55 protein-coding genes (2 of these 55 cut by a window edge) are annotated in these 55,977 nt (G+C 68.5%); 26 read left to right on the top strand and 29 right to left on the bottom strand.

All coding sequences use genetic code 11. From position 1 onward, the window contains the following. The 4 genes from SOM10_RS00780 to SOM10_RS00765 form a co-directional block, all read left to right on the top strand. On the top strand, window positions 1-1,505 hold the 3' portion of the coding sequence (locus tag SOM10_RS00780) for a TPM domain-containing protein (RefSeq protein ID WP_320487985.1). Its footprint begins 550 nt before the window's first position; only the last 1,505 of its 2,055 coding nucleotides appear in the window; its start codon lies off the left edge, out of view; the stop codon is at window positions 1,503-1,505. 55 nt (window positions 1,506-1,560) lie between these two features. After that, complete coding sequence (locus tag SOM10_RS00775) at window positions 1,561-2,304, top strand: PspA/IM30 family protein (protein WP_053095704.1); 744 nt, start codon at window positions 1,561-1,563, stop codon at window positions 2,302-2,304. A 68-nt stretch (window positions 2,305-2,372) separates the two neighbouring features. Beyond that, window positions 2,373-3,176 (top strand): arginase family protein, encoded by an 804-nt coding sequence (locus SOM10_RS00770; RefSeq protein ID WP_320487984.1) that lies wholly within the window; start codon window positions 2,373-2,375, stop codon window positions 3,174-3,176. Beyond that, a complete protein-coding gene (locus SOM10_RS00765) occupies window positions 3,173-3,619 on the top strand; it encodes a hypothetical protein (RefSeq protein WP_053095702.1) in 447 nt (148 codons plus the stop codon). Before SOM10_RS00770 ends, SOM10_RS00765 begins: the two co-directional genes overlap by 4 nt. A 13-nt stretch (window positions 3,620-3,632) precedes the next feature. On the opposite strand, the gene SOM10_RS00760 is transcribed toward SOM10_RS00765, so the two are convergent. The 3 genes from SOM10_RS00760 to SOM10_RS00750 are packed head-to-tail and all read right to left on the bottom strand — an operon-like array spanning window position 3,633 to window position 5,338. Further along, a complete protein-coding gene (locus SOM10_RS00760; protein WP_295102786.1) occupies window positions 3,633-4,103 on the bottom strand; it encodes an SIP domain-containing protein in 471 nt (156 codons plus the stop codon). Between the two features lie 33 nt (window positions 4,104-4,136). Further along, window positions 4,137-4,859 carry a tyrosine-protein phosphatase gene (locus SOM10_RS00755; RefSeq protein ID WP_320487983.1) on the bottom strand — a complete coding sequence of 241 codons (723 nt, stop codon included), beginning with the start codon at window positions 4,857-4,859 and terminating at the stop codon, window positions 4,137-4,139. After that, on the bottom strand, window positions 4,856-5,338 hold the full coding sequence (locus SOM10_RS00750; RefSeq protein ID WP_320487982.1) for a carboxymuconolactone decarboxylase family protein: 483 nt from the start codon (window positions 5,336-5,338) through the stop codon (window positions 4,856-4,858). The genes SOM10_RS00755 and SOM10_RS00750 overlap by 4 nt, the downstream gene beginning before the upstream one ends. Before the next feature lie 171 nt (window positions 5,339-5,509). Between SOM10_RS00750 and SOM10_RS00745 the strand changes: the two genes are divergently transcribed. The 6 genes from SOM10_RS00745 (at window position 5,510) to SOM10_RS00720 (ending at window position 11,457) form a co-directional block, all read left to right on the top strand. Continuing rightward, the gene (locus SOM10_RS00745) at window positions 5,510-6,436 is read left to right on the top strand and encodes an alpha/beta hydrolase (RefSeq protein ID WP_320487981.1); all 927 of its coding nucleotides are present in this window, start codon (window positions 5,510-5,512) and stop codon (window positions 6,434-6,436) included. A gap of 94 nt (window positions 6,437-6,530) precedes the next feature. Further along, window positions 6,531-8,051, top strand: coding sequence for an ABC transporter substrate-binding protein (locus tag SOM10_RS00740; RefSeq protein WP_320487980.1), 1,521 nt, complete (start codon window positions 6,531-6,533; stop codon window positions 8,049-8,051). A 13-nt stretch (window positions 8,052-8,064) separates the two neighbouring features. Beyond that, window positions 8,065-9,012, top strand: a complete 948-nt coding sequence (locus SOM10_RS00735; protein WP_320487979.1) for an ABC transporter permease — start codon at window positions 8,065-8,067, stop codon at window positions 9,010-9,012. Then, on the top strand, window positions 9,012-9,878 hold the full coding sequence (locus SOM10_RS00730) for an ABC transporter permease (protein ID WP_053095695.1): 867 nt from the start codon (window positions 9,012-9,014) through the stop codon (window positions 9,876-9,878). Before SOM10_RS00735 ends, SOM10_RS00730 begins: the two co-directional genes overlap by 1 nt. After that, window positions 9,875-10,666, top strand: coding sequence for an ABC transporter ATP-binding protein (locus SOM10_RS00725; protein ID WP_320487978.1), 792 nt, complete (start codon window positions 9,875-9,877; stop codon window positions 10,664-10,666). The genes SOM10_RS00730 and SOM10_RS00725 overlap by 4 nt, the downstream gene beginning before the upstream one ends. Then, on the top strand, window positions 10,663-11,457 hold the full coding sequence (locus SOM10_RS00720; protein ID WP_320487977.1) for an ABC transporter ATP-binding protein: 795 nt from the start codon (window positions 10,663-10,665) through the stop codon (window positions 11,455-11,457). Before SOM10_RS00725 ends, SOM10_RS00720 begins: the two co-directional genes overlap by 4 nt. Before the next feature lie 9 nt (window positions 11,458-11,466). On the opposite strand, the gene SOM10_RS00715 is transcribed toward SOM10_RS00720, so the two are convergent. From SOM10_RS00715 to SOM10_RS00700, 4 genes are read right to left on the bottom strand one after another with little or no spacing between them, the layout of a single operon-like run. Then, a complete protein-coding gene (locus SOM10_RS00715) occupies window positions 11,467-12,084 on the bottom strand; it encodes a GNAT family N-acetyltransferase (RefSeq protein WP_320487976.1) in 618 nt (205 codons plus the stop codon). A gap of 4 nt (window positions 12,085-12,088) precedes the next feature. After that, entirely contained in the window at window positions 12,089-12,799 is a 711-nt protein-coding gene (locus SOM10_RS00710) for a uracil-DNA glycosylase (RefSeq protein WP_295105658.1), read from the bottom strand. A 2-nt stretch (window positions 12,800-12,801) separates the two neighbouring features. Continuing rightward, window positions 12,802-13,584, bottom strand: a complete 783-nt coding sequence (locus SOM10_RS00705; RefSeq protein WP_171821902.1) for an SDR family oxidoreductase — start codon at window positions 13,582-13,584, stop codon at window positions 12,802-12,804. After that, window positions 13,578-14,564, bottom strand: a complete 987-nt coding sequence (locus SOM10_RS00700; RefSeq protein ID WP_320487975.1) for a DMT family transporter — start codon at window positions 14,562-14,564, stop codon at window positions 13,578-13,580. The genes SOM10_RS00705 and SOM10_RS00700 overlap by 7 nt, the downstream gene beginning before the upstream one ends. A gap of 34 nt (window positions 14,565-14,598) precedes the next feature. On the opposite strand from SOM10_RS00700, the gene SOM10_RS00695 reads away from it, so the two are divergent. The 4 genes from SOM10_RS00695 to metX all read left to right on the top strand — a co-directional run bounded on the left by SOM10_RS00695 (window position 14,599) and on the right by metX (window position 19,002). Further along, window positions 14,599-15,189: a TetR/AcrR family transcriptional regulator gene (locus tag SOM10_RS00695; protein WP_053095691.1), complete on the top strand. Its 591-nt coding sequence runs from the start codon at window positions 14,599-14,601 to the stop codon at window positions 15,187-15,189. A gap of 143 nt (window positions 15,190-15,332) precedes the next feature. Further along, window positions 15,333-16,655 carry a bifunctional o-acetylhomoserine/o-acetylserine sulfhydrylase gene (locus SOM10_RS00690; protein WP_056278296.1) on the top strand — a complete coding sequence of 441 codons (1,323 nt, stop codon included), beginning with the start codon at window positions 15,333-15,335 and terminating at the stop codon, window positions 16,653-16,655. 209 nt (window positions 16,656-16,864) lie between these two features. Then, window positions 16,865-17,710, top strand: a complete 846-nt coding sequence (locus tag SOM10_RS00685) for an endonuclease/exonuclease/phosphatase family protein (protein ID WP_320487974.1) — start codon at window positions 16,865-16,867, stop codon at window positions 17,708-17,710. Between the two features lie 83 nt (window positions 17,711-17,793). After that, a complete protein-coding gene (metX, locus tag SOM10_RS00680; protein ID WP_053095688.1) occupies window positions 17,794-19,002 on the top strand; it encodes a homoserine O-acetyltransferase MetX in 1,209 nt (402 codons plus the stop codon). On the opposite strand, the gene SOM10_RS00675 is transcribed toward metX, so the two are convergent. Genes SOM10_RS00675 through SOM10_RS00655 form a run of 5 tightly spaced genes read right to left on the bottom strand, consistent with a single transcriptional unit; the run spans window position 18,999 to window position 23,274 of the window. Beyond that, window positions 18,999-19,607: an NUDIX hydrolase gene (locus tag SOM10_RS00675; protein WP_320487973.1), complete on the bottom strand. Its 609-nt coding sequence runs from the start codon at window positions 19,605-19,607 to the stop codon at window positions 18,999-19,001. The genes metX and SOM10_RS00675 overlap by 4 nt on opposite strands. A gap of 28 nt (window positions 19,608-19,635) precedes the next feature. Beyond that, a complete protein-coding gene (locus SOM10_RS00670) occupies window positions 19,636-20,856 on the bottom strand; it encodes an MFS transporter (protein ID WP_053095686.1) in 1,221 nt (406 codons plus the stop codon). 9 nt (window positions 20,857-20,865) lie between these two features. After that, window positions 20,866-21,198: a thiamine-binding protein gene (locus SOM10_RS00665; RefSeq protein ID WP_056278282.1), complete on the bottom strand. Its 333-nt coding sequence runs from the start codon at window positions 21,196-21,198 to the stop codon at window positions 20,866-20,868. 4 nt (window positions 21,199-21,202) lie between these two features. Beyond that, a complete protein-coding gene (locus SOM10_RS00660) occupies window positions 21,203-22,441 on the bottom strand; it encodes a hypothetical protein (protein WP_320487972.1) in 1,239 nt (412 codons plus the stop codon). Continuing rightward, window positions 22,438-23,274: an NAD(P)H-hydrate dehydratase gene (locus SOM10_RS00655; RefSeq protein ID WP_320487971.1), complete on the bottom strand. Its 837-nt coding sequence runs from the start codon at window positions 23,272-23,274 to the stop codon at window positions 22,438-22,440. Before SOM10_RS00655 ends, SOM10_RS00660 begins: the two co-directional genes overlap by 4 nt. Window positions 23,275-23,330: 56 nt before the next feature. On the opposite strand from SOM10_RS00655, the gene SOM10_RS00650 reads away from it, so the two are divergent. Next, the gene (locus SOM10_RS00650; protein WP_320487970.1) at window positions 23,331-24,398 is read left to right on the top strand and encodes an NADH:flavin oxidoreductase/NADH oxidase; all 1,068 of its coding nucleotides are present in this window, start codon (window positions 23,331-23,333) and stop codon (window positions 24,396-24,398) included. A gap of 61 nt (window positions 24,399-24,459) precedes the next feature. Here SOM10_RS00650 and SOM10_RS00645 read toward each other — a convergent pair whose 3' ends face one another. The 3 genes from SOM10_RS00645 to SOM10_RS00635 form a co-directional block, all read right to left on the bottom strand. Next, window positions 24,460-25,521, bottom strand: a complete 1,062-nt coding sequence (locus SOM10_RS00645; RefSeq protein ID WP_053095682.1) for a hemolysin family protein — start codon at window positions 25,519-25,521, stop codon at window positions 24,460-24,462. Further along, the gene (locus tag SOM10_RS00640) at window positions 25,518-26,834 is read right to left on the bottom strand and encodes a hemolysin family protein (RefSeq protein ID WP_053095681.1); all 1,317 of its coding nucleotides are present in this window, start codon (window positions 26,832-26,834) and stop codon (window positions 25,518-25,520) included. The genes SOM10_RS00645 and SOM10_RS00640 overlap by 4 nt, the downstream gene beginning before the upstream one ends. A gap of 114 nt (window positions 26,835-26,948) precedes the next feature. After that, the gene (locus SOM10_RS00635) at window positions 26,949-28,403 is read right to left on the bottom strand and encodes a GuaB1 family IMP dehydrogenase-related protein (RefSeq protein WP_320487969.1); all 1,455 of its coding nucleotides are present in this window, start codon (window positions 28,401-28,403) and stop codon (window positions 26,949-26,951) included. Between the two features lie 159 nt (window positions 28,404-28,562). Between SOM10_RS00635 and SOM10_RS00630 the strand changes: the two genes are divergently transcribed. Then, entirely contained in the window at window positions 28,563-32,246 is a 3,684-nt protein-coding gene (locus tag SOM10_RS00630; protein ID WP_072591063.1) for a multifunctional oxoglutarate decarboxylase/oxoglutarate dehydrogenase thiamine pyrophosphate-binding subunit/dihydrolipoyllysine-residue succinyltransferase subunit, read from the top strand. 62 nt (window positions 32,247-32,308) lie between these two features. On the opposite strand, the gene SOM10_RS00625 is transcribed toward SOM10_RS00630, so the two are convergent. The 3 genes from SOM10_RS00625 to SOM10_RS00615 all read right to left on the bottom strand — a co-directional run bounded on the left by SOM10_RS00625 (window position 32,309) and on the right by SOM10_RS00615 (window position 34,588). After that, on the bottom strand, window positions 32,309-33,613 hold the full coding sequence (locus SOM10_RS00625; RefSeq protein ID WP_320487968.1) for a GNAT family N-acetyltransferase: 1,305 nt from the start codon (window positions 33,611-33,613) through the stop codon (window positions 32,309-32,311). Window positions 33,614-33,677: 64 nt separating this feature from the next. Then, window positions 33,678-33,923, bottom strand: a complete 246-nt coding sequence (locus tag SOM10_RS00620; protein WP_053095677.1) for a zf-HC2 domain-containing protein — start codon at window positions 33,921-33,923, stop codon at window positions 33,678-33,680. Next, window positions 33,920-34,588 carry a sigma-70 family RNA polymerase sigma factor gene (locus tag SOM10_RS00615; RefSeq protein ID WP_053095676.1) on the bottom strand — a complete coding sequence of 223 codons (669 nt, stop codon included), beginning with the start codon at window positions 34,586-34,588 and terminating at the stop codon, window positions 33,920-33,922. Before SOM10_RS00615 ends, SOM10_RS00620 begins: the two co-directional genes overlap by 4 nt. A 69-nt stretch (window positions 34,589-34,657) precedes the next feature. On the opposite strand from SOM10_RS00615, the gene aroA reads away from it, so the two are divergent. From aroA to bcp, 3 genes are read left to right on the top strand one after another with little or no spacing between them, the layout of a single operon-like run. Beyond that, a complete protein-coding gene (aroA, locus tag SOM10_RS00610; protein ID WP_320487967.1) occupies window positions 34,658-35,983 on the top strand; it encodes a 3-phosphoshikimate 1-carboxyvinyltransferase in 1,326 nt (441 codons plus the stop codon). Further along, a complete protein-coding gene (rsgA, locus tag SOM10_RS00605) occupies window positions 35,980-37,050 on the top strand; it encodes a ribosome small subunit-dependent GTPase A (RefSeq protein WP_053099066.1) in 1,071 nt (356 codons plus the stop codon). The genes aroA and rsgA overlap by 4 nt, the downstream gene beginning before the upstream one ends. Before the next feature lie 9 nt (window positions 37,051-37,059). Then, window positions 37,060-37,533: a thioredoxin-dependent thiol peroxidase gene (bcp, locus tag SOM10_RS00600; protein WP_320487966.1), complete on the top strand. Its 474-nt coding sequence runs from the start codon at window positions 37,060-37,062 to the stop codon at window positions 37,531-37,533. 3 nt (window positions 37,534-37,536) lie between these two features. On the opposite strand, the gene SOM10_RS00595 is transcribed toward bcp, so the two are convergent. Then, on the bottom strand, window positions 37,537-37,920 hold the full coding sequence (locus tag SOM10_RS00595; protein ID WP_053095673.1) for a hypothetical protein: 384 nt from the start codon (window positions 37,918-37,920) through the stop codon (window positions 37,537-37,539). Window positions 37,921-38,155: 235 nt separating this feature from the next. Here SOM10_RS00595 and SOM10_RS00590 point away from each other — a divergent pair, with 235 nt between their 5' ends. Beyond that, window positions 38,156-38,404, top strand: a complete 249-nt coding sequence (locus tag SOM10_RS00590) for a WhiB family transcriptional regulator (RefSeq protein ID WP_028503730.1) — start codon at window positions 38,156-38,158, stop codon at window positions 38,402-38,404. A 71-nt stretch (window positions 38,405-38,475) separates the two neighbouring features. On the opposite strand, the gene SOM10_RS00585 is transcribed toward SOM10_RS00590, so the two are convergent. Together SOM10_RS00585 and SOM10_RS00580 are read right to left on the bottom strand one after the other, a co-directional pair. Continuing rightward, entirely contained in the window at window positions 38,476-39,960 is a 1,485-nt protein-coding gene (locus tag SOM10_RS00585; protein WP_053095672.1) for a sensor histidine kinase, read from the bottom strand. Window positions 39,961-39,984: 24 nt separating this feature from the next. Then, window positions 39,985-40,371: an Rv3235 family protein gene (locus tag SOM10_RS00580; RefSeq protein ID WP_171821901.1), complete on the bottom strand. Its 387-nt coding sequence runs from the start codon at window positions 40,369-40,371 to the stop codon at window positions 39,985-39,987. Between the two features lie 127 nt (window positions 40,372-40,498). Here SOM10_RS00580 and SOM10_RS00575 point away from each other — a divergent pair, with 127 nt between their 5' ends. Beyond that, on the top strand, window positions 40,499-41,110 hold the full coding sequence (locus SOM10_RS00575) for a hypothetical protein (protein ID WP_320487965.1): 612 nt from the start codon (window positions 40,499-40,501) through the stop codon (window positions 41,108-41,110). On the opposite strand, the gene SOM10_RS00570 is transcribed toward SOM10_RS00575, so the two are convergent. Beyond that, window positions 41,098-41,376: a helix-turn-helix domain-containing protein gene (locus SOM10_RS00570; protein WP_056278255.1), complete on the bottom strand. Its 279-nt coding sequence runs from the start codon at window positions 41,374-41,376 to the stop codon at window positions 41,098-41,100. The two genes, SOM10_RS00575 and SOM10_RS00570, sit on opposite strands and share 13 nt — an antisense overlap. Window positions 41,377-41,473: 97 nt before the next feature. On the opposite strand from SOM10_RS00570, the gene SOM10_RS00565 reads away from it, so the two are divergent. Beyond that, window positions 41,474-42,094: a hypothetical protein gene (locus SOM10_RS00565; protein WP_056278253.1), complete on the top strand. Its 621-nt coding sequence runs from the start codon at window positions 41,474-41,476 to the stop codon at window positions 42,092-42,094. Further along, entirely contained in the window at window positions 42,091-43,332 is a 1,242-nt protein-coding gene (locus SOM10_RS00560) for an AAA family ATPase (RefSeq protein WP_320487964.1), read from the top strand. Before SOM10_RS00565 ends, SOM10_RS00560 begins: the two co-directional genes overlap by 4 nt. On the opposite strand, the gene SOM10_RS00555 is transcribed toward SOM10_RS00560, so the two are convergent. Both SOM10_RS00555 and secA read right to left on the bottom strand, forming a co-directional pair. Then, a complete protein-coding gene (locus SOM10_RS00555) occupies window positions 43,256-44,482 on the bottom strand; it encodes a pyridoxal phosphate-dependent aminotransferase (protein ID WP_053095668.1) in 1,227 nt (408 codons plus the stop codon). The two genes, SOM10_RS00560 and SOM10_RS00555, sit on opposite strands and share 77 nt — an antisense overlap. A gap of 67 nt (window positions 44,483-44,549) precedes the next feature. Beyond that, window positions 44,550-47,357: a preprotein translocase subunit SecA gene (gene secA, locus SOM10_RS00550; RefSeq protein ID WP_320487963.1), complete on the bottom strand. Its 2,808-nt coding sequence runs from the start codon at window positions 47,355-47,357 to the stop codon at window positions 44,550-44,552. 175 nt (window positions 47,358-47,532) lie between these two features. On the opposite strand from secA, the gene SOM10_RS00545 reads away from it, so the two are divergent. Further along, entirely contained in the window at window positions 47,533-48,135 is a 603-nt protein-coding gene (locus SOM10_RS00545) for a PadR family transcriptional regulator (RefSeq protein WP_053095667.1), read from the top strand. A 62-nt stretch (window positions 48,136-48,197) separates the two neighbouring features. Beyond that, window positions 48,198-49,535, top strand: a complete 1,338-nt coding sequence (locus tag SOM10_RS00540; RefSeq protein WP_320487962.1) for a hypothetical protein — start codon at window positions 48,198-48,200, stop codon at window positions 49,533-49,535. A 63-nt stretch (window positions 49,536-49,598) separates the two neighbouring features. Here SOM10_RS00540 and hpf read toward each other — a convergent pair whose 3' ends face one another. The 5 genes from hpf to mtrA form a co-directional block, all read right to left on the bottom strand. After that, window positions 49,599-50,255 (bottom strand): ribosome hibernation-promoting factor, HPF/YfiA family, encoded by a 657-nt coding sequence (gene hpf / locus SOM10_RS00535; protein ID WP_053095665.1) that lies wholly within the window; start codon window positions 50,253-50,255, stop codon window positions 49,599-49,601. A gap of 94 nt (window positions 50,256-50,349) precedes the next feature. Then, window positions 50,350-51,039 (bottom strand): ComF family protein, encoded by a 690-nt coding sequence (locus SOM10_RS00530; protein ID WP_320487961.1) that lies wholly within the window; start codon window positions 51,037-51,039, stop codon window positions 50,350-50,352. Between the two features lie 109 nt (window positions 51,040-51,148). Continuing rightward, a complete protein-coding gene (locus tag SOM10_RS00525) occupies window positions 51,149-52,867 on the bottom strand; it encodes a GerMN domain-containing protein (RefSeq protein ID WP_053095663.1) in 1,719 nt (572 codons plus the stop codon). Beyond that, window positions 52,864-54,540 (bottom strand): MtrAB system histidine kinase MtrB, encoded by a 1,677-nt coding sequence (gene mtrB, locus SOM10_RS00520; RefSeq protein ID WP_320487960.1) that lies wholly within the window; start codon window positions 54,538-54,540, stop codon window positions 52,864-52,866. The genes SOM10_RS00525 and mtrB overlap by 4 nt, the downstream gene beginning before the upstream one ends. A 7-nt stretch (window positions 54,541-54,547) precedes the next feature. Next, window positions 54,548-55,228 carry an MtrAB system response regulator MtrA gene (gene mtrA / locus SOM10_RS00515; RefSeq protein WP_053095661.1) on the bottom strand — a complete coding sequence of 227 codons (681 nt, stop codon included), beginning with the start codon at window positions 55,226-55,228 and terminating at the stop codon, window positions 54,548-54,550. A 96-nt stretch (window positions 55,229-55,324) separates the two neighbouring features. On the opposite strand from mtrA, the gene SOM10_RS00510 reads away from it, so the two are divergent. Then, window positions 55,325-55,977 carry the beginning of a hypothetical protein gene (locus SOM10_RS00510; RefSeq protein WP_320487959.1) on the top strand. The gene runs 772 nt beyond the window's last position, so 653 of the gene's 1,425 nt are visible here — the first part of the coding sequence; it begins with the start codon at window positions 55,325-55,327; its stop codon lies beyond the right edge, outside the window.

Raw genomic sequence — 55,977 nt, 5'->3', positions numbered from 1 at the left:
TCATTCGCCGCGCGCGTCGCAATGCCGCGATCCGCAGGCGTGGCGCCATGCCCGAGACGCCCGATCCGAACGATCCGTTCTCCACGCTGACCGACGAGCAGGTGGAGACGCAGGCGGGGGCCGCACTCGTGCAGGCGGACGATGCGATCACCTCGAGCCGCGAGGAGCTCGGCTTCGCCGTCGCCCAGTTCGGCGACGCGGCGACCGCCGAGTTCAGCGGAGCAGTCGAGACCGCGAAGTCGAAGATGTCCGAGGCCTTCGATCTGAAGCAGAAGCTCGACGACGAGATCGAGGACACCGTCCACGATCGCCGCGCCTGGCACATCCGCATCATCCGGCTGTGCGACGAGATCGACGACGTCCTCGACGAGAACACCGACGCGTTCGACGCGCTCCGCAAGCTCGAGCAGAACGCACCACAGGAACTCGACAGAGTCCGCGGCGAGCGAGCCGCTCTCGTCCCGCTTCTGACTTCCGCGGCTCCCGCTCTGGCCGCGCTGTCCGCCACCTACGACGCATCGGCACTGAGCACGGTGTCCGACAACCCGGCACAGGCTCAGGAGCGGGCAGCCCTCGCCGACCGCTCGATCGAGGCCGCGCAGCAGGCGATAGCGGCCGGTCGCTCCGGCGAGGCGGCGTTCGCCATCCGCACGGCCGAGCAGTCGGTGGCGCAGGCGACACAGCTGGTCGAGGCCATCAACGCGCTGGGCACCGAACTCTCCCGTATCGAATCGCAGGCGCAGGCTCTCGTCGCCGAGCTGCAGGCCGACATCGCCGCGGCACAGCAGCTGCCTGACGCCGGAGGCACGCTCGCCGCGGTCGCGGCCGCAACCTCGCAGCAGCTGCAGCGTGCGCAGGCCGACCTCTCCGGAGCATCGCGCAGTCCGCAGCGCGTGCTCGAAGCGCTCAGCGCGGCGAACACGCAGATCGACGCCGCGATCGCGGAGGGCACCCAGGCCGTGGAACGGGCGCGACGCGTGCAGCAGCTTCTCGAGCAGACCCTGACGCAGGCGGGCTCCGAGATCCGAGCAGCGCGCGAGTACATCGAGACGCGGCGGGGAACCGTCGGCTCCACGGCTCGCACCCGCCTCTCCCAGGCCGACGCGACCCTTACTCAGGCCGTGAGTCTGCGGTCGTCGGATCCCGAGACCGCGCTCGCAGAAGCAGGACGCGCGCTCGAACTCGCCCGGCAGGCCACCTCATCCGCCCAGGCGGATGTCGCGGCCATGAGCCCGAGCCGCTATGAGAGCGGATGGGGCGGCGCCGGCGGCAGCATCTTCGGCGGCGGCGGATCAGGCTCCGGCGGTTCCGGCCTGGGCGGCGACATCCTGGGCGGCATCATCGGCGGTCTGCTCTCGGGCGGCGGCGGCGGAGGCGGCGGCTCCTCGCGCAGCAGCAGCTGGCGTTCCAGCGGTGGCGGCGGGTTCCGCAGCTCCGGTTTCGGCGGAGGCGGCGGCAGCCGCTCCAGCGGCCGCAGCGGCCGTTCGGGAGGGCGACGCTTCTGAACCGCATACCTATCGACCCCAGACATCGAGTCCGACCCTCTGAAAGGAACCACGCATGACCAAGCAGTCCATCTTCGGACGTATCTCGACCCTCGTCCGCGCGAACATCAACTCGCTCCTGGACTCTGCGGAAGACCCGCAGAAGATGATCGACCAGCTCGTTCGCGACTACACGAACAGCATCGCCGACGCCGAGTCGGCCATCGCCGAGACCATCGGCAACCTGCGTCTGCTGGAGCGCGACCACGAAGAAGACGTCCAGGCCGCCACCGAGTGGGGCAACAAGGCTCTCGCCGCCAGCCGCAAGGCCGACGAGATGCGCTCCACCGGCGACGCCGCCGATGCCGACAAGTTCGACAACCTCGCGAAGATCGCTCTGCAGCGCCAGATCAGCGCCGAGCGCGAGGCGACCGGGGCCGAGCCGCAGATCGCCGCTCAGACCGAGATCGTCGACAAGCTGAAGTCCGGCCTCAACGGCATGAAGGACAAGCTCGGCGAGCTGAAGAACAAGCGCAGCGAGCTGCTCGCCCGCGCCAAGGTCGCCGAGGCTCAGACGAAGGTGCAGGATGCGGTCTCCTCGATCAACGTCCTCGACCCCACCAGCGAGCTGGGACGTTTCGAAGACAAGGTCCGCCGTCAGGAGGCCCTCGCCCAGGGCAAGATCGAGCTCGCGGCATCCAGCCTCGACGCTCAGTTCGAGAGCCTCGAAGACCTCGGTGAGCTGACCGAGGTCGAGGCTCGTCTCGCCGAGCTGAAGGCGGGCGGCTCCGCCCCTCGCCAGGCCATCGAAGGCTCCTGATACACCCTGCGGGTGCCTCGGATCCTCGTGTCCGAGGCACCCGCTCCTCTTCTCAGCTGGAGGCACCCATGGTGCGTTTCCTCGTCGTCCCGCAGTGGCAGGGCTCCCCCGCCGCTCGCGCGATGCTGCTCGTCGACGGCGCCTCGGCGATCGCCGGCGACCTTCCGCGTGCCGCGACCACGGTGCTCGATGTGCCGGTCGAAGCCGGTGAATCCCTCGGCACCGGCGTCCGCCGACTCAGCGCTCTCCTTCGCACCCGAGAGCTCGTCGAAACCGGCATGACCGTCGACACCGTGATCATCGGCGGCGACTGCAGCGTGACCGTCGCCGCCCTGGCGGCTCTTCCCGGCGGAACCGACGACCTGGCCGTCGTGTGGTGCGATGCCCACGCCGACCTGCACACGCCGGACACCTCACCCTCCGGAGCGTTCTCCGGCATGGCGCTCCGCGCGGTACTCGGCGACGGAGAGCCTCAACTCGCGCTCTCGCCCGGGATCCCCCGCGATCGGGTGGTCACGGTGGGCATGCGCAATCTCGACGACGACGAGGTCACCGCCCTCGACGGCCTCGCCCAGCTCTCCGTCGACGATCTGGAATCGCCCGACGCTCTCGCCGACGCGGTCGAAGCGACCGGCGCGCGCCGCGTATGGGTGCACATCGACGTCGATGTGCTCGACCCTGCGGAGATCGCCGGCGTCTCCTCCCCCGCACCGTTCGGACTCTCGCCCGCGAGTCTGAGCACCGCGATCCGCGCACTGCGGTCCCGTGTGCCGCTGGCGGGCGCCACCATCGCGGGGTTCGCCCCTCGCTCACCCGCTGACGCGGTCGAGGACCTCGGCGCGCTGCTCCGTCTCGTCGGAGCCGTCGCATGACGTCCGACTGGCGGCCGGCCGCCGAGCGCGCTGTGGCTCGCGGTCGGAGACTCGACCGCCGGATCCCCGCGTTCCTCCTGCGTTCGCCGATCAGCCGGATCGGCTACTGGTGGGGCACGTCCGTGGGCTGGATCTGGGGGTCCCTGTGGAGCACGGGTCCCGTCGAACGCCGATCGGGCCTGTGGGTGTTCCAGGGGATGCCGAACTGGACGTTCAACCGCGGCGGAGTGTGCGTCGGCGGCTGCTTCCTGACGGGTGACGCCCGTCCGAGCGACGCCGTGCTGCGCCACGAGGCGGTGCACAAGGCGCAGTGGCTGCGCTACGGCATCCTGCTTCCGGTGCTCTACCTGTTCGCGGGCAGGGATCCGCTGCGCAACCGCTTCGAGATCGAGGCGGGCCTGGAAGACGGCAACTACGTCCGCCGCAGCAGGTCGCGGCCGTAGAGCGCGGAAGCGCTCAGCGGTTGACGGGCAGCAGCCCGAAGCGCTCCGGAGCGTGGATCTGAGCAGGCTGGATCTCGAGGGCGCCCGTCAGGTGCTCGACGATGTCAGCCGTGCCGAGGAAGCCTCCGAGAAGAGTGACGTGGGTGTCGAGCTCGTCGTCGCAGAGCATCTCGTCTGCCCACGCGCAGGTCGCTCGGGCGAGAGCCTCGCCCGGTGCGCACGCTCGCCCGCTTCCCGGTGCGCCCGATCGCTGCGATCGAGCGAGCCACGTGACCGTCATGCGTCCAGGGGCTTCGATCACGCCGATGTCGGACGCGTCGGCGACCTCGATGAAGATCCGACCCGACGCGCACAGCGGCAGAGTGGCGAGAAAGACCTCGAGCTCGGTGAGCGAGTGCTCGTCGGCCGTCACCAGGTGGTGAGCACGGCGACGTGCGGCGCGGCGCTCGGCACGCGTGCTGCGGGTCTCGAGGAAGGTCTCCATGATGCATCCATCATACAGCACATGAAGGGTTGCCTAACCTTGCTCGAGGACTTCTTCCACAAGTGCGCATCGCAGAGCCTCGAGTTCCTGGTCCGTCATCCCGTTCGCGCGCAGGTAGCCGGCGGCCGAACCCCAACGTTCGTCGACCTGCTCGAGCAGCGCCCGCATCACCGGTGCCGGCGACTGCGTCGCCAGAGCGACGGCGTGCACAGCCTGCGGATGCTGCGACCTCAGGTATGCGGCGATGCGCTGCGACCGCTCGGCGGGCAGCAGCGACTCCGTGAGCGCGTAGTCCGCGACGATCGCCTCACGGTCGGCGCCCACTGCGGCGAGCGCGAGCGCGACGGTCACCCCGGTGCGGTCCTTGCCGACCGTGCAGTGGACGAGAGTCGGCTCCCCCTCAGCGATGATGCGGATCGCGGCGACGAGCCGATCTCCGCTCTCCTCGAGCAGGTGCAGATAGAGATCCTCCAGGCTCGTGTCCGTCTCGAAGAACGACCGCACGGATCCGAGGAACAGCGGAAGGTGAGTGGTGTCGGGACCCTCGATCTCGGTCGGCTCTGCGGCGACCTCTTCGCCGTCGCGGAGATCGACGATGTGAGCGACGCGGCGACGGACCTCGTTCACCCCGGCAGTGGTCGCCGCCGAGAGCTGGCCGGATCGCAACAGCACGCCCGAACGGATCCGACCACCGTCTGCGAGCATCCCTCCGACGTCGCGGAAGTTGTTGACCCCGTCGACCTCGAGAACGCTCATGCCTGCGCCTTCGCCTGCGGCGAGCGCGGCGGAACCGGGTACCTTCCGGCGATCACGACTCGGTTGAAGGCGTTGATCGAGATGCAGGCCCAGCTCAGTGCCGCGTACTCCTTCTCGGTGAACACTCCACCGACCCGGTTGTACACGTCGTCGGAGATGCCCTCCTCGGAGATGAAGGTGAAAGCCTCGGCGAGCTCGAGCGCGGCTTCCTCGCGGTCACTGAAGACATTGCTCTCGCGCCACGTCGCGATCTGCATGAGCGTGTCGGTGTCGATGCCCGCCTTGAGCGCGCGATCCACATGCAGACGCGTGCAGTAGCTGCACCCGTTGAGCTGCGACGAGTGGATCATCACGATCTCCTTGAGCCGATCGTCGATCCCGTTGGCTGCGCAGATGTCTCCCACGGTGCGGGCGAAGGCGTCGAGCGCCTGGTAGGCCGCCGGCTCGGTCTTTGAGAGGTGCACTCGCGTCTCGCTCATGGCTCAATGATATTCCGTTGCGCACTCAAGCTGGCGAGCCGCTCACAGGAAGCGAGAATGCAGAGCGCGAAATGACAGCGCCGATTTGATACCTTTTCGCCAAGGGTGAGCCGGGTTACGGCAAACATAATGCTCCCGCATTTCCCCACCACCCTCGAAGCAGAGCAGAATATGCAGGTGGCGATCGACACCAGCGAGTTCAGCTATCTTCCCGCACAGGCGCAGACGATGGGGGTCTCCGAACCGTCCGTTCGACGCGTGACGCTGCCCCTGCCGGACGGCCGCCAGGTGAGCGCGCTGCGATTCGGCGACGAGGCACCTCGAGTGACACTGCTGCACGGCGCCGGTCTCAATGCGCACACGTGGGACACGACCGTGCTCGCGCTCCAGCAGCCGGTGCTGGCGGTCGACCTCGCCGGTCACGGCGACTCGTCGTGGCGCGACGACCTCGATTACACCCCTCGCACTCTCGCCCTCGACGTCGCCGCGGCGCTCGACGCCTGGACGGACGCTCCGCAGCTGGTCGTGGGTCACTCGCTCGGCGGCCTCACCGGCGCAGCTCTTGCCGCTGCCCGTCCCGACCTCGTGTCGGAGCTGATCGTGGTCGACATCACCCCGGGCATCGACACGTCCGCCGGGCCCGCCGCCCTACGCGAGTTCTACGCCGGCCCCACGGATTTCGAGACGCGCGACGAGCTCGTCGACCGCGCGATCTCGTTCGGGTTCGGGGGCGCCAGGTCTGACACCGAGCGGGGCGTGTTCCTGAACACCCGCGTGCGCGCCGACGGCCGCGTCGAGTGGAAGCACCACTTCGCGCACCTCGCGGCCCAGACGCTCGCTGCGCACGACCGCGGCGACGTCTCGGCGCCGTCCGCACTTCACACCACCGGCTGGCAGGATCTCTCGCAGACGTCGGCACCCCTCACGCTCCTCCGCGCGATCGACGGCTTCGTGACCGCAGCGGATGCGCAGGAGTTCGCCGATCGTCTGCCTCAGGCCCGCGTGGTCGCCGTCCAGGCCACCCACAACGTTCAGGAGACCGCGCCCGGGCAGCTCGCCGCGGTGATCTCGTCCTCGCTCCCGCCGCACGGAATGTGACGTTCCGTTCCACATTCCGCCCTCACCCACCCGACACATCCCTAGGCTCGATCCATCGGCACACAGCAACTGCCGCACCGAGAGGAAACAACCCATGTTCCGACGTACGCGACGACTCGCGCTGATCTCCGCCATCGCGGCGAGCGCCATCGTCCTCACCGCCTGCGCAGGTGCCGCAGAGCCCGAGACCACTGAGCCCGTCGGAGAGCCCGATCCGGACGCGACGCTCCAGGTGGGGCTCGTCCTCGAACCCACCAATCTCGACATCCGTCACACCAGCGGCGCCGCCCTCGAACAGATCCTCATCGACAACATCTACGAGGGTCTGATCAGCCGGACGCAGGAGAACGAGATCGTGCCCCGCCTCGCCTCGGACTACGAGGTCTCCGACGACGGACTCACTTACACGTTCACCCTCAACGAGGGCATCACGTTCCACAGCGGAACCGCACTCACCTCGGCCGACGTGGTCGCCTCGTACGAGGCCGTCCGCACGGACGCGACGCTGCAGGGCAACGCCGAGTTCGCCTCGGTGGCCTCTATCACCGCCCCGGACCCCGCGACGGTGCAGATCGTGCTCACGGAGCCGAACCAGAACTTCCTGTTCTCGCTCACCGGGCCTGCGGGTCTCGTCTTCCAGACGGGCGACACGACCGACCTCAAGACCGCCGAGAACGGAACCGGCCCCTTCACCCTGACTCGGTGGAACAAGGGCAGCGCCATCACCTTCGCCCGCAACGACGCCTATTGGGGCGAACCGGCGGGAGTCGCCGAGGTCGAGTTCCAGTACATCCCCGACTTCACCGCCGGAGTGAACACCGCTCTCGACGGCGGGGTTCAGGTTCTCACAGCCGTCGACCCGAATCTCGCCCCGCAGCTCGAGGATTCCGGCGACTTCACCCTCACGACCGGCCGCACCACCGACAAGGCCACGCTCGCGTTCAATAACGCGAAGGCGCCTCTCGACGACGTCCGGGTACGCGAGGCACTCCGCCTCGCGATCGATCACGAGGCTCTCGTCGAGGCCGTCGGTGCGGGATCCACCCTGTACGGACCGATCCCCGAGCTGGACCCCGGTTACGAGGACCTCTCCGATGTCGTCTCCTACGACCCGGAGAAGGCGAAGAAGTTGCTTGCAGAAGCCGGCCAGGAGGATCTCGAGCTCACCCTCACGATCCCCAGCTTCTACGGAACGACGGTCCCCAAGGTGCTCATCTCGGACTTCCAGAAGGTCGGCGTCACCCTCGATGTCGACTCCGTCGAGTTCCCGGCCTGGTTGGAGGACGTCTACACCAACCACGACTACGACCTCAGCTTCGTGCTGCACGTCGAGCCGCGTGACTTCGGCAACTTCGCGAACCCCGACTACTACTTCGGCTACGACAACGCCGAGGTGCAGGGCCTGTACACCGAGGCGCTGGCCGAGGTCGATCCCGACAAGTCCGCGGACCTGCTCGCCGAAGCCGCGCGCATCGTGTCCGAAGACCACGCGGCGGACTGGTTGTACAACGGTGCGACCATCACGGCCGTGAGCCCGCTCGTGACCGGCTTCCCCGAGGACTCGATCAACTCCCGCATCAACCTGGCCGGGGTGACCGTGGCCACCGAGAAGTGATGACGCGCACGTCGTGATCCGCTACGCGCTCGTTCGAGGAGCCCTGCTCATCGCAGGGCTCCTCGTCTCGAGTGCGGTGATCTTCCTGACCCTCAGGGTCTTCCCCGGCGATGTCGCACAGCTGATCGCGGGCACGCAGGCCTCCCCCGACGAGGTGGAGGCCCTTCGCGACTCCCTCGGTCTGAACCGTCCTCTCCCCGCGCAGTACGCGGAGTGGATCGGCGGGATCTTCCGCGGCGATCTCGGCACGTCGCTCCTCTCGGGCGCCTCGGTCGGCGAGGAGCTGCTCGAGAAGGCGCAGGTCACGGTCCCGCTCGGCATCCTCTCCCTGCTCATCGCCGTCCTCATCGCCGTGCCGTTCGGCATCCTGGCCGCGCTGCGTCGTGGCGGTCGCGGAGGCACGGCGCTGAGCGTCGGCGCGCAGGCTCTCGCCGCGGTGCCCGTCGTCTGGGCGGGCATGATGCTCATCGTCGTCTTCTCGGTCTGGCTCGGCTGGCTTCCCCCGCAGGGCTTCCCCCGCACCGGGTGGAGCACGCCCTGGCGAGCGATCGAATCGCTGCTGCTGCCCGCTCTCACGATCGGCATCGTCGAGGGCGCGATGCTCATGAGATTCGTCCGCAGTGCGACCCTGCAGGCTGCGGGACAGGACTTCGTCCGCACCGCCGCCGCCAAGGGACTCACCCGCACGCGCGCCCTCATCTCCCACGGCATACCGGCAGTCGGACTCTCGATCATCACTGTCCTCGGGCTCCAGGTCGCGGGCATCATCGTCGGCTCGGTCGTCATCGAGCAGCTGTTCACCCTCCCGGGTATCGGGCGGATGCTCGTGGCCGACGTCGGAACACGCGACCTCGTCAAGGTGCAGAGCGAGCTGCTCGTGCTCACCGGTTTCGTGCTCGTGGTGGGCTTCCTCGTCGATCTGGTCCATCGCGCGATCGATCCTCGGCAGAGGGAGGCCTGATGTCCGGTTGGCTGTCGAGACTGTGGCGGACCGCGACCGGGCGATTCGGTCTGATCGTCGTCGCCATCGTCGCTCTCACCGCGCTCGTCTCGCTGTTCTGGACGCCGTTCGACCCGCAGGAGTCCGATCTGGCAGCTCGCTGGGGTGTCCCCGGCTGGCCCCATCTGCTCGGCACCGACGACACCGGGCGCGACATCCTCAGTCTGCTCATGGCGGGCTCTCGGACGACGGTGTTCGTGAGCATCGGCGCCGGGCTCGTCGCCACGGTCGTCGGCATCGCCCTGGCCGCGCTCGGCGCGCTCACGGCACGGTGGCTGCGTGAGACGGTGGCCGTGCTCGTCGACATCCTGATCGCCTTCCCCGTGCTGCTCATCGCGATGATGATCTCGTCGGTCTGGGGCGGCTCGCTCTGGGTGGTGATCTGGTCGGTGGGCATCGGCTTCGGCGTCAACATCGCTCGCGTCACCCGACCCGAGCTGCGCCGCGTGCAGCAGAGCGACTTCGTCCTCGCCGCGCGGGCCTCCGGCCTGACGACCGGTCAGAGCCTCGCGCGCCACCTGCTGCCCAACGTCGCGCCCGTGTTCATCGTGCAGCTGTCGTGGTCGATGGCGGTCGCCGTGCTCGCCGAAGCGGGACTGTCGTACCTGGGCTTCGGCGCGTCGGTGGTGGAGCCGAGCTGGGGGCTGCTGCTCGCCGATCTCCAGCGCTACATCGGCGTGCATCCCCTCTCGGTCATCTGGCCGGGCCTCGCGATCACGATCACGGTGCTCGCTCTCAACCTCCTGGGCGACGGCCTGCGCGAGGCCACCGATCCCACGCTGCGCCATCGCGCCGCCGAGATCCACACGCCGGCGGTGATCGCATGAGTCTCGAAGTGACCGACCTCGTCGTCCGCATCGACGGACGGCCGGTGGTCGACGGCGTCTCGTTCGAGGTGCCGAACGGATCGCGCCTGGGCCTGATCGGCGAATCCGGATCCGGCAAGTCCTTGACCGCCCTGGCCGTTCTCGGGCTCCTTCCCGACGGCGCGACCGCGAGCGGCAGCATCCGCTGGAACGGCACCGAGCTGATCGGAATGCCGGATCGCGAGCTCGCCCGCCTGCGCGGTGACGAGATCGGGATCGTCTTCCAGGAGCCGCGCACCGCTCTGAACCCGATCCGCACGGTCGGCAGGCAGATCGCCGAGTCGATCCGCATCCACGAGGGCATCGGTCGACGAGAGGCCCGAGAGCGAGCAATCCAGGAGGCGGCTCGTGTGCGCCTGCCCGACCCGGCGTCGATCGTCGATCGGTATCCGCACCAGCTGTCCGGCGGTCAGAGGCAGCGGGTGGCGATCGCGATGGCGCTCGCGTGCCGACCGCGTCTGCTCATCGCCGATGAGCCGACGACCGCTCTCGACGTCACGATCCAAGCCGAGATCCTCGCTCTGCTGTTGAACCTCGTCGAGGAGCAGGGCATGTCACTCGTGTTCATCACCCACGATCTCGCCGTCCTCGCTCAGGTCGCGACCGAGGGCGTGGTCCTCGAAGACGGCCACGTGGTCGAGGCGGCTCCCGTGAGCACGCTCCTCACCGCCCCGACGTCGCCGATCACCCAGGGGCTGCTCCGCGACGCGACCGCGACCCTGTGGCGGCCCGAGGGAGGCACGCGATGAGCCTGATCGAGGCGCGGTCTCTGCGGCGTGACTTCGTGATCCCCAAGCGCTCCGCCTTCGAGCCGACGCGTAGGCAGACAGCCTTGGCACCGACCGACCTCGACATCGTCGAGGGGTCGTCCGTCGGGATCATCGGCGAATCCGGGTCGGGGAAATCGACGCTCGTCAGACTGCTGCTCGGACTCGACCGTCCGACGTCCGGCACCGTCACCGTCGATGGAAGAGCCGTGGATGCCGCGGCATCCGCCCGCTCGCTGCACTGGCTGCGCCGTCAGACCGGGCTCGTGTTCCAGGACCCGTACGCATCGCTGGACCCTCGCATGACCGCCGCCCAGATCATCCGCGAGCCCCTCTGGGCGCTCGGCATCGAGGGAGACCACCGCGCACGTGTACGCGACGTGCTCGAGCAGGTCGGCCTCGAACCCGAGATGGGCGACCGCTACCCGCATGAGTTCTCGGGAGGGCAGCGGCAGCGGATCGCGTTGGCCCGCGCCATCGTGCATCGACCCCGCATCCTCGTCGGAGACGAGCCCCTGTCGGCGCTCGACGTGACCGTGCGAGCTCAGATCCTCGAGCTCCTGATCGAGCTGCGACGCAGCGCCGACCTGACGCTCGTCCTGGTGTCGCACGACATCGGCGTGGTGCAGAACCTGTGCGACACGGTGGTCGTGATGAAGGACGGCGCCGTCGTCGAGCGAGGATCCACCGCGGACGTGCTGCTGCGCCCGACGCAGGACTACACGAAGGCGCTCCTCGCCGCGATCCCTGTGATCCCCGCTCCCCCGTCGTGAGCAGGGTCGTCAGCGCGTCGAGCTCGTGCTGAAGAACTTCCGCCGACGGCTGGGACGCAGCGCGCGGCGCATGTAGACGGTCCCGAGGTCGCGGCCGAACTTGTGCCCGACTCGGCCCATCCGTCCGGCCTCGACGAAGCCGAGCTTCGCGTGGAGCCGAATCGAGGCGTCGGCCTTCGTGTCGCTGATCACGGCCACCATCTCGCGGATGCCGAGCTGTTCGCAGGCGTCGATGAGCGCCTGCAGCAGCGCAGCTCCGAGCCCCTTGCCGCCGGCTCCCGGGCCGAGGTAGATCGAGTCCTCGACCGTGTACCGGTACGCGTTCTTGCCCGCCCACGGCTGCGCCAGCGCGTACCCGATCACGACCCCCGCCGGCGAGACCGCCACCAGGAAGGGCAGGCCGAGCTTGCTCAGCAGCGCGAACTTCTCACGCCAGTAGGGGATGCTGCTGCGCCGCTCATCGAGAGTGACCACCGAATTGCTGACGAAATGGTTGTAGATCTCGCGCACGTACGGGAGGTCGCCCGAACGTGCGGGGCGGATCGAGTACGAGAACACGTCGGGTTCGGGCTGCGGGCGCAGATGGCGCGGCAGCACACGGCGGCGATCACCGGGCTCGAACTGCATGCGATCAGCTTAGAGGGGGCGCTTCGCCGACGCGCCAGTCGATCGGACTCGCACCGAGCCCGTCGAGCAGCTCGTTCGCTCGCGAGAACGGCCGAGAGCCGAAGAATCCGCGCCGTGCGGAGAGCGGAGACGGGTGCGCCGAGGCGATCACGGGGGTCTCGCCGAGGAGGGGCTGCAGATTCGCCGCGTCCTTGCCCCACAGGATCGCGACGAGCGGCTGGTCCCGCGCGACGAGTGCGCGGATCGCGAGCTCGGTCACCTGCTCCCATCCCCAGCGGCGATGGGAGCCGGCCTCGCCGGGCCGCACGGTCAGCACCCTGTTGAGCAGCAGGACCCCCTGGTCGCTCCACGCGGACAGATCTCCGTGCGGGGCGGGCGGGATGCCGAGATCGCTCTCGAGTTCCCGGTAGATGTTCCCCAGGCTGCGCGGCAGCGGCCGCACGTCATGGTCGACGGCGAACGACAGCCCGATCGGGTGCCCGGGAGTCGGATACGGGTCCTGGCCGGTGATGAGCACCTTGACGTCGGACATCGGGCGTTCGAAGGCGCGCAGCACGTGATCGCCCGCGGGAAGATAACCGCGTCCTGCGGCCTGCTCCTCCCGCAGCCGCTCCCCGAGGGCGGTGATCGTCTGCTGAGCCGGAGCGAGTGCGTCCGCCCATTCGGGGTCCATGAGACCGTCGCCGGCGAGCTCGGCGAGAGTGCGCGCGGTCATCCTCAGTCGATCGGCCGCACGCGCAGCGGTCCGCGGGCGAGAAGATGGTTGGCCGACTGCGCGACGGGTCGCATCGTGACGAGGTCGAGATTCACATGAGCGGGCGCGTCGAGGGCATAGGCGATCACGTCGGCGACGTCCTCGGCTCGCAGCGGCGCCTCGACGCCCGAATACACGGCCTCTGCCGCGACCGCGTCTCCGCCCAGACGGTTGAGCGTGAACTCCTCGGTGTGCACCATTCCGGGAGCGATCTCGGACACGCGGATCGGCTCGCCGTTCAACTCGAGACGGAGGGCGTGCACGAGCATGGCCTGCGCGGCCTTGGCGGCGTTGTAGCCTCCGCCGCCCGGGTAGGCCACCTGGGCGGCCGTCGAGGTCACGAACACGGTGTCCGCGTGACCGTCCGCGGCGGCTGCCCGACGAAGCAGAGGCAGGAGCCCCGCCACCAGACGCTGGCTCGAGAGCACGTTCGCGTCGTACATCCACTGCCAGTCGTCGATCGACGCGTTCTCGATGCGATCCGTGCCTCGCGCTCCGCCCGCGACCTGCACGAGAGCGTGCACGGGTCCCGAATCCTCGAGCTCCGAGACCAGCGCTGCGACGGCTTCCGGGTTCGTCAGGTCGCACGCGATCGTCGACGCCCCGGTCTCCGCCGAGAGCGCCTCCAGTCGGGACGCCCGTCGTGCGACTCCCACGACCCCCCAGCCGCGGGCGCGCAGCGCGCGCACCGTCGCCTGTCCGATACCCGAACTCGCACCCGTCACCACTGCACGCCTGTTCACCATTCCTCCACCGTACGATGTTCCGGCCGCGAAAGCCGCTGCGCATCGTCGGGTCGTCTCGACGCGCCGCGTCGGGAGTCGACGCGCGCCGACCGGACCTCGGAGACGAGGACGAGTGCGACCCCGGCTCCGCACAGGGCGAATCCGGCGATCGTGAGGATCGTCAGAGGCTCCCCCAGCAGGATGGTTCCGGCCAGTGACGTCGTCGGCGCGATCAGGAAGAGCAGCGCCTGCAGGGCGGTGATGCCGATGCGCTTCAGCAGCCACCAGTACAGACCGTATGCGGCGAGCGTCGGAGCGGCCGCGGTCAGCACCACGGCGAGCCAGAACGATCCGGAGGCGGGCGGAACCAGCGTCCCCGTCACCGCCGCGATCACCACGAGCAGCGCCGCCGTCACCGTCACGTGGACGGTCAGCGTCACGAGCACGCCGGTCTGCACCCCGGTCTTCCGCTGCAGCAGGGTGCCGACGATGAGGCACACCATGGCGACGGCCGGCAGCGCATAGGCCGCAGGTGGAGCCTCGGTGGCGCCGAGCTGCGACTGGACGACGAGCAGCACTCCGATCGCGCCCACTCCGAGCCCGACCCATTGAGCTCCGCGCACGCGCAGACCGAGGATGGGCCCGACGAGCACAGCCACCACCAGGGGCTGCACCGCGTCGATGAGAGCCACGGTGCCGGTGGCGATGCCTGCGGCGACGGCACCGTAGACCGCGATGCAGTAGCCGAACTGCGCGAAGATCCCTATCGAGGCCTGGATCCGGAGCTCACGTCGGTGCATCCCCGTCGCCGCTCCTGAGACGACGACGAGCACGAGCAGCGCGACGGCCAGGGGCGCGAACCGCCACACGAGGAGCGTCAGGGGCGAGACCTCGACGGTGGCGAACGCCGGGATGATGAACCCCGAGCTCCAGGTCACGACGAATGCGGTCGCGGCGGTCGCCGTCGTCACGACCGGAAGTACACCGATCTGTTTACTCATGATGCCGACTATACAGACTGGTATAGTCGTCCGCATGACCTCGTCCGTTCCCGAACTCGTCCCGCTCACGCCCGGAGGGCGGCGCGTTCTCGACGCCGCATCCCGACTGTTCTACGAGCGAGGCATCCACGCGGTCGGGGTCGACACGATCGCCGAGGCGGCCGGAGTCACGAAGAAGACGCTCTACGACCGCTTCGGGTCGAAGGAGGCGCTGGTCGTCTCCTACCTCCAGCACCGGGATGCGCGGTGGCGCGACCACGTCGCCGGCCAGCTCGCCCGGGTGCCCGATCCCGGCGCCGACCGTGTGCTCGCGGTCTTCGACGCCGCGATCTCCTGGTCCGACGAGAACAGCCCGAAGGGATGCAGCGCGATCAACGCCCGAGCCGAGATCGGCGAGGGCAACGACGACCACCCGGTGTTCCCCGAGGTGTCTCGCCAGAAGGCCTGGCTCCTCGATCTGTTCGAGGAGCTCTGCAGCGAAGCGGGGATCACCGATCCGCAGGCGATGGCGCAGGCGATGATGCTGCTGTACGAGGGCGCGATCGTCACGGTCGGGATGACGACGTTCGCCGAGCCGTTCGCGATCGCTCGCACGTGGGCGGCGAGGCTGCTCGGCCGGCCCTGAACCCGCACGCGCACCGGCGCCGGGATCCGGCCGGTGTTCATTACGTCACATTTCCCACCCACTGTTGACAACTTCCGATATTCCGTACTGTCGCATCAACGACATCAGTCGAATCGACCTTCCAACAGTTCCAGGGGGAACACATGTCCGCACCCGAGACCTGGCGTTTCGAGACCAAGCAGATCCACTCCGGCGCTGCTCCCGACCCCGTGACCAAGGCCCGCGCCACTCCGATCTACCAGACCACGTCCTACGTGTTCGACAGCGCGGATCACGCCGCGAACCTGTTCGCCCTGGCGGAGTTCGGCAACATCTACACCCGCATCCAGAACCCGACGCAGGACGTCCTGGAGCAGCGCCTCGCGGCGCTCGAGGGGGGCACCGGAGCCCTCGTCCTCGCCAGCGGTCAGGCGGCGTCGACGTTCGCTGTGCTGAACATCGCGCAGGCCGGTGACCACATCGTCTCGTCCAGCTCGATCTACGGCGGCACGTACAACCTGTTCAAGTACACGCTCGCCAAGCTCGGCATCGAGGTCACGTTCGTCGAGAACCAGGACGACCCCGAGGAGTGGCGCCGCGCGCTGCGACCGAACACCAAGCTCTTCTTCGCGGAGACCATCGGCAATCCGCAGATCAACATCCTCGACATCCGCACCGTCGCAGACGTGGCGCACGAGGGCGGCGTCCCGCTGATCGTCGACAACACGATCGCGACTCCGTACCTGATCCGCCCGTTCGAGCACGGGGCCGACATCGTCGTGCACTCGGTCACCAAGTTCCTCGGCGGCCACGGCACCACCATCGGCGGCGCGATCATCGACGGCGGCACCTTCGAGTGGTCGAAGAACGTCGAGCGCTTCCCCGGCCTCACCGAGCCCGACCCGTCGTACCACGGCGCGAGCTACACCGCCGCGGTCGGCGACCCGCTCGCCTACATCATCAAGGCCCGGGTGCAGCTGCTCCGCGACCTCGGCTCGGCCATCGCGCCGCAGAGCGCCTGGAACCTCATCCAGGGCATCGAGACGCTGTCGCTGCGCATCGAGCGTCACGTGCAGAACGCCCAGGAGATCGCCGAGTGGCTCGACAGCCGGGACGACGTGGCATCCGTCAACTACTCTGGCCTGCCCTCGTCGCCCTGGTACGCCAAGGCGAACCAGTACGCGCCCAAGGGCGTCGGCGCGGTGCTGTCGTTCGAGCTCAAGGGCGGCGTCGAAGCCGGTCGCGAGTTCGTCAACAGCCTGTCGCTGTTCAGCCACCTCGCGAACATCGGCGACGTGCGCTCTCTCGTCATCCACCCGGCGTCGACCACCCACGCGCAGCTCACGCCCGAGCAGCAGCTCACGGCCGGCGTCACCCCCGGCCTCGTGCGACTGTCGGTGGGCATCGAGAACATCGACGACCTCAAGGCAGACCTCGACGAGGCACTCGCCGCGGCTCGCCGCGTGTCGGAGGCCGCTCGCGCCTGACCGCCATCACGCAGAGCAAGTGCCCCGGGCTTCGGCTCGGGGCACTTCTCGTCCCCGGCTCGTTCGGCCCGTGCACAGGCGGCGCGGACGACAATGAGAACCCACCCGAGGAGCTCACGATCGCCGCCACGACGCATCCGCCGACCCGCCGACGCACGCACGTACCCGCGGGGCGAGCCATCGCCGTCGTCGCACTGGTCGTGTTGGTCATGATCGTGTGCGTCTGGGTCCCGGGCGTGGTGGGAACCGCGGCCGCTGCGCTTCTCCCCTGGTGCGGTCTCGCGCTCGGAGTCCTGGCGGTGGTCGCCCTCCTCCTCGCCCGACGTGTCCTCCTGGTGCTGCTCGTGCCTATCGTCGCGTGGATGCTGGCGATCGCTCCGTCTGCTCCGGGCTTCGCATCGGGCAGCGCCGACGAATCGCCCGGCGTGCGGATAGTCAGCCAGAACGTGCGCGCCCACTCCGGTGGCGCGGCGGAATCCGCGACAGACCTCGCTGGCTCCGGCGCCGAGGTCATCGCCCTCACCGAGCTCGACGCCGACAGCCTCGCGGCGGCACGCGACACGCTCGCCGCCGACTACCCGCACTCGTATGCCGTCGGCACCGTCGCCGTGTGGAGCCGCCTGCCGATCACGGATGCGCAGGCGCTGTCACTCGGACTCGACTGGAAGCGGGCACTGCGTGTGGTCGTGAACGCGCCGGACGGCGACGTGGCCGTCTACGTCATGCACGCGGCGTCCGTCCGCCCGGGCGTGCAGAGCGAGCGGGACGCGATGCTGTCCGGCATCGCCGATGCCGTCGCCGCCGATTCATCGGGGTCGGTCGTCGTCGTCGGCGACTTCAACGCCGCCTCTGCAGATCCTGCCCTGGGCGCCATCCGATCTCAGCTCGACTGGGTCAGGCCGACCGACGGCGCCCTCGGGTTCACGTGGCCCGCCGCACTCCCGCTCACCAGGATCGATCATGTCTTCACGCGCGGCCTGACCGTGCTCGGTTCGACGACCATGCGGGCAGGCACCAGCGACCACCTGGCGACGGTCACCACCCTCGCGTTCTGAGCGATCCGACGACGCATCCGTCCGCGGCGCACCGGGCGCGTAACCTGCGGCCGGCGCGTCGCGCGTCAGGCGAGAATGGAAGCATGGACTGGCAGACGACCTCTGAGGACACGGTGCCGTCGGCGCCCGTGACGGAGGCCGACGTGCGCCTGCTTCGCGCACGACCTCCCGCCACCGGCGCCTGGCGCGACGGGGACCCGGCCGGCGGACGGCGTTTCACCTCGTTCGGCGCTTTCCCGACCGAGAGCGGCGCCGAGCTCCCGGGCTTCCGCCTCGCGTTCGAGACCTGGGGCGAGCTGAACGACGACCGGGACAACGCGATCCTCGTCCTGCATGCGCTCACCGGCGACAGTCACGTGCGCGGCGCCGCCGGGGCGGGACACCCGACCGCCGGCTGGTGGGAGGACATCACCGGCCCCGGAGCACCGCTCGACACCGACCGCTGGTTCGTCATCGCACCCAACATGCTCGGCGGCTGCCAGGGATCCACCGGCCCGGCCAGCATCGCCCCCTCCGGATACGAGTGGGCCTCGCGCTTCCCCTACCTGACGATCCGCGACCAGGTCGCCGCGCAGGTACGCCTCGCCGACTCGCTGGGCATCGACACCTGGGCCGCGGTGATCGGCGGCTCCATGGGCGGGATGCACGCGCTCGAATGGGCGGTCTCGCACCCCGAGCGTGTCGCTCGCCTCGCCGTGCTGTCGTCGCCTCCGGTCACGACAGCCGATCAGATCGCCCTGAACACGGTGCAGCTCGAGACCATCCGGATGGATCCCCGGTTCCTGGGCGGCGAGTACTACGATCTGGCCGACGGCGACGGCCCGCACCGCGGACTGGCGCTCGCCCGTCGCATGGCACTGCTCAACTATCGCAGTCCGATCGAGCTCAACCAGCGGTTCCAGCGCTCGTGGCAGTCAGGGGTGTCGCCTCTCGGCCATGGCGGACGTTTCGCGGTCGAGTCGTACCTGGACTTCCACGGCAACAAGTTCACCCGCCGTTTCGACGCGAACAGCTACATCACCCTCGTCGAGGCGATGAACTCGCACGACGTCGGCCGCGATCGCGGCGGGGTCGAAGAGGCGCTGCGCGCCGTGACGGCGACGACGCTCGTCCTCGGCATCGACAGCGACCGCCTCTTCCCCGTCGACGGCCAGCACCGCATCTCCCGCAGCATCCCGAACACCCTCGACGGCACCGAAGCCGTGGTGCTGAACAGCGATTTCGGGCATGACGGCTTCCTCATCGAGACCGAGGCGGTCGGCAGCAACCTGCGGCGACTGCTCGCGAGCTAGATCGGATCGATCGTCCACGGCAGGGATCCGGTGCGCAGCCGTAGGCCCTCCCACTCGAAGTCGGTGCCCTGTGGCGACTGGACCACTCGGGTCGCGAAGTGCTGCGCATCGCCAGCCGACGCGAGAGCGTCCTCGGCCGTGTCGAACCGGCTGAGCTGATGCAGGGTGACCCAGGTCGGCGGGAAGAGCGTCCACTCCCCCGTGGCATGCCTCGACAGAGCTTCGACAGGGCTCAGCCAGACCGCGTCGACGACCTCGCCGGGCGCGAACCGCAGGTCCCCTTCCGGCGCTCCGGCGAGGAAGAACCATGTCCGGATGCGGATCGGCGCCTCAGCCGGCGGCTGCCAGCGGGACAGCAGCACCGGATCGGCGATCGTCAGGCCGACCTCCTCACGCGTCTCACGGATCGCCGCTCGACGCGCGTCGTCGCTCTCCTCCGCCCCCGCGCGGCGGTCGGACGGCTCCACCTTGCCGCCCGGGAACACCCACGCACCGGCGAACGAACCGCGATCCGGCCGGCGCATCAGCAGCACAGCGAAGCCGCCGGGTGTCGAGCGCAGCAGCACGGCCGTCCCGGCGACGGGCAGATGGTCGAGATCGGTCACAGCCTCACTCTATGAGGCGCAATGCCGCTCAGGCCTGAACGAGGACGGGCTTGCGCGCCTCTGTGCGATACGACAGCAACGCGATCACGAGGCCCGCGACGGCGAGGGCCGCCCCCGTCCACGACGGCGCGACGAAGCCCCATCCGGCCGCGATCACCATGCCGCCGAGGAACGCGCCGAGGCTGTTGCCGATGTTGAGCGCAGAGTGGTTCATCGCGGCGGCGATCGACTGATTGTCTCCGGCGACATCCATCAACCGCGTCTGGATCGTCGGGCTGAGCACCGAGGACACGAAGCCCACCACGAATACGAGGAGGGCGAGGCTGACGATCCAGAATGCGAGCACGGCGAGGAGTGCGAACACGAGCGCCATCGCTGCGAGTCCGAAGAGCAGCGTGCGTCGCAGGTCGATGTCGGCGAGATGCCCGCCGACGAGGTTGCCGGCGGTCATGCCCAATCCCATCAGCACCAGCACGATCGGCACCGCCCACTCGGGAGAGCCCGCCACCTCGGTCACCAGGGGCGCGATGTAGCTGTAGACCGCGAAGAAGCCGCCGAACCCGATCGCACCGACGCCGAGCGTGAACCAGACCTGCGGGATGCGGAACACGCCGAGCTCCTCGCGCATGGTCCGGCCGGGAGAGCCGGGATGCTCGGGCACGAAGAAGATGATGCAGACGGTCGCGAGGGCGAAGACGAGGGTCACGACCGCGAAGGCTGCCCGCCACCCCCAGAGCTGACCGAGGAAGGTCCCGAACGGCACCCCGACCACGTTCGCCACCGTCAATCCGGTGAGGATGAAGGCGACGCCCTTGGCTCGGTTGCCCGGCCCCATCACGTCAGCCGCGACCAGCGCGCCGATGCCGAAGTAGGCGCCGTGAGGCAGCCCCGCGAGGAATCGCGAGGCACCGACGAGTTCGAAGGTCGGGAGGAAGACCGTGAGCGCGTTGAACAGGGTCAGCGCCAGAGCCAGCCCGATCATCACGCGATGCCGCGGGTAGCGCGCGACGAAGCCGGCGATCGTGGGAGCTCCGACGACGACGCCGAGAGCGTAGAGCGAGATCAGCCAGCCGGCCTGGCTCAGCGCGTCTTCGGGGCTGCTGGCCCACAGCGTGGGCAGCAGCTCGTCAGCGATGTTGGGCAGCAGGCCCATGACGACGAACTCGGTCATGCCGATGCCGAAGCTGCCGATGGCGAGGGAGAGGAGCGCCCACTTCGCCGCACCCCTCGATTCAGTCGAGGGATTCACCCGTCGAGTCTACGGGGTGTCCGAGTCGTCGATCGCCGCTTCGAGCCGCTCGATCTTCGCATCGAGCTCCCCCGCGTACCCGGGTCGGATGTCAGCCTTGAGCACCAGCGAGACCCGCGACCCGAACGGCATCACGGCCTCGGTCGCGCGCTTGACGACGTCCATCACCGAGTCCCAGTCCGGTCCTTCGATCTCGGTGAACATGCTGGTCGTGCGGTGCGGCAGTCCCGACTCGCGCACGACCCGCACGGCGGCGGCGACCGCGTCGTGGACCGACGCGTCTGAGCGCTCCGATCCGTCGGAGGGTGTGCCGCTCGGCGCGACGGAGAAGGCGATCAACATGGGTTCACTCCCGGGTGGTGGACGGATTGCGGGCGGGCACACGGACGACGGCGCGGATGCCGACGGCGAGGAGCACGATGAGGAGGACGTTCCGCGCGGTCAGGATGACGATGGGCAGCAGCTCCGCGCGCAGCAGCGCGTCGTAGCTGAGCGGGTAGACCAGGCACGTGAGGGCACAGAGCGCGAGCACGAGCACGGCGGGCCAGACGGCTCGTGCGCGGTCGAAGACGAACCACAGGATGACCGGAGCGATCAGCCACGTCTGGAACTGCGGCGAGCCCACCTTGTTCATCACGATCAGGGTCGTGACGAGACTCAGCGCGAGAGGAGGCAACAGCCGCGCCGACGATGCGCCCCGCGCAGCCTTGAGTCCCCCGACGACCATCACGACGACCACGAGGACCGCCATCAGCGGTGTGAGCACCGCACTGACCGCGTCCGCACCCTGAGCACTGATCTGGAAGGTCAGGATGTCGAAGCTGTACTCGATGCGAGCGGCACCCGAGATCGCGAGCCAGAGGAACGGGGTCGCCGCGACGGCTTCGATCTGGAGGCCCCGCCCGGTCTGCTCCGTCAGGAATCCGAAGATCTCGGTGTCGGCTCCGAGCAGGAAAAGCAGCGAGATGACGACGGCGGACACGGCTGCAGCCGTGAGGAGGACCCGCATCCTGCTCACGAGCGCGACCACGGCGGCGAGCACGAGGGCGGCCGGCCAGATCTTGATCCAGGCGCCGATCGTCAGCAGCGCGGCTGCCGCAGCGGGGCGACGGACCAGCCAGAGCCCGCCGATCACCGCCAGAGGCACGGTGATCGCGTCGATGCGGTACATCGCGATCGGGCCGAGCAGAAGCAGGGCGGCGACCCAGAACCACGCCGCCGCACGCCGCGGCCGAGATGATGCGCGGCCGAGAAGCACCGCGAAGGCGATCGCATCGAGCACCGTCACAAGCGCAGCCCACGCGATCAGATAGGCCTCCGAGGCGCCCACGACGGCGATGAGCGGGGCCGACAGGACCTTGGCGAGCAGCATGGGAACGAGCGCGAGCTGGGGATAGACCCACGACTCGGTGATCCCGACGATCGCTCCTCCCGAGAGCGCGGCGGTCGACCAGGGTTCGTAGACCAGCACCACGTCGCCCATCGGCTGGCTCGGGTACAGCCACCCCATGACCGCGATCGCGATATGCACGGTCGCGAACGCGCTCCACAGCGCGACGAGACGAACCGTCGTGGTGCGACTCACGCGATGACGTCCGCGATCGCGCGAGGAAGAGCCTCCGCGACATCCAGGGCGACGATCGGATGCCCCTGCGCGCCGCCGATTGCGCCGATGCCCGCAGCGATGCGCCCGGCGTGACCGTGCAGCCAGGCGGCGGCGGCCGCGATCTCCGCAGTCGATGCGTCGACGTCGCCCGCGAGCAGCGCTCCGAGAACACCCCCGAGGACATCACCGGTGCCGGCCGTCGCCAGCCAGCCGGTGCCTGCCTCCACTCGGATGACGCCGCCGTCGGGGTCTGCGATCAGCGTCTGCGCGCCCTTCAGCAGCACGGTCGCGTCGATCTCGCTCGCCACGCGGGCGACCGCGGTCGCCCGATCATCGTCACCGGCGAAGCCGAGCTGAGTCTGCAGCCGCTCGAACTCGCGTCGATGCGGCGTCAGCACGAGCGGCGCGCGGCTCCCGGGCGCGAGATCCAGTGCCCCCGCGTCGACGACCACCGGGACGGAGCCGTCGAGCAGGTCGCGGAGCTCGCGTTCCTCGTCGGAGGTCCTGCTCGCGGCATTCGTCCCCGATCCGATGACCCAGGCGCCGACGCGTGCGCCGGCGGCCCGCGGGCTGACCACCGTCTCGGGGCGGCGAGCGATCACGGCATCCGCCGCTCGTCCCTCACCGATATACCGGACGAATCCTGCTCCGGCACGCCACGCCGCTTCCACGCCGAGCACGGCTGCGCCGGGGTACTCCGAAGACCCGGTGCGCAGGCCCACGACCCCGCGGGAGTACTTGTCGTCATCCGCGCCCGGCACGCGCAGGAGGCGGGCGGTGTCGTCGCGGGACCAATCGCGTGCGTCGGGCATGACTCCACGTTAGTGCGACGGCCCTCCTCGCCCCAGCCGCACAGTAGCGTCGAGGGGTGAGCATTCTCTTCTCTCCCCTGAGCATCCGTTCCTCCGCTTTCCGCAACCGGCTCTGGGTGTCCCCCATGTGCATGTACAGCGCGGTGGACGGCGTCGTGCAGGAGTGGCACCACACTCACCTCGCGCAGTTCGCCTCCGGCGGCGCGGGTCTGATCGTCGCCGAGGCGACCGCTGTCGTGCCGGAAGGTCGCATCTCACCGCGAGACGCCGGGCTCTGGAACGACGAGCAGCGCGACGCCTGGGCGCCGATCGTCGAGGCGATCCACTCGCGCGGTGCCGCTGCGGGCATCCAATTGGCGCACGCCGGCCGCAAGGCGTCGACCTGGTGGCCCTGGGCCGACGAGCGCGGATCCGTGCCCGAGACCGACGGCGGATGGACGACCACGGCCCCGTCCGCGATCGCCTTCGAGGGCTTCGCCGCACCGGTCGCACTCGATGCGGCCGGCATCGACGCCGTCGTGGCGGGATTCGCCGCCGCCACTCGACGGGCGCTCGACGCCGGCTTCGACGTGCTCGAGGTCCACGGCGCACACGGATATCTGCTGCACCAGTTCCTCTCTCCTCTGTCGAACCTGCGGGACGACGAGTACGGCGGATCGCTCGAGAACCGGGCTCGGCTGCTCCTCCGGGTGGTCGACGCGATCCGCGAGGTCGCCGGTGACGATGTGCCGGTGTTCGTCCGCATCTCGGCGACCGATCACGCCGAGGGCGGGTTCACGCCCGAGGAGGCGGCGACGGTGAGCACCTGGGCCACCGAGCACGGGGCCGATCTCATCGACGTCTCCAGCGGCGGGCTCGTCGCGCATCAGCAGATCAGCGTGTTCCCCGGATACCAGGTGCCGCTGGCCGAGTCGGTACGCCAGGGCGGACGCATCCCGGTGTCCGCCGTGGGCCTGATCACCGCTGCCGAACAGGCCGAGCAGGTGCTCGCCGACGGGGCCGCCGACGCGATCTTCGCCGGCCGGGAGTGGCTGCGCGACCCGCACTTCGCGCTCCGCGCCGCGCACGAACTCGGCGCGGACATCACCTGGCCGCCGCAGTACGAGCGTGCGCACTGGCGCTGACCACCGCCCATGGCGAATTCCTCGGTCCGCTACGGACCGAGGCCTTCGTCATGTGTGCGGCTCAGTGGCCGCGGATGCGACGGGTCGCGTCCTGCACCTCCCCCACGAGCTCCTCGAGGATGTCCTCCAGGAAGAGCACGGCGGTCGTGCGCCCCTGGGAGTCGCGCACCTTCGCCAGGTGTCGACCCGCTCGGCGCATCACCGCGAGTGCGTCTTCCAGATCCGTGTCCTCCTGGATCGGCACCATGTGGTTGATGCGCTTCGAGGGCAGCGGCTCGACCAGCTTCGCGGCAGAGCCCGGTCCGTCCGACGCCCGCAGGATGTCCTTCAGGTGGACGTACCCGACCGGCGCACCCTCGTCGTCGACGATCACGTAGCGCGAGAATCCGTACCGGGCGACGGCCTTCTCGATGTCGTCGGGCGTCGTGGACTGCGGAAGGGTCACGAGATCGCTGAGCGGAACAGCCACGTCGCGAGCCTTCTTGTCGGTGAACTCCACGGCGGCCGCGACCGTGCCCGCCGTGTCGGTGAGCACGCCCTCGCGCCGTGACTGGTCGACGATCGTCGCGACCTCGTCGAGTGTGAACGTCGACGCCGCCTCGTTCTTGGGCTCGACCCGGAACAGCCGCAGCACGCCGTTGGCGGCCGCGTTCAGCAGCCAGATCACCGGCATGAAGATCTTCGACACCAACACGAGCGGCGGCGCGAGTATGAGCACCGCGCGATCCGGCACCGAGAACGCGAGGTTCTTCGGCACCATCTCACCGAACACGACGTGAAGGAACGACACGATGAGCAGGGCGATCGTGAACGACACCGCGTCGACGACGCCGTCCGACCAGCCGATCGCGTGCAGCGGCACAGCGAGCAGATGGTGGATGGCGGGCTCTGAGACGTTCAGGATCAGCAGCGAGCAGATGGTGATGCCCAGCTGCGAGGTCGCGAGCATCAGCGTCGCGTGCTCCATCGCGTAGAGCGCGGTCTTGGCCGAGCGCGACCCGCGGTCGGCCTTCGGCTCGATCTGCGATCGACGCGCGGAGATCACCGCGAACTCTGCGCCCACGAAGAACGCGTTCGCCACCAGCAGCACGACCAGCCAGGCCAGTCCTCCCCAGTCGTTCATCGTCCGACCACCTCTCCCGGCAGATCCGGACTCGGAACGTAGCGGATCCGATCGACGCGGCGACCGTCCATCCGGACGACCTGGAGCGTGCCCGTGTCGAGGGCGACCTCGTCGCCCACCGACGGCACGCGCTCGAGGACGCTCATGACATACCCGCCCACGGTGTCGTACACATCTCCCTCGGGAACCTCCACGCCCGCTCTGCGGCGCAGCTCGTCGGGCCGCAGCTCCCCGGGGAACGTGATGCCGTCCCGATTGCGGACGACACCGGCGCGCGTGCGGTCGTGCTCGTCGGAGACCTCGCCAACGAGTTCCTCCACGAGGTCCTCCAGCGTGACGAGACCGGCAGTTCCGCCGTACTCGTCGACGACCACCGCCAGCTGATATCCGCGGGCTCTGAGCTCAGAGATGAGCGCATCGACGTGCACGGTCTCCGGCACGCGCAGCGGATCGGTCGAGAGCGCGCCGACAGGGACCTCGCCGCGTCGCTCGCGCGGCACGGAGATCGCGGCCTTGAGGTGCACGACACCCGTGATGTCGTCGAGATCGTCGTCGTACACCGGGAAGCGACTGTGCCCCGTCCGGCGAGCGAGCTGGATGACGTCGTCCGCCGAGTCTCCGACGGCGAGCGCATGCATGCTCGGCCGAGCCGTCATCACATCGGCGGCCGTCAACCGCGAGAACGTCAGGGTGCGGTCCAGCAGGCTGGCGGTGTCGGCTTCGAGCAGCCCGGCGCTCGCCGAACGACGCACGAGAGAGGAGAGCTCTTCTGCGCTGCGGGCGCCCGAGAGCTCCTCCTTCGGCTCGATGCCGATGCTCCGCAGGACCCCGTTCGCGCTGCCGTTGAGCACGACGACGGCGGGCTTGAAGACGGTGGTGAAGGCGACCTGGAACGGGATGACGAGCTTCGCAGTCGCGAGCGGCAGAGCGAGAGCGAAGTTCTTCGGAACGAGCTCGCCGAGAATCATCGACAGCACCGTGGCGACCAGCATGGCGACGATGGTGGCGATCGGGCCGACGGCCGCGTCGGGGATGCTCCACGCGACGAGCGTCGGACCGAGGAGGTTCGAGAGCGCCGGCTCCATCGTGTACCCGGTCAGCAGCGTCGTCAGGGTGATGCCGAGCTGGGCGGACGACAGGTGGGTCGAGGTGTGCTTGAGTGCGCTGATCGTCAGCGACAGGCGGGACTCGCCCCGGGCCTGGCGGGCTTCGAGGTCGGCACGGTCGAGATTGACCAGCGCGAACTCGCTCGCGACGAACAGCCCCGTGCCCACAGTGAGCAGAAGCCCCACGCCCAAGAGGATGTAGTCCATCAGTCGTTCCTCCCGATGTGGAGAGGCAGGCAGTGGGGCGATGTACTACAACTGGGAGGGTCGTCCATGGTGTCCACGATTCTACGGGATGCCGGTGCGACGGAGGACGGACCGCTACCAGCTGACCGGCAGCGCCTTGCCCTCTTCGTATCCGGCCGCGGACTGAAGCCCGACGAGCGCCCTGTCGTGGAACTCGGGCACCGAAGACGCACCGGCATAGGTGAACGACGACCGCACGCCCGAGGTGATCATGTCGAGCAGGTCCTCGAGTCCCGGGCGCAGCGGATCGAGGTAGATCTTCGACGAGGAGATCCCCTCCGCGAACAGCTCCTTCCGTGCGCGCTCATAGGCATCGAGGCGTCCGAATCGGGCCTGCACCGCCTTCGTCGAGGCCATCCCCCAGGATTCCTTGTAGAGACGGCCCTCCGCGTCGCTCTGCAGCTCTCCGGGCGCTTCGATCGTCCCGGCGAACCAGGAGCCGACCATGACGGATGCTGCGCCGGCGGCGAGCGCGAGCGCCACATCGCGCGGATATCGCACACCCCCGTCCGCCCAGACGTGCGCGCCCTGCTCGCGTGCCGCTTCTGCGGTCTCGAGCACGGCGGAGAACTGCGGGCGGCCGACCGCGGTCATCATCCGCGTCGTGCACATGGCGCCGGGCCCCACGCCGACCTTGAGGATCGAGGCGCCCGCCTCGACGAGGTCCTTGACGCCGTCGGCGGTGACGATGTTCCCCGCCACGATCGGGATGCCGAGGTCCAGAGCGGCCACGGCGCTCAGCGCACGCAGCATCCCCTCCTGGTGCCCGTGCGCCGTGTCGACCACGAGCACGTCGACGCCTGCGGCCGCCAGTGCCTTCGCCTTGGCGGCGACGTCTCCGTTGATGCCGACCGCCGCCGCGACGGCGAGACGGCCGTCGCGGTCCAGGGCCGGCCGATACAGCGTCGAGCGCAGAGCACTGCGCGCGCTGAGGGTGCCCACGAGATGTCCGTGGTGCGTGATCGTGACCATGTCGACGCCCGCGTCGGTGATCACGTCGAACGCATGACGCTCGGATCCGATGTCGTCGGCGTCGAGCGACGGTGTACCGACGTGCACGAGATCGCCCAGCTGCGCATCGGGCAGCGCGGTCGCCAGCCGTGTCGCGGGCAGGACGCCGAGGATCCTCTCCGCATCGTGCGGTGCCTCTCCCGTGGCGACGACGATGCCGTGCCCGGCGGTGGCCGGCATCAGACGAAGGGCATCCGCCACCGACGCCTCGGGCGGCAGCACGATCGGCGTGTCCCACAGCACCGGCTGCGCCTTGACATCGCGGATCGCGGCGTCCAGCCCCTGCAGGGGCATGTCCTGCGGAAGCACTCCGAGCCCGCCCCGCCGTGCGAGCACCGCGGCGAGCCGAGGACCGGTGATGGAATTCATGTTCGAGGCCACGATCGGGAGCGTCGCGGGAGTCCCGTCCTGCGGCGCCAGATCGACCTGCAGACGACTCGTGACAGCCGATCGTCGCGGCACGAGGAACACGTCGGAATAGGTCAGATCGACTGCGGGTGACTCACCGGAGAACTCCATACCCCCACGGTACTCAGATAGCGCCGCCGAGGGCGCATGCCTTCGACGAATGCCCGAGGAAACACGTTAGGCTTGGAAGTCGAGAGTGTGCGGGCCCGGACGCATCACGCGTCCTGGTGTGCATATATGGACTTCAGCGATGAAAGAGGGCGATCGAGCGTGTCGAACCAGGTGACCGGCGTCGGGGGCGACGGGGGGTTCGGAGCCAATTCCTGGCTCGTGGAAGAGCTCTACGAGCAGTACAAGGTGAACCGCGACTCCGTCGACAAGGAGTGGTGGCCGATCCTCGAGAAGTACCAGTCGGATGCCGCGACCGGCAGCGCGGTCCCCGCAGCCGCCACGGAGCAGCCCGCTCACCCCGTGACCGCGCCCATCCCGGTCATCGGCGCACAGCCCGTCGCACGGACCACGACCAAGCCCGCCGCTGCAGCCCCGATCCCCGCGCAGGCTCCGAAGCCCGCAGCCAAGGCTGAGGCGCCCGAGTCAGCCGAGCCCGTCGAAGAGGACAAGGTCACGCCCCTCCGCGGTCTGCCCAAGACCCTCGCCGCGAACATGGACGAGTCGCTGACGGTTCCGACCGCGACGAGCGTGCGCACGGTGCCCGCGAAGCTGATGATCGACAACCGGATCGTCATCAACAACCACATGGCGCGCACGCGCGGCGGCAAGATCAGCTTCACCCACCTCATCGGCTGGGCGCTGATCCGCACGCTCGACGAGTTCCGCAGCCAGAACGTCTTCTACGCCGAGATCGACGGCAAGCCCTCGGTCGTGGCTCCGGCTCACGTGAACCTCGGCATCGCGATCGATCTGCCCAAGCCCGACGGCACGCGCGCTCTGATGGTCCCCAGCATCAAGCGCGCCGACACGCTGACCTTCAGCGAGTACCTCGTCGCCTACGAAGACCTCGTGACGCGCGCCCGCAACAACAAGCTGACGGCGGCCGACTTCCAGGGCACCACGGTCTCACTCACCAACCCCGGCGGCATCGGCACCGTGCACTCCGTGCCTCGTCTGATGAAGGGGCAGGGCTGCATCATCGGCGCCGGTGCCCTCGAGTACCCGGCCGAGTTCCAGGGAGCGAGCGAGAAGACGCTCAACGAGCTGGCGATCGGCAAGACGATCACGTTGACGAGCACCTATGACCACCGCGTCATCCAGGGCGCCGGCTCCGGCGAGTTCCTGAAGAAGGTCCACGAGCTCCTGATCGGACAGCGCGGCTTCTACGACGACATCTTCGCTGCTCTGCGCATCCCGTACTCCCCCATCCGCTGGAACCCCGACATCGCGGTGGATCTCGCCGAGCGGGTCGACAAGCAGTCCCGCGTGCAGGAGCTCATCAACTCGTTCCGCGTGCGCGGTCACCTGATGGCCGACATCGATCCGCTCGAGTACGTCCAGCGCTCGCACCCCGACCTCGAGATCGAGAGCCACGGGCTCACCTTCTGGGATCTCGACCGCGAGTTCGTGACGGGCGGGTTCGGTGGCCGTCGGGTCGCCAAGCTGCGCGACATCCTCGGCGTCCTTCGCGACTCGTACTGCCGCACGCTCGGCATCGAGTACATGCACATCCAGGACCCCGAGCAGCGCCGCTGGTTCCAGGAGAAGGTCGAGGTCAAGTACCAGAAGCCCGGCCACGACGAGCAGCTGCGGGTTCTCCGCAAGCTCAACGAGGCCGAGGCGTTCGAGACCTTCCTGCAGACCAAGTTCGTCGGCCAGAAGCGGTTCTCGCTCGAGGGCGGCGAGTCCCTCGTCCCGCTGCTCGACGAGATCCTGCAGGGTGCGGCCACATCCGGACTCGAGGGCGCCGCGATCGGCATGGCGCACCGCGGCCGTCTGAACGTGCTGACGAACATCGCGGGCAAGACCTACGGCCACGTGTTCCAGGAGTTCGAGGGCACGCAGACCCCCGGCAACCAGCGCGGCTCGGGCGATGTGAAGTACCACCTGGGCACCGAGGGAACGTTCGTCGCCGATGACGGCTCCGAGCTCCCGGTGTATCTGGCCGCGAACCCGTCTCACCTCGAGACGGTCGACGGAGTCCTCGAGGGCATCGTGCGCGCCAAGCAGGACCGCAAGCCGATCGGCACGTTCGCCTGGCTGCCGATCCTCGTGCACGGCGACGCGGCGTTCGCCGGTCAGGGCGTGGTGGTCGAGACGCTGCAGATGTCTCAGCTGCGCGGGTATCGCACCGGCGGCACGATCCACGTGGTGGTCAACAACCAGGTCGGCTTCACGACCCTCCCGAACGACTCGCGTTCCTCGGTGTACTCGACCGATGTCGCGAAGACCATCCAGGCACCCGTGTTCCACGTGAACGGCGACGACCCCGAGGCTGTGATCCACGTCGCGCAGCTCGCGTTCGAATACCGCGAGCGGTTCCACCGCGACGTCGTCATCGACCTCGTCTGCTACCGCCGCCGTGGTCACAACGAGGGAGACGACCCCTCGATGACGCAGCCGCTGATGACCGACCTGATCCAGGCGAAGCGATCGGTGCGCAAGCTGTACACGGAGTCGCTCGTCGGTCGTGGCGACATCACCGAAGAGGAGTACGACGAGGCCAAGGCCGACTTCCAGAACCGTCTGGAGATCGCGTTCGCCGAGACGCACGCCGCCGAGACCGGTGCCAACCCGGTCGCCCAGGATCTGCCGCCGGTCGACGAGCAGGTCGGCGCTCCGGAGATCACCGGAGTCTCGAACGAGGTCATCCAGCTCATCGGCGACGCGTTCGTGAACAAGCCCGAGGGCTTCACCGTGCACCCCAAGCTGCAGCAGCAGCTCGAGAAGCGTCTCGACATGAGCCGCAACGGCAACATCGACTGGGGCTTCGGCGAGCTTCTCGCCTTCGGTTCGCTCCTCGTCGAGGGAACGCCCGTGCGGCTCGCCGGGCAGGACTCGCGCCGCGGCACGTTCGTGCAGCGTCACGCGACTCTGCACGACCGCGCGAACGGCCAGGAGTGGCTGCCGCTGTCGAACCTCTCCGAGTCCCAGGGCCGCTTCTTCGTCTACGACTCGCTCCTCAGCGAGTATGCGGCGCTCGGCTTCGAGTACGGCTACTCCGTCGAGGCTCCCGAGGCCCTCGTGCTGTGGGAGGCCCAGTTCGGCGACTTCGTCAACGGCGCTCAGTCGGTCATCGACGAGTACATCTCGGCTGCGGAGCAGAAGTGGGGACAGCAGTCCAGCGTCACGCTGCTCCTCCCCCACGGCTACGAGGGTCAGGGGCCGGACCACTCCTCCTCGCGCATCGAGCGGTTCCTGCAGATGTGCGCGCAGGACAACATGATCGTCGCGCGCCCCTCGACGCCCGCGTCGTACTTCCACCTGCTGCGCCGCCAGGCCTACGCGCGTCCGCGCAAGCCGCTCATCGTCTTCACCCCGAAGGCCATGCTGCGTCTGCGTGGGGCGACGAGCCCGGTCGAGGCCTTCACGCAGGGCCGTTTCGAGCCGGTTCTCGACGACAACCGGGGCCTCGATCGCAATGCCGTGAAGCGCGTCCTCGTGCACTCCGGCAAGGTGCACTGGGATCTCAAGGCCGAACTCGAGAAGAACCCGAACCCCGAGATCGCGCTGGTCAGGCTCGAGCAGCTCTACCCGACCCCGATCGACGGACTGAAGGCCATCACCGATTCGTACCCGAACGCCGAGCTGGTGTGGGTGCAGGAGGAGCCGGAGAACCAGGGAGCCTGGCCGTTCCTGGCACTCGCCTTCGCCGATGTCCCGGGTGACCGCAGCTTCCGTCCGGTATCGCGTCCGGCTTCGGCATCGCCCGCGACGGGCTCGTCGAAGGTGCACGCGGCCGAGCAGGCGAAGCTGCTGCGGGATGCCCTCACGCTCGGCTGATACCCGGCAGACATGAAGGGGGCGCCTCGACTTCGGTCGAGGCGCCCCTTTCGTCTGAGAGTTCAGTACCAGATGTCGAGTGCCGGCGCGGGGAATGCCACGAACGCGCGGTCCAGCTCTTCGACGACGGCGGCGTCGGCATCGATCCGTCCGGCGACGTGCAGAGACGAGGCCCGCACACCCCCGGCATAGAGGATGGAGAGCGCGGACACATCGAGCTCCGCATCCACGGCCGCGGCATCGTCCACGGCCTCGACGGATGCCTCCCCCGTCTCGTCGACGCGCAGACGCCAGTCACCCGACGCGAAGCCGAGCGGATCGCGAACGCGCAGAATCACATTGATGGGCGCCGAGTACCGTCGCGCAGGGAGAGCCGCGGGGACGTCGAGCAGGCGCAGCCAGCCATGGTCGTGCACCGTCTGGGTGACACCACGCGGGTCGCGAACCAGCCACGGAAGCGCGTCGTCGAGCGGACGCAGATCGGCGGTGACCTCGTCGACGAGATCGTGCTGCAGCGCGAACCCCCACAGGGCGGCAGTCGCTTCGGGAGTCTCCGCGACCAGCAGGCGCACGGCGAGGGCGAATCGGAACGATCCGGTGCGCTCGCTGAGGGTGAAGGCCATCGCCCCGCGCACCTCGCCGTCCGCATCGACGAAGCGGATGCCGCGCACCTGATCGCGGTCGGTGTCACTCGGTGACAGGCCGGCGATGCCGGTCCAGCGGGAGTGCCACCCGGGGATCTGACCGCCACGATGACCGCGGACCCGATCATGCACCGCTCCGAGTTCCGCGGCGAGCGACTCGCGGTCGAGGTATTCGACGCGGCCGTCCGAAGACGGACCTGCCCAGCCGGCGCGACGGGTATCGACCGTGACGCGCGACATATGCACAGCCGACCCGAAGCCGTACCTGCCGTAGATGGTCGCCTCCGAGACCGTCAGCCCCGCGATCGGCACTCCTGCCGTCGCCGCTGCCCTGAGCTCGCCCTCGAGGAGCGCTCGCGCGATGCCGCGACGTCGGTGCGTGGCCGACACCGTGACTCCGCTGATCGCCCACATCGGGATCTCGCCCCCACCGGGCAGCGTCAGCGGCGTGACCCAGGAGTCGATCGTGGCGACCGGAGGTGCGTCCGTCGCCGCTGCGTCGTGGACGCCGATGTTGCGTCGCGACTCGAAGGCCGCTCGGCCGAAGGCGAGCGCCTCCGGTGCGGGCTCCGCGCCGAGGAAACCTCGGGTCATCGCCCTCTGGAAGCTCTCGGACTGTGCGTCGTCAGCGGTGTCGACGACCCGGTAGACCAGCGATTCCGCCGCCAGTCGCTCGGTGGAGGTCGGATCGGCCGGGATGTCGCGTGAATCGATGAGCGTCATGCTTCCAGCCTATGGGCGGATGCCGACATCACGATCTCAGGGGTCGACGGCTGCTCGCCCGCGGTCAGTGCTGAGCGGACTGCACCTCGCGCAGTCGCGCGAACACCTGGTCGCGCAGCTCCTCCGGAGCCGTCTCCTTGCAGGCGCGCGCCACGACCTCGGTGAGGGTCGTCGCCACGAGTGCCTCGTCCCGACAGGACGGGCAGTTCTCGAGATGCTCGCGGATCTCCGTGTGCTCGGTGTTGCAGACCTCGTTGCGGAGGTACTCCTCGAGATCCTTGCGGGCCTTGTCGCAGCCGCAGTCGGTCATTTCTTGCTCCTCGGGTCGGCCGCGGAGATTCCCCGCTCCACGGCGTAGTCAGCCAGCAGCTCCCGCAGCATCCGCCTGCCTCTATGCAGGCGACTCATCACGGTGCCGATGGGCGTCTTCATGATGTCCGCGATCTCCTGGTAGGCGAAGCCCTCGACGTCCGCGAGGTACACCGCCAGCCGGAAGTCCTCGGGTACGGCCTGCAACGCGTCCTTGACGACCGATGCGGGCATGTGGTCGATGGCTTCCGCCTCGGCCGAACGGCTGTGCGACGCGGTGGTCGTGGTCGACTCCGCACCGCCCATCTGCCAGTCCTCGAGCTCGTCGATCGTGCCCTGGAAAGGCTCCCGCTGCTTCTTGCGGTAGATGTTGATGTAGGTGTTCGTGAGGATCCGATAGAGCCACGCCTTGAGGTTCGTGCCCTGCGAGAACGTCGCCCAGGATCCGTACGCCTTGACGAAGGTCTCCTGCACGAGGTCAGCAGCATCAGCCGGGTTGCGCGTCATGCGCATCGCCGCGGCGTAGAGCTGATCCATGAACGGGATCGCCTGTTCCTCGAATTCGCGCCGAGGGTCGCTGACCGTCTCTGCGGTTGCCGTGTCATCCATCACCGGCCAGTCTAGGCGGGCGAGGTCCACCGACTCGCGTTCCAGCGTTGCGAGCATGCTCTCTCCTTGTCGTCGAGCGCCCGGATTCCGTCATGCGAGCACTCGCGTTTACTAAGGTGGGAACCGATGAGCGCCAACAGGTATTCCCCCTCCCCTGTCCAGGGCGTCTACGTCGCGCCGACCAGCGCGAACGCCGTCCACGCGACCGTGACGATCCCGGGCTCGAAATCGCTCACGAATCGCGAGCTCATCATCGCCGCGATCGCTGACGGACCGGGCCGGCTCATCGCTCCGCTGCACTCCGACGACTCCCGTCGGATGATCGACGCGCTGCGGGCGTTGGGTGTGGGCATCGAGGAGGTCGACGGCAACGGAGACTTCGGCCCCGATCTGGCGATCACTCCCGCCAAACTCGTCGGCGGCACCACGATCGACTGCGGCCAGGCCGGCACGGTCATGCGCTTCATCGCGCCGCTCGCGGGCCTCGCGCAGCACGACGTGCACCTCACCGCTCACGAGACCGCGCTCCACAGGCCGATGGGCGGCCTCATCAGCGCACTGCGCGACCTGGGAGTCGACATCGACGACGAGGGAACGTGGGCGCTGCCGTTCACGGTCCGCGGGCACGGCCGCATCCGCGGTGGACGGGTCGAGATCGATGCCTCGGCATCCAGCCAGTTCGTCTCGGGACTGCTGCTCGCGGCGCCGCGGTTCGACGTGGGTCTGCACCTGGTGCACACCGGCGATCATCTGCCGAGCCTGCCCCACATCGACATGACGATCGAGGCGCTGAGTCGTCGTGGCATTCGCATCGAGCGGCCCGCCACCGGAGAGTGGCTCGTCGAAGCCGGGGTGCCCCGCGCCAAGGAGATCGCCATCGAGCCCGATCTCTCGAACGCCGCGCCGTTCCTCGCCGCGGCCCTGGTCACGGGCGGGGCGGTGTCGGTTCCCGGCTGGCCGGTGCACTCCACCCAGCCCGGCGCACTGCTTCCCGAGATCCTGCAGGCGATGGGCGCGCACGTCGGCCGGCACAGCGGGACGCTGACGGTCAGGGCCGGCTCCGAGATCCGCGGACTCGACATGGACCTGTCCGCAGCGAGCGAGCTGACTCCCACCCTCGTCGGGCTCGCGGCGTTCGCGTCCGGCCCGACGACGATCCGCGGAATCGGTCACATCCGACTCCACGAGACCGATCGCATCGCGGCCCTCGTGGGCAACATCCGCGCGCTGGGAGGCGAGGCGGAGGAGCTCTCCGACGGTCTGCGCATCATCCCGCGGGATCTGCACGGCGGCGGCTGGGCGGCGCACCACGACCACCGCATGGCGACGACGGGCGCCCTCATCGGCCTGCGCGTTCCGGGAGTCGAGATCGACGACATCGGAACGACATCGAAGACCCTCCCTGAATTCACCCTCCTGTGGGAGCGCATGCTGCGGGGCGCGTCCGCGTGAGCTGGCTCGACGACTCCGACGACCTCGAGGACGACTTCGAGGACTTCGATGAGAGCAGCATCCGCGCGCGTCCGAACCCGAAGGCGAATCGCCCCCGCACGAAGCGGCGGCCCGCCCATGACGATGCGCAGATCGGACGCGTCCTCGGTGTCGACCGCGGCCGCTACTCCGTGCTGCTCGATGAGGACACGCCCGACGAGCGGATGATCACCGCGGCACGGGCACGAGAACTCCGCAGGAACCCGATCGTGACGGGCGACCAGGCGAAGGTCGTCGGTGACATCTCCGGCGAGGACGGCACGCTGGGGCGCATCATCGGCATCGCCGATCGCACCTCTCTGCTCAGGCGCAGCGCCGACGACACCGACCAGGTCGAGCGCGTCATCGTCGCGAACGCCGATCAGATGCTGGTCGTCGTCGCCGCGGCCGACCCCGAGCCGCGAGCCCGACTGGTCGACCGCTATCTCGTCGCCGCTCTGGACGCCGGCATCCGCCCGCTCCTCGTCGTGACCAAGACCGACCTGGCCGATCCCAGCGCCTTCCTGTCGCACTTCGACGGCCTCGACCTGCGCGTCTTCACGAGTGCGCAGGACGAGATGCCCGTCGATGAGATCGGCGCGGCACTGGTCGGTCACTCGACGGTCTTCGTCGGCCACTCCGGCGTGGGCAAGTCGACGCTCGTGAACGCCCTGGTGCCCAGCGCGCTCCGCGCTACAGGGCACGTCAACCAGGTCACCGGCCGTGGCAGGCACACCTCCTCGTCCACCGTCTCTCTGCGGTACGTCGGCCCCGAAGGTCGCGGCTGGGTGATCGACACCCCGGGGGTCCGGTCCTTCGGACTCGGGCACGTCAACCCCGCGAACATCCTCGCCGCATTCACCGAACTCGCCGAGATCGCCGAGAACTGTCCGCGCGGATGCACGCACCTCGCCGATGCCCCGGATTGCGCTCTCATCGAAGCCGCGGAGAGCGGCGAGCTCAGCGAGACGGGACGAGCGCGTCTGGACTCCCTCCAGCGGCTCCTGCAGACCTTCGCCGACAAGGCGGAGCAGACGCCCGGCCGCTAGGCTGGAGGGGTGACTGTGCGCCTGGAACCCGGAACCGCTGCCCCCGACTTCGCTCTCCTCGACCAAGACGGACAGACCGTCACCCTCGACGATCTGCGCGGCCGCAACACGGTGCTGTACTTCTATCCCGCGGCCATGACCCCGGGCTGCACGACGCAGGCCTGCGACTTCCGCGACAGCATCTCGTCGCTCGAGGGCGCCGGATACCGGGTGATCGGGGTCTCGCGCGACGAGCCCGCAAAGCTCGCCGAGTTCCGCGAGCGCGACGGCCTCACCTTCACCCTTCTCAGCGACCCCGACCACGCGGTGCACTCCGCGTACGGCGTATGGGGTGAGAAGATGAACTACGGCAAGGTCGTGGAGGGCGTCATCCGATCGACCTTCGTGCTCAATGAGCAAGGCACGATCGCACTCGCCCAGTACAACGTCAAGGCCACCGGACACGTCGCGCGCCTGCGCAAGCTCCTCGGCGTCGACGCCTGACGGTCACTCAGCCGGGCGCTCGTTCTCGGCTCGCGTGCTGGCGATCAGCAGCGCGAAGCACAGCAGTGCTGGCAGACCCACTCCGACGGTGAACGCCCACGCGACGGGCTGCAGCGTCAGCGAGGCGAGCGCGAGCGCGATGGCGAGCACCTGGAAGACGACGCCACCCGATCGCGCCCATGACCGCCCCGTCCTCGTCCCGATCGCGAACGCGATGAGCGCGGCGGCGCCGAGGAGAGTGAGCACGATGAGAGCGAGCGCTGTCGGCAGTGAGGCTGCGTCCCCTGCACCGAGGCCCACGAGCTCGATGAGAGCGAAGACGATCAAGGCGGCGCCCTCCGCCGCGAGAACCGCGGATGCCGCCAGAGCGAGGCCGGGTGAGCGCACAGTTGTCTCCTGAGAATCGGATGAGAACGGCGGAAACCCTTGATTTCGCCGGTTTCATGTAACAGAATAGACAGCGTCATGTGCTCCCACAGCGGCGTGGGGCGGGCTTCGAGCTCGCATCACAGAAAGCGGGCATCCGTCCGTATCTCATACAGGGTAGCTGAACCCGATCTGCACCCGAAATCCGAGTCGTCGCAGTGCGTCGATTTCTGAAAAACCACACCGAGGAGCCCCCATGGACTGGCGCGATAAGGCCGCCTGCTTGACTGTCGACCCCGAACTGTTCTTCCCTGTCGGGAACACGGGTCCGGCCGTCGACCAGATCGAGAAGGCGAAGACCGTCTGCGCCACCTGCACGGTGACCGAGATCTGCCTGCAGTACGCCCTCGAGTCCAGCCAGGACTCGGGCGTGTGGGGCGGCCTCTCCGAGGACGAGCGCCGCGCGCTCAAGCGCCGCGCCGCCCGCGCCCGCCGCGCCTCCTGAACATCGAGAAGCGGCCCGAGACGATGTCTCGGGCCGCTTCTGCGTATCTGCTCACCGCCGCAGCGGACTCGTCACGCGGTGAGCCAGCGGAGCGGGATGTCGATGACGACCTCGGTGCCCTCTCCCTCGCTCCCCCGCCACTCGATCGATCCGCTGAGTTCCCCCTGGATCAGGGTGCGGATGATCTGCGTTCCCAGTCCCTGACCGATGCGCCCCTCCGGCAGGCCCTTGCCGGTGTCGTGCACCGTGACGCGCAGATTCTCCTCGGTGCGCGCGGCGTCGATCGTGACCATGCCCTCCTGCCCTGCGAGGCCGTGCTCCACCGCGTTCGTGACGACCTCGGTGAGCGCGAGAGCCAACGGCGTCGCATACTCGCTCGGCAGGACCCCGAAGCGCCCGGTCGACCGAGTGCGCGCACGGGTGTTCGGCGCGGATGCGACCTCGGCGACGAGCTTCAGAACCCGGTGGAACACCTCGTCGAAGTCGACCTTTTGAGTCAGCCCCTGAGCGAGGGTGTCGTGAACCACCGCGATGGAGTCCACACGTCTCATCGCCTGGGTCAGCGCATCGCGCGCCTCGTCCGAGTGCGTACGACGCGCCTGGATGCGCAACAGCGATGCGACCGTCTGCAGGTTGTTCTTGACACGGTGATGGATCTCCCGGATCGTCGCGTCCTTGGTGATGAGCTCCTGCTCCTGATGACGCAGCTCCGACACGTCCCGGCACAGCACGATGGCACCGATGCGCGTCCCGTGATCCTTGAGGGGAATCGCCCGCAGCGAGACAGTGACGCCGCGTGCTTCGATGTCGGTGCGCCAGGGGGCCCGCCCGGTCACGACGACGGGCAGCGACTCGTCGACCTGTCGCGACGGCGGCACGAGCCTCGTGGTGACCTCGGCGAGAGACTCGCCCTCCAGTTCGTCATCGAAACCCATGCGATTGAACGCCGAGAGCGCGTTCGGACTGGCGAACGTCGTGATGCCGTCGACGTCGATCCGGATCAAGCCGTCTGACGCTCGGGGAGCTCCGCGGCGCGGGGAGGTCGGAGCCGCCGGATCGGGAAAGCTGCCGTCGGCGATCATCCGGAAGATGTCGTTCGCGCACTCGTCGAACGTGATCTGCTGTCGCGACGGCGTCCGGGCCTCGCCGAGGTTCGTGTGCCGGGTGACGACGCCGATGACGGTCCCCTGGTGCTCACTGCCGCGGCGCTCGTTGACGATCGGCACCGCCCTCACGCGCGTCGGGGTCTCCTCGAACCAATCCGGTGAGGACGAGTCCACGATCTCCGCCGAATCGAACGCCCCCTGTACCTGCGTGCGCCACTGCGGCCGCACCCGCTCGCCCACGATGTCGCGGTAGAACAGGGTGGCCGCTCCGCTCGGACGGGCGTGGGCTACGGCGACGAACGATCCGTCGTCGGTCTCGATCCAGACGACGATGTCCGCCGACGCGAGGTCCGCGAGAAGCTGACCGTCGCCGGCGAGTCGATGCAGCCACTCGACATCGTTCTCGGCAAGACGGCCCTGGGCATTGGCGAGGTCGCTGAGCGTTGACACCCCACCAGCCTAGAGCGCGTCCGCTCAGAGAACGGCCAGCGACGTCGCCCGCCAGCGTCGGTCGAGACCTTCGAGGCGAATCGCCACCGCCCGGGTGCGACCGGGACCCGCGACCACGACGACGGCCTCCACCTTGCCGTCCACCGGTTCCGTCACGCGGATCGACAGGATCTCGAAAGTCGGGCGCGCAGGCGAGACCCCCCTCGCGCTGCGCGCCCTCGCCGACAGATTCGCCCGCGTCACCAAACTCCGGTACGCGTCTTCATTGAACCAGCGGGCGAGCTGATCGACTTCTCTGACTCCCGCGAGCACCTCGAGCACGCCCTGGGTCAGGCTCCGCAGCAGCGGACTCGGATCCGGCAGCTCGGCGCGGGGCGTCGGCTGTGGTGCGAAGTACTCGTGAAGCATCATCTGAGGCACTCTCCATCGGGAAGACTGCGCCAAGTAGAGCATGCGTCGACTGGCCGATCCGGTCGCGTTCGTGATGTATGTGGATAACTCGTACATGCGCTCCCGGACTTCACTTACGGTGGTCCGCGTGCACTGGGATCGACTGTTCGAAGACCTCGAAGGCCAGCTGGCCTCCGAGTGGGAGAGCGAGCGCGCGGCGCTCGACGCCGAGTCGGAGCGCCTGCGCATCTCGAGGCTCGAGCTGCGCAGCCGGCTCAGAGTGCTCTGCGCATCGACCGCTCCCGCCACCCTGGATCTGCCGGGTGGAGCTCGCGTTCGGGCACGACTGAACGCGCTGGGCTCCGATTGGATCGCTGCGACGATCGCGCAGGCCGAGGAATCACGGACGACGCGGTCGACCGTGATCGTCCCCCTCCACGCGCTCCGCGGACTCACCGTCGATCACGGCCTGCTGCTGTCGAGCCTGGACGAAGAGGACGAGCCCGCCCCCGTGCTCCGCGAGCGCATGTCGCTCGGGTTCGTCCTCCGTGACCTCGCCCGGCGGCGGGTTCCGGTCAGAATCGTCAGCGTCGATGCATCCGACCTCCACGGGACGATCGACCGAGCGGGTGCGGACCATCTGGATCTCGCCCTGCACGACCCGGGCGAGGCGAGGACCGCCTCGGCGGTGCATGCGTTCCAGATCATCCCGTTCGCAGCCGTCACGTCGGTGCAGACCGCGGGAGATCAGATGCCGTGACGGCGGGATGTGCCCCAGACCTCTGGGAAACTCGCCTCATTGGCCTCGCGCCACAGTGCCATCCGTCTGGCCTCTTCGGACTGCTCGGCGAGATACTCCGAAAGGCTCGACTCTTCGACGCGCCACCGGGCGGGTGCACCGAGCTTGGACCCGCGCAGACGTCCCGCGTAGACGAGTTCGATGACCTCGTCGACCCCGATGCTCAGCAGTTCCGCCACCTGCGCCGGCGCCAGGAAGCGCTGCGTGGCCGGAGAGGAATGGGGCATGCTCCCATTCTCCCCCCGCCGTGCCGATACGCCAGGGTCGATCCGATGCTGTGGATAAGTCTCGAGCAGCCGCGGCGATTTCTGTGACCATGTCGCCATGAGCAAGTTCTCCCGTTCACGGCGTGCCGTCTGGGGTGATGCCCGCTTCCTGATCGGCATCGCCGTGGTCGCGCTGTCTGTCGCCGGCGTGTGGGCCGTCGTCTCCTCCTCCGGCGCCACGACACCGGTACTCCAGGCGACGCGAACGATACCGCTCGGCGAAGCGCTCGTCTCCGGTGACTTCCAGGTGGTGGACGTGGGACTCGGCGCCGTCTCGGATCGCTACCTCGCGCCCCAAGACCTTCGGCCCGGTCAGATCGCGTCCCGGACGGTCGTCGACGGCGAGCTGATGCCGACTTCTGCCGCCGAGGACGCGGATGCGAACAGAACCACCACGATCGTCGTCGAGAGCAGCACCGGCATCCCGGCCGATGTGGGCGCCGGGAGCATCATCGAACTCTGGCATTCTCCTCCGGTGGACGATGGCGCCCTCCCGGGGACGCCGCGCATCCTCGTCGCCGATGCGATCGTCACATCGGTGACGAAGACCGAAGGAATGCTCGCCGCCGACGGCACCACGGCTGAGATCGTGATCGACCGAGCGGATGTCGCCGATGTGCTGTCCGCGATCACCGGCGGCTCTGTCCTGTCCGTCGTGCCGATCGGCTCGACCTCGTGACGTCGGTCGTGATCGCCCTACCCGTTTTCCGTGCACGCACCCTGGCCGACGAACTCGAGCTCGAAGGCATCAGCGTGGTTTCCGTCGTCGCGCCGAGCAGGATCCTGCCCCTGCCCGACGGCGTCGATGCCGTCATCGTTCCCGCCAGCCGCGCGGTGCTGACGCCCGCGCTGGTCGCCGACTGCGACAGGGCAGGAGTGCGGATCCTGCCGCTCGGCGACGGCGACAGCAGACTGCTCGGGCGCTACGGCCTCGCGGCCGCACTCCCGACAGAAGCGCGCGGCTGGGAGATCGCTGCAGCGCTCACCGCCGACCTTGCGGGCTCCGTCGAGCGAATCGCGCAATCTCCGCGTCGTGTCACGGTGGTCTGGGGTCCGTCCGGTGCGCCGGGACGATCGACCGTCGCGATCCAGCTCGCCGTCGAGCTGTCCAGGGCAGGACGCCGCACTGCCCTGGTGGATGCCGACACCGTCGCTCCCTCCCTCGCGCTGCTCCTGGGACTCAGCGATGATGCGCCCGGGATCGCCGCCGCGTGCCGTCGGGCAGAACTCGGCGCACTCGACTCGGCAGAACTCACACGGCTGGCGACCGTCCTCGACACGAGCGCAGGAGAGATCGAGGTCCTCGGGGGCATCAATCGCCCTGGGCGCTGGCCGGAACTCGGCGCACGTCGATTGGAGGCGACGCTGCGCGCATGCCGCAGCTGGGCAGAGGAGACCGTCGTCGACGTCGCGAGCGCCTTCGACGCCGACGATGAGGCGACGTACGACCTCGCTGGCCCGCGTCGCCACGCAGCCACAGTTGCCGCGCTGCAGGAGGCAGACGTGATCATCGCCATCGCGGCGGCCGACCCGCTCGGCATGAGCAGGTTCATCAGGGAGCATGCCGAGCTACGACGGCTCACGACCCCGACGCCCATCAGAGTGGTGGTGAACCGCGTGCGCCCCGGCCCCCTGGGCATGGATGCGCGAGGTCAGATCCGGCGCACGCTCGAGAGGTTCGCCGGCGTCACGGACGTCGCGTTCCTCCCTTTCGATCAGCGGGCCGCCGACGCCGCCCTCCTGCACGCCCGACCGATGGCGGACCTCACTCCGCGCTCGTCCCTCGTCGCCGGCGTGCGCCTCGTCGTGGAGACTCTCGTCTCCACATCAGCAGAGCCGCCTACTGGCGGTAGCTCGAGAGGAAGTTCCCGAGGCGCTCGACGGCTTCTGCGAGCACGCGGGGCTCGGGGAGCGTGACGAGTCGGAGGTGGTCGGGGGTCGGCCAGTTGAAGCCGGTCCCCTGCACGAGGAGGATGTGTTCGGAGACCAGCAGGTCGTAGACCAGCTTCGCGTCGTCCCTGATCTCGTGGACGTTCGGGTCCAGACGAGGGAAGGCGTACAACGCGCCGACCGGCTTGACGCACGAGACACCGGGGATCGATTCGAGTCCCTTCCAGGCGATGTCACGCTGCTCATGCAGGCGCCCGGTCGGCGCGATCAGCGAGTCGATGGACTGCACTCCCCCGAGAGCCGCCTGAACCGCGTACTGGGCGGGGACGTTCGGGCAGAGACGCGTCGAGGCGAGCAGGTTGATCCCCTCGAGGAACCCCTTCGCGTGGTCCTGCGGCCCGGTGATCACGAGCCACCCGGACCGGAAGCCGGCGACCCGGTAGGTCTTCGAGAGCCCGTTGAACGTCAGACACAGCAGGTCCGGCGCCAGGGTCGCCGTCGGGATGTGCACCGCATCATCGAACAGGATGCGATCGTAGATCTCGTCGGAAAGCAGCAGCAGCTGGTTCTCACGGGCGATCTGCACCATGCCCTCGAGAACTTCGCGTGAGTAGACCACGCCGGTCGGGTTGTTGGGGTTGATGATGACGAGAGCTTTGGTGCGCGGAGTGATCTTGGATCGGATGTCCTCGAGGTCGGGCTGCCATCCGTTGTCCTCATCGCACAGGTAATGGACCGGGGTGCCGTCGGCGAGACTCGTCATGGCGGTCCACAGCGGGTAGTCGGGTGCCGGGATGAGCACCTCATCGCCCTCGTCGAGAAGAGCCTGCATCGTCATCGTGATGAGCTCGGAGACGCCGTTGCCGAGGAAGACATCCTCGGGATCGAACCGCGGGAACCCGGGGATCTCCTCGTACCGGCTGACGACTGCTCGCCGTGCCGAGATGATCCCCTTGCTGTCGCTGTACCCGTGAGCGGTCGGAAGCGCCGCCAGCATGTCGTGCACGATCTGGTGGGGTGCCTCGAAGCCGAAGATGGCGGGGTTGCCCGTGTTGAGCTTGAGGATCCGATGTCCCTCGGCCTCGAGCCGCGCCGCCTCGACGAGCGTGTTTCCACGGATCTCGTACAGGACGTTCTTGAGCTTCGACGACTGGTCGAAGTGGCGCGTTGGTGTCATTGAGCAAGCCTACAATGACGCGACGAGGGGCCGATCCCCACGGACCGGCCCCTCGTCCTGCGCTCTGCTACTTCTTCTTCTTGCCCTGCGCCCGCCGCTGCTCGCGGTTGCCCGCGGGAGCTGCCGAGCCCTCGGTGCGCTGCCCGAACGCGCCGCGCGGAGCCTCAGCCGACTCGGCCTCCTCGGCGGGCACCTGACGCGCGGCCGCTGCCTGACGAAGCTTCTCGGTCGCGGCCTGCTGAACCTGACCGCGGTCGTTGCGGACCTCGACCTCGCCGGCGTCGTTCGCGGCGGAGTACTCGAGCCGCTGGTCTCCACCGTCTTCGGCGAGGCCCTTCGCCTCGACCTCGGCCGTCTGCGAATCGCCCGCCCGACGCACCTCGACCTCGAGATTGTAGAGGTAGCCGACCGACTCCTCCTTGATCTGCCCCATCATCGACTGGAACATCGCGTAGCCCTCGCGCTGGTACTCGATGAGCGGGTCGCGTTGCGCCATCGCACGGAGACCGATGCCGTCCTTGAGGTAGTCCATCTCGTAGAGGTGGTCGCGCCAGCGGCGATCGAGCACCTGCAGCACCACGCGTCGTTCGAGCTCACGCGTCGCCGCTTCTCCGAGCGACTCCTCACGAGTCTCGTATGCGATCTTCGCGTCCGACAGCAGCTCGCGGGTCAGACCCTCTGCGGTGATGCCACCCTTGCGGCCGGCAGCCTCGGACACGACCTCGTCGATGGTCACGCTCACCGGGTACAGCGTCTTGAGCTCGGTCCAGAGTGCGTCGAAGTCCCAGCTCTCGTTGTGACCCTCGCCGGTGTGATCGCGCACGACTCCACTGATCGCGTCCTCGATGAAGTGCTGGACGCGGTCGGCGATGTCATCGCCCTGCAGGATGTGGCGGCGGTCGGCGTAGATCGCCTCGCGCTGACGGTTCAGGACGTCGTCGTACTTGAGGACGTTCTTGCGCATCTCGGCGTTGCGCGACTCGACCTGCGACTGAGCGCTGCGGATCGCCCGCGACACCAGGCCCGACTCGATCGGGACGTCGTCGGGGAAGTTGGTGCGCGCGAGGATCGCCTCGGCGGCGCCCGACTGGAACAGGCGCATGAGATCGTCGGTGAGGCTCAGATAGAAACGGCTCTCGCCGGGGTCGCCCTGACGGCCCGAGCGACCGCGCAGCTGGTTGTCGATGCGGCGCGACTCGTGGCGCTCCGTTCCCAGGACATAGAGTCCACCGGCCTCGATGACCTTCTCGGCCTCTTCGGACACGATGGACTTCATCGCCTCGTACGTCTCGTCCCACGCGATCTCGTACTCCTCGGGCGTCTCGACGGGGTCGAGTCCCTTGCCCTTGAGCTCCTGCACGGCGAGGAACTCGGCGTTGCCGCCGAGCATGATGTCGGTTCCACGACCGGCCATGTTGGTGGCGACGGTCACGGCGCCGAGGCGCCCTGCGCGAGCGACGATCTCGGCCTCGCGCGCGTGGTTCTTCGCGTTGAGGACCTCGTGCTTGACGCCCTTCTTCGCGAGGAGCCGCGACAGGTACTCGCTCTTCTCAACGCTCACGGTGCCCACGAGCACCGGCTGCCCCTGCGCGTGACGCTCGGCGATGTCCTCGACCACCTGCGTGAACTTGGCGGTCTCGTTCTTGTAGACGAGGTCGGACTGGTCCTTGCGGATCATCGGACGGTTCGTCGGGATCGGGATGACACCGAGCTTGTAGGTCGACATGAACTCGGCCGCCTCGGTCTCGGCGGTACCGGTCATGCCGGCGAGCTTGTCGTACAGGCGGAAGTAGTTCTGAAGCGTGACCGTGGCGAGAGTCTGGTTCTCGGCCTTGACCGGCACGGCCTCCTTCGCCTCGATGGCCTGGTGGATGCCCTCGTTGTAGCGACGTCCGACCAGGATGCGACCGGTGTGCTCGTCGACGATCATGACCTCGTCGTTCATGACGACGTAGTCTGTGTCCTTCTTGAACAGGGCGAGGGCCTTGATCGAGTTGTTGAGGAACGAGATCAGCGGCGTGTTCGCGGACTCGTACAGGTTGTCGATGCCGAGGTAGTCCTCGACCTTCTCGATGCCGGGTTCGAGAACGCCGACGGTGCGCTTCTTCTCGTCGACCTCGTAGTCGACGCCCGCCTCGAGGGTGCGCGCGATCTTCGCGAACTCCGCGAACCAGCGGTTCGCCTCACCGGAAGACGGTCCTGAGATGATCAGCGGCGTGCGCGCCTCATCGATCAGGATGGAGTCGACCTCGTCGACGATCGCGAAGTAGTGCTCGCGCTGGACGAGGTCTTCCTTGCGCCACGCCATGTTGTCGCGGAGGTAGTCGAAGCCGAACTCGTTGTTCGTGCCGTAGGTGATGTCGGACGCATACTGCTCGCGGCGCACAGCCGGGGTCTGGCCCGAGACGATGATTCCCGTCGACATGCCGAGGGCCCGGTACACGCGCCCCATGAGCTCTGCCTGATAGCTCGCGAGGAAGTCGTTGACCGTGATCACGTGGACGCCCTCCCCCGCGATCGCATTGAGGTACGCCGGGAAGGTGGCGACCAGGGTCTTGCCCTCACCGGTCTTCATCTCTGCGATGTTGCCGAGGTGGAGAGCAGCACCACCCATGATCTGCACGTCGTACGCGCGCATACCGAGGGTGCGCTTCGCCGCTTCGCGCACGGCGGCGAACGCCTCGGGCATGAGCTGATCGAGCGACTCGCCCTTCGCGAACCGCTCACGCAGCTCGGTGGTCTCGTTGCGAAGTTCGTCGTCCGTGAGCTTGGAGATGTCCTCTTCCAGCGCGTTCACGGCCTTGACCACCTGGTTCAGGCGTCGGATGACCCGCCCTTCTCCAGCGCGCAGCAGCTTCTCAAGAGGATTGGCCACAGATGTCATCTCCCTGTCGATGGTTCCGGCGGCGCCGCGTGTCGGGCGCGTGCCAGGCATACCTTGTCATGTTACCGGTCCGTGACCTGCACGTCGTCTGCACGTCGTCTGCATGGCGTGCCTCCAACGCGTTTCCGAGTATGTATATATTGGTCCACGACACCGGGAGGTCCATATGTCGGTCCGACAGAGTCTGCTCGCGATCCTCGCTCAGGGCCCCTGCTACGGCTACCAGTTGCGGCACGAGTTCGACCGCCGCACGGGCTCGGTATGGCCGCTCAACGTCGGTCAGATCTACAACACGCTCGAGCGCCTCGAGCGTGACGGGCTCGTCGCTCGCGGTGCAGCGGACGAGCACGGCCACGTCTACTGGGAGATCACGGCCACCGGCGCGTCCGAGGTGGACCGCTGGCTCGCGTCTCCCGCGCCACGAAGCCAGGCGACGCGCAACGAGCTCGCCATCAAGCTGGCTGTGGCGGCAACCCTCCCCGGCGCGGACGCCGCCCGAGTCATCGCGGCCCAGCGCGCGGCGTCGGAAGAGCATCTCGCAGATCTCACCGCGACGAGGGCGACGCGCGAGGACGACAGCCCCGAGGGGCTCGCATGGTCGCTCGTCGTCGATTCGATGATCTTCACGGCGGAGGCCGAGGTCCGCTGGCTCGACCATGTGCAGACCCGGCTCGCCCAGCACCCTGTCCACGCCCTCGCTCTCGAGTTGACGACCGATCGACCCAAACGTGGCAGGCCTTCGAGGGCAGACGTGGCGGCACTCGTCTGACGGGTTTCGCCTCAAGCGTATGCACAGCCAGCGGCGTCGCCCGGGAAACTAGGATCAGTCCTATGGCTGGAATATGGGGCAGACGCAAGCGCGAGCAGGAAGAGCTGGCCGCACAGGACGCCGACCTGGCTCGCCGCGCTGAGCAGGCACTCGTCTCGGCGGACGAGCGCATCAGGAGCACGTCCGACGAGCTGGCGTTCGCGGAGGCCGAACTCGGGGAGCAGCTGACTCGCGACCTGAAGAAGGCGCTCGCTGCGGTGCGCACGCATCTGCGCGAGGCATTTCAGCTCCACCAGCTCAACCACGATGAGATTCCCGACACGCCTGAGGAGCTCCGCACCCGCAACGCGCGGATCATCCAGCTGTGCGATTGGGCGCAGGATCTGCTCGACGAGAAGACGTCGGATCTCGCGGCATCGATCTCGAAGGTGCGTCGCGCACCCGAGATCATCGCCCAGGTGCGTGCCGATGCCGAGGCGCTGAGCGCACGGATCCCGCACACGAACGAGACCGTCGCGCGTCTCTCCGCGCGTTACTCGGACTCGGCGATGCACCAGATCACGGCGAGCGCCGCCGAAGCAGAGCAGCTGATCGCGTTCGCAACGCACGGCGCGGCCGTCTCAGAGCGTCGCCGCGCGGCGAAGCAGAACGAGGAGGCGAACCTCGCACTGGAGACCGCCACCGAGGCCACGCGGCGCGCTTCCGCGCTGCTCGACGCCGTGGAGGACTTCGAGATCGAAGCGCTGCGAGCGGAGTCGACCCTTGCCGAGGTCGTCGCTGATTCACGCAACGACCTCATCGCCGCGCGCACCGCACCCCAGGTGCCGGCCGTCGCGGTCGCCGTCTCCGCGCTGCAGGACGCGCTGAGCGCCCTGTCGCCCGCGGGGACCCCCGGGGATCCCTTCGCCGAGCTGTCGCAGCTGCGCGACGCGAACACGGCTCTCGACGACGCGATCGCCACCGCTCGGCACCGCGAGGCGCACCCGCTGCCCAGCATCCAGCAGGTGCAGCATGCGATCGATGATGCCGACCGCCAGCTCGGCGTCGCCCGCGGACTCATCGCCGGGCACCGCGGCTGGATCGGCGCCGACGCGCGCACGCGCCTCGCCGAGGCCGAGAGGCTGCGGGTCGATCTGTCGGATCTGCTTCCGGCGGAAGAGACGCGCGACGAGGCTCTGGCCAGTGCACGACGCGTCGCACACCTGGCTTCTGAGGCCCTGCAGCTCGCCCAGCGCGACATCGATTCCTCACGGCCGCAGGATCAGGGCTGGGGCGGCGGAAACGGCTGGGGCGGCGGCGGCTGGAGCGGCGGCGGCCGACGCGGCGGTGGCGGCGACGTCGCCTCGGGCATCCTCGGCGGCCTCGTCATCGGCAGCATCCTCGACGGCATCTTCGACTGACGCGGTCGCACAACGCGACGACGGGCCGGGCCCCTCTGGGGCCGGGCCATCGTCGGCTCAGCCTCAGGAGGCGAGCGCCTCAGTGGGCGGAGCCTGCGTCTCGAGAGCGATCACACCGTAATCCCAGCCCTTGCGTCGGTAGACGACGCTCGGGTGGTCGGTGCGCACGTCCACGAACAGGAAGAAATCGTGCCCGACCAACTCCATCCGGTCGACGGCCTCTTCGACGGTCATCCATTCCGCTCCGAAGTTCTTGGTGCGGATGACCACCGGCGAGTAGACCTCGTCGTCCTCGTTCTGGATCGGCACGTTGCCGGTCGCGACGGCCCGCAGGACATCCACGGATGCCGGCTGGACATCGATGCCCTCCAGCGCTCCGCTCTCCTTCTCGAAGTGCGCCCCACGCGGGTGCTGGCGTCCGTCGACTCGCTTCTCCTTCGCTCGACGAAGCTGCTCGGCCATCTTGTCGACGGCCATGTCGAGTGCGACGAACTTGTCTCCGTCCGTGGCTTCAGCGCGCACGACGGGGCCCTTGCTGACGAGCGTGAGCTCCACGGTCTCGTCCGGCACGTGACCGTTGCGGTACACCCGGTGGGTGACCTTGACATCCAGCCGTTGCGCACGGGACGCGAACGTCTGGATCTTGGCGATCTTCTCTTCGACAACGGCTCGGAATCGATCGGTGATACCCACCCCGACGCCAACGATGCTCGTTTCCATTGCTGCCTCCTTGTCCCGGTCCTCCCGGCCAAGGGCGGACCGTGGTCGCCTTGTGACCCCCAACGGTAGTCGGCCTGACCTCGGATGTCACGGGTCAGTTGCTGCGTGTCCCCGATGCGTTCACATTCCGTTCGCTGTGACGCGGCGTGGCGGCGAGCGCGACCGCTGTCAGGACATGTGCGCCCGCGTCTGTCAGCGCGCGAGCCGCCTCATCGAACGTCGCACCCGTCGTGACCACGTCGTCGACGAGCACGACGGTCTCACCCTCGAGCGCACGTCGCGCTCGCATGCTCCCGCGGACGTTCTCCGCTCGGCTCTCGGAATCGAGGCCTCGCTGGTCCGTGCGCCGACCCCGCAGAACGAGCAAGCGGTCGGGAAGCCGACCCGCCCGCCGGATCAGCAGCTCGGGCACCCGGTAGCCGCGCCGTCGAAAGGCCGTCACCGATGTCGGGATCGGCACGAGGTGGAGCGGCCGATCGGCATCCGGGCGTGCCTCGAGCACGTCGACCACCTCCCCCAGCGCCGATCCGAGCGGGCGAGCGAGCACCGTCTCGCCGTCGTCCTTCATCCTGCGGATGCATCGCGCCGCGACCGACTCGAAGGGCATCGCCGCGCGGACCTCCAGTCCGGCGGGCGTGCGGCGGACGAGCGGCTCCGGTCGGATGCTCTGTCGGCACGAGCCGCAGAGCAGCGTCTCGGGCCGGTCGCACCCCGCGCAGGTCGCCGCGAGCAGAAGGGCGAGTATCTCGAGTCCTACGGCGCGGGCCGGTGGATGCGGTGACATCCGTCGATGCTCTCGCAACAATCCGGCGCCGGGGCTGCAGAGGCTGCGCGGAACGCGGCCGTCATGGACTGTCAGTCGATGTCGGACGGCCGTGCAGGGACAGTCGCGCTCAGTGCCCCGCACGCGTCGCGAGAAGTGAGACTCCGCTGATCGACTCGCTCCATGCCGAGCCCGCACGGGCGAACACGGCGCCGTCCGCGCCCAGCACTCGCAGACCGGTGGCTGCGCGCGCACCCGCCAGGGACACCGCGCCGGTCGGAGCCACCTCTGACGTGCCAGGCCCTCCGACCACCTGCGTGACGACCATCCGGTCTGCGGGATCCGTCAGCAGTCCGAGACGATCCGCGCCCAGCCAGACGAGGCCGATGGCGCCGCCGTCGAGCTGCGCCAGCGGCTCGGTGGGTCCGAGCTCGGTCGGAAGCCCGGCCTCATCGCGGATCACCGATGACACGACGATCCAGCGCTCGCCCCCGATCACGACGGCCGCGGCGACGCGGGCCCCATCCGCCGAGACGCGGATGGCGGATACGGAGGAGGCCTCCGGCCACGCGCCCGCGATGCTCTGAGGGGCGACATCGCTGCCGATCGCCTGCAGAGCCGCCGGTGCGTTCGAAGGGACCGACCACGTGTAGTCGTAGGGATCCATGGACGGCCGCACCAGCGATGGGCGGTCGTCCAGCTCGTTGAAGCTGCCTTCACCTGCGAGCCACACGTGCCCGTCGATGAGCTGCACGGCCGCGTGGGAGCTGTCGACCGACACGTCGACCGCTGTGACGGGCTGACCCGCGTTCACGATCTGGTCCGAGACGCCGGGGATCGGCGTGATCTCTCCACCGACCAGCATGCCGAAAGTCCCGTCCTTCAGCACGAGGCTGCCCGGATCGGCCTTGTCCGTCACGACCTCGACGACCCCGGCCTCCAGTGTGCGGCCGTCGACCGTGAAGCGCACCTGGTCGATCTGCACGCCCCCGGCGGTCAGGGTCGCCTGGAGCTGAGTGCGCATGCGCGCGAGGGTGGTCGGGTCGAGGCCCAGCGCCGCCCGGTTCAGGGCGACGTCGGCGATCTGGTCGGGGTCGATCGGCACGGAGTCCCGTGCGAGCTGCACCTCCTGCGGGAACGCGCTCTGCACGGCCGGATCGAGCCAGGGGCTGGGCGCGCCGCCGATCAGCGACTGCGCGATGGTCGTCGCCACCGTGGCGCGTCGAGGGAACCAGCGCACATCGGGCACGAGTCGTTCCCACGTCTGATCGAAGTACTGCAGCGCGTAGTCGTCGTACACGCGCGAGAACCTGGATTCGTCGATCACCACGCCGTCCGGCGCCTCGGCGATCCGCCACTGGCCGTCTGTGAGTTCGACCACGAAGGCCGAGTTCGAGGCGCCGAACGCCTCGGAGTACGCTCCGGTCGCGTCGACGCTGGCGACCTGATCGAAGGCGACCCTCACGTCGGCCGTGTCGCCGTCATCGGCATCGTCGTCTTCGTCGACATTCGAACTGAACGAGCGGGTCGCCGAGCTCACATCGATCGACACGCCGGTGTTCGGACGCCAGGTCGATGCGAGCTCCGGGGTGAGAAAGCTGCGAGCGGTGTTCCAGTTGTCGGCCGGGGTGATCGCGGCCTCCATGAAGCCTTCGACGATCGCCGCAGGCCCCGCGCCGTCCACCGGACCCGAAGCGAGCGGGAGGAAGTCCTGCCCCTCGGGGGACGCCCCGAGGGGCTTTCCCGGCTGTGCGTCTCCGCTGGTCGGAAGGCCTGTGCACGCTGACAGGATGAGCACGGTCGCCGCGATCACGAGACCACGCAGCGCGCGCCGAGTCCGCGCGGTCATTCGATGCTCCCTCGATCGAAGAGCTCCGCCGGGACATCGGCGAGCTGGATCGGCTGCGTGGCATCGCCGAGTTCGGCGAGCGGCTCCTGCGGCTCGATCGGGATGGGCGAAGGCCCATCCGTCGCATCGCCACGGCGAGGCAGGGTCAGAACGAAGTTCGTCCCGACGCCGAGTTCGGACCACACCGCGAGCGATCCGCCGTGGAGAGTCGCATCGCCGAGCGCGATCGACAGTCCGAGCCCCGTGCCCCCGAGAGTGCGCTGGCGGGAGGGGTCAGCGCGCCAGAATCGGTCGAACACCCGCTCGGCATCCGCCGGGTCCATGCCGAGCCCGAAGTCGCGGACGCCGGCGGCGACCGCATGCTGATTGCTGTCGACGGTGACCACGATCGGTCGGCCCTCGCCGTGCTCGATCGCATTGCCGATCAGGTTGCGCAGGACTCGTCGCACTCGCCGCGGATCCATGTCGACCGGCGAATAACCGCCGGGGGCGACGAGCCTCAGCTCGCTGCCGCGATCGTCGGCGAGAGGACGCATCTGCTCGATGATGTCCTCTGCCAGATGTGCGAGGCTCGTCGCCTCGAGCTCGAGCTGCACGGAGCCTGCGTCGTAGCGGCTGATCTCGAGCAGATCCGACAGCAGCGTCTCGAACCGCTGCACCTGCGTGTGCAGGAGCTCGGTGGTGCGAGCGGTCGTCGGATCGAACTCCTCCCGCTGATCGTTCAGCATGTCTGCGGCGAGGCGGATCGTGGTGAGCGGAGTCCGCAGCTCATGCGACACATCTGACACGAAGCGCTGCTGCACGAGTGACAGCTCGCCGAGCTCCTTGATCTGGGATTCGATACTGTCGGCCATGGCGTTGAAGGAGCGTCCCAGGGTCGCGATCTCGTCTTCCCCGTGCACGTCGATGCGGACGCCGAGGTCGCCCGAGGCCAGACGCGCGCTCGTCTCGGCAGCCTCGACGATAGGCGTCGACACGGTGCGGAGAACGATGAAGGAGATCGCGGCGACGATCGCAACCAGACCTATGCCGGCGACCCACAGGGTGCGCTGCACGAAGGTGAGAGTGTTGTCTGCATCCGCGAGGTCGTACGCGAAGTAGATCTCGAACGCCCCCGCCTCGGGAACCCGCAGCTGCTGCCCCACGATGATCCCGGGGACAGCTCGGCCGCCGACCTCGAGTGATACGGACTGCCAGGACTGCCAGTCGTCGAACTCGACCACCCTGTTCCTGAGGCCCGAGGTGATCAGATTGTCGCTCAGCCCGGCGGTGAAGCCGTTGAGCGGGACGTCGGGGTCGACCTCCATGCGGAATCCGGCAAGACCTTCGGCCGTCGAATTGCGTCCGAGGTCCTCCTGCACGCTGTCCCACAGCTCCGGCAGGGCTGCCGGGTCATCGCCCAGCGCCGTCGCGTCCAGGGTCGCCTGCGCCTGGTTCACCGAGCGGGCCGCGTCTTCGAGCGCCTCGTTCTTGCGGGATTCGAACAGATCGTTCTGGATCACCAGCGCCATCGTCACGCAGGTGATCAGGATCGCGGTGGACGTCAGCAGGAGCGTGATCGTGAGCGTCCGGAATCGCAGAGAACTGCGCCACAACGCTTGGACGACGGTCGGCCAGCCACGCCAGTCGCGGATGACAGCGACCGCCGTGGTGGTCGCTGTGGTCGCGGCCATCGTGGGCCTAGCCCGCGCTCCCGGCACGGTAGCCGACGCCCCGTACCGTCATGACGATCTTGGGGTTGTCCGGGTCGAGTTCGACCTTCGCCCGCAGACGCTGCACGTGCACGTTGACCAGCCGCGTATCGGCCTTGTAGTGGTAACCCCACACCTGCTCGAGCAGCATCTCCCTCGAGAACACCTGCTGGGGCTTCGACGCGAGCGCGACGAGCAGTTGGAACTCCAGGGGCGTGAGAGCGATCGGAGCCGTGCCGCGGCGCACCTCATGGGCGTCGACGTCGACGGTGAGGTCTCCCACGCGCAGCTGCTCCCCCACATTCTGCGACGTGGGCCGCAGTCGGGTTCTGATACGAGCGACGAGCTCCTTCGGGTTGAAGGGCTTGACGATGTAGTCGTCGGCTCCGACCTCGAGTCCTCTGACCACATCAGCGGTGTCGCTGCGGGCGGTGAGCATGATGACGGGGACTCCGGATTCGGCGCGGATGCGTGTGCAGATCTCGATGCCGTCCATCCCGGGCAGCATCAGGTCGAGCAGCACGAGATCGGGACGCTGTGCGCGCCACTCGTCGACCGCCCGCGCACCGTCGGCGCAGAACACCGGCTCGAAACCTTCCGTGCGCAGCACGATGCCGATCATCTCGGCGAGCGCGGTGTCGTCGTCGACCACAAGAATGCGTGAGGTCATAACTGTTACCTTATGGCACTCAGTACCACGCTCCTCCTGTCTACGCGCCCGACGGGTCATGTGACACGATGGGAGCGCACGACGGAGGGAGTGCCGGTGAGCGGCCAGACATGGACCCCTGCCCCGAAGAAGGGCATCATCCCCCTGCATCCGCTGACGTTCGGGATGCTGTTGAGCAAGTCGTTCGTCGCGCTGCGCCACAACCCCAAGGTCCTCTTCGGCTTCGGCGTCGTGATCCAGCTCGCGGTCGTGGTGCTCAGCGCCACGGTGATGGGCTTCGTGTTCGTCACGACGTTCACGCGGCTCGAGTCGCTCTCTCCCTCCTCCCCGGACTTCGAGGCCGTGTTCGCCGGAACGATCGCGATGAACATCGTCGCGGGCATCTCCGTCGGTCTCGCGTCCGTCGCTTTCACCGCTCTGATGCAGGGCGTCGTCGCAGCCGAGATCGGCTACGCCGCGATCGGGGTGAAGGCCACGCTGAAGACCCTCTGGCGCAAGATGACCCCGTCGTTCTGGCGGCTGGCCGCCTTCGCTTCGCTCTCGGTCATCTTCATCTTCGGTGTGATCGTCATCCTCTTCGTCATCGTCGCCGGCTTCGTCGCCAGCGGGCTCGGCGGATCCGCTGAGGCCATCGGCGGCGTCGTCATCCTCGTGCTGCTCGTCCTGCTCACGACGATCCCCCTCCTGGTCTGGCTGACGACCAAGCTGCTGCTGGTGCCGTCCATCCTCGTCCTCGAGCGCGCGAAGCT

Source organism: Microbacterium sp. CFBP9023 (assembly GCF_034045055.1).
GTDB lineage: Bacteria > Actinomycetota > Actinomycetes > Actinomycetales > Microbacteriaceae > Microbacterium.
The sequence above is the reverse complement of the archived record's forward strand: the minus strand, read 5'-3'. Positions and strand labels throughout refer to the sequence as shown.

Excerpts from the sequence above, each read along its gene's own strand:
- SOM10_RS00525 (WP_053095663.1), bottom strand. The coding sequence starts at position 52,867 with ATGACCGCGCGGACTCGGCGCGCGCTGCGTGGTCTCGTGATCGCGGCG.
- aroA (WP_320487967.1), top strand. The coding sequence starts at position 34,658 with ATGAGCGCCAACAGGTATTCCCCCTCCCCTGTCCAGGGCGTCTACGTC.
- SOM10_RS00685 (WP_320487974.1), top strand. The coding sequence starts at position 16,865 with ATGATCGTGTGCGTCTGGGTCCCGGGCGTGGTGGGAACCGCGGCCGCT.
- SOM10_RS00615 (WP_053095676.1), bottom strand. The coding sequence starts at position 34,588 with ATGCTCGCAACGCTGGAACGCGAGTCGGTGGACCTCGCCCGCCTAGAC.
- SOM10_RS00620 (WP_053095677.1), bottom strand. The coding sequence starts at position 33,923 with ATGACCGACTGCGGCTGCGACAAGGCCCGCAAGGATCTCGAGGAGTAC.
- SOM10_RS00720 (WP_320487977.1), top strand. The coding sequence starts at position 10,663 with ATGAGCCTGATCGAGGCGCGGTCTCTGCGGCGTGACTTCGTGATCCCC.
- SOM10_RS00765 (WP_053095702.1), top strand. The coding sequence starts at position 3,173 with ATGACGTCCGACTGGCGGCCGGCCGCCGAGCGCGCTGTGGCTCGCGGT.
- SOM10_RS00710 (WP_295105658.1), bottom strand. The coding sequence starts at position 12,799 with ATGACCGCGCGCACTCTCGCCGAGCTCGCCGGCGACGGTCTCATGGAC.
- SOM10_RS00715 (WP_320487976.1), bottom strand. The coding sequence starts at position 12,084 with ATGCAGTTCGAGCCCGGTGATCGCCGCCGTGTGCTGCCGCGCCATCTG.
- SOM10_RS00745 (WP_320487981.1), top strand. The coding sequence starts at position 5,510 with ATGCAGGTGGCGATCGACACCAGCGAGTTCAGCTATCTTCCCGCACAG.
- SOM10_RS00565 (WP_056278253.1), top strand. The coding sequence starts at position 41,474 with ATGAGCAAGTTCTCCCGTTCACGGCGTGCCGTCTGGGGTGATGCCCGC.
- metX (WP_053095688.1), top strand. The coding sequence starts at position 17,794 with ATGGACTGGCAGACGACCTCTGAGGACACGGTGCCGTCGGCGCCCGTG.
- SOM10_RS00665 (WP_056278282.1), bottom strand. The coding sequence starts at position 21,198 with ATGTTGATCGCCTTCTCCGTCGCGCCGAGCGGCACACCCTCCGACGGA.
- mtrA (WP_053095661.1), bottom strand. The coding sequence starts at position 55,228 with ATGACCTCACGCATTCTTGTGGTCGACGACGACACCGCGCTCGCCGAG.
- SOM10_RS00635 (WP_320487969.1), bottom strand. The coding sequence starts at position 28,403 with ATGGAGTTCTCCGGTGAGTCACCCGCAGTCGATCTGACCTATTCCGAC.
- SOM10_RS00555 (WP_053095668.1), bottom strand. The coding sequence starts at position 44,482 with ATGACACCAACGCGCCACTTCGACCAGTCGTCGAAGCTCAAGAACGTC.
- SOM10_RS00740 (WP_320487980.1), top strand. The coding sequence starts at position 6,531 with ATGTTCCGACGTACGCGACGACTCGCGCTGATCTCCGCCATCGCGGCG.
- SOM10_RS00730 (WP_053095695.1), top strand. The coding sequence starts at position 9,012 with ATGTCCGGTTGGCTGTCGAGACTGTGGCGGACCGCGACCGGGCGATTC.
- SOM10_RS00775 (WP_053095704.1), top strand. The coding sequence starts at position 1,561 with ATGACCAAGCAGTCCATCTTCGGACGTATCTCGACCCTCGTCCGCGCG.
- hpf (WP_053095665.1), bottom strand. The coding sequence starts at position 50,255 with ATGGAAACGAGCATCGTTGGCGTCGGGGTGGGTATCACCGATCGATTC.
- SOM10_RS00695 (WP_053095691.1), top strand. The coding sequence starts at position 14,599 with ATGACCTCGTCCGTTCCCGAACTCGTCCCGCTCACGCCCGGAGGGCGG.
- SOM10_RS00590 (WP_028503730.1), top strand. The coding sequence starts at position 38,156 with ATGGACTGGCGCGATAAGGCCGCCTGCTTGACTGTCGACCCCGAACTG.
- SOM10_RS00760 (WP_295102786.1), bottom strand. The coding sequence starts at position 4,103 with ATGGAGACCTTCCTCGAGACCCGCAGCACGCGTGCCGAGCGCCGCGCC.
- mtrB (WP_320487960.1), bottom strand. The coding sequence starts at position 54,540 with ATGGCCGCGACCACAGCGACCACCACGGCGGTCGCTGTCATCCGCGAC.
- SOM10_RS00700 (WP_320487975.1), bottom strand. The coding sequence starts at position 14,564 with ATGAGTAAACAGATCGGTGTACTTCCGGTCGTGACGACGGCGACCGCC.
- SOM10_RS00645 (WP_053095682.1), bottom strand. The coding sequence starts at position 25,521 with ATGAACGACTGGGGAGGACTGGCCTGGCTGGTCGTGCTGCTGGTGGCG.
- SOM10_RS00580 (WP_171821901.1), bottom strand. The coding sequence starts at position 40,371 with ATGATGCTTCACGAGTACTTCGCACCACAGCCGACGCCCCGCGCCGAG.
- SOM10_RS00540 (WP_320487962.1), top strand. The coding sequence starts at position 48,198 with ATGGCTGGAATATGGGGCAGACGCAAGCGCGAGCAGGAAGAGCTGGCC.
- SOM10_RS00690 (WP_056278296.1), top strand. The coding sequence starts at position 15,333 with ATGTCCGCACCCGAGACCTGGCGTTTCGAGACCAAGCAGATCCACTCC.
- SOM10_RS00770 (WP_320487984.1), top strand. The coding sequence starts at position 2,373 with ATGGTGCGTTTCCTCGTCGTCCCGCAGTGGCAGGGCTCCCCCGCCGCT.
- SOM10_RS00530 (WP_320487961.1), bottom strand. The coding sequence starts at position 51,039 with ATGTCACCGCATCCACCGGCCCGCGCCGTAGGACTCGAGATACTCGCC.
- SOM10_RS00655 (WP_320487971.1), bottom strand. The coding sequence starts at position 23,274 with ATGCCCGACGCACGCGATTGGTCCCGCGACGACACCGCCCGCCTCCTG.
- SOM10_RS00725 (WP_320487978.1), top strand. The coding sequence starts at position 9,875 with ATGAGTCTCGAAGTGACCGACCTCGTCGTCCGCATCGACGGACGGCCG.
- SOM10_RS00545 (WP_053095667.1), top strand. The coding sequence starts at position 47,533 with ATGTCGGTCCGACAGAGTCTGCTCGCGATCCTCGCTCAGGGCCCCTGC.
- SOM10_RS00640 (WP_053095681.1), bottom strand. The coding sequence starts at position 26,834 with ATGGACTACATCCTCTTGGGCGTGGGGCTTCTGCTCACTGTGGGCACG.
- SOM10_RS00625 (WP_320487968.1), bottom strand. The coding sequence starts at position 33,613 with ATGACGCTCATCGATTCACGCGACATCCCGGCCGATCCGACCTCCACC.
- SOM10_RS00570 (WP_056278255.1), bottom strand. The coding sequence starts at position 41,376 with ATGCCCCATTCCTCTCCGGCCACGCAGCGCTTCCTGGCGCCGGCGCAG.
- SOM10_RS00705 (WP_171821902.1), bottom strand. The coding sequence starts at position 13,584 with ATGGTGAACAGGCGTGCAGTGGTGACGGGTGCGAGTTCGGGTATCGGA.
- SOM10_RS00750 (WP_320487982.1), bottom strand. The coding sequence starts at position 5,338 with ATGAGCGAGACGCGAGTGCACCTCTCAAAGACCGAGCCGGCGGCCTAC.
- SOM10_RS00755 (WP_320487983.1), bottom strand. The coding sequence starts at position 4,859 with ATGAGCGTTCTCGAGGTCGACGGGGTCAACAACTTCCGCGACGTCGGA.